At 63.5% G+C, this 55243-nt stretch carries 57 protein-coding genes (1 of these 57 only partly in view); 27 read left to right on the top strand and 30 right to left on the bottom strand.

Going from position 1 to position 55243, the window contains the following annotated elements:
* On the top strand, positions 1 to 393 hold the full coding sequence (locus tag AV059_RS05460) for a DUF6276 family protein (RefSeq protein WP_058992866.1): 393 nt from the start codon (positions 1 to 3) through the stop codon (positions 391 to 393).
* Between the two features lie 118 nt (positions 394 to 511).
* Here the strand turns inward: AV059_RS05460 and prf1 are convergent, their stop codons facing one another.
* Positions 512 to 1768: a peptide chain release factor aRF-1 gene (prf1, locus tag AV059_RS05455; RefSeq protein ID WP_058992864.1), complete on the bottom strand. Its 1257-nt coding sequence runs from the start codon at positions 1766 to 1768 to the stop codon at positions 512 to 514.
* Between the two features lie 349 nt (positions 1769 to 2117).
* Between prf1 and AV059_RS05450 the strand changes: the two genes are divergently transcribed.
* Positions 2118 to 2936 carry a cell division ATPase MinD gene (locus AV059_RS05450; protein WP_058992861.1) on the top strand — a complete coding sequence of 273 codons (819 nt, stop codon included), beginning with the start codon at positions 2118 to 2120 and terminating at the stop codon, positions 2934 to 2936.
* Positions 2937 to 3001: 65 nt separating this feature from the next.
* Here AV059_RS05450 and AV059_RS05445 read toward each other — a convergent pair whose 3' ends face one another.
* Positions 3002 to 3688 (bottom strand): helix-turn-helix domain-containing protein, encoded by a 687-nt coding sequence (locus AV059_RS05445; protein WP_058992859.1) that lies wholly within the window; start codon positions 3686 to 3688, stop codon positions 3002 to 3004.
* A 143-nt stretch (positions 3689 to 3831) separates the two neighbouring features.
* Between AV059_RS05445 and AV059_RS05440 the strand changes: the two genes are divergently transcribed.
* A complete protein-coding gene (locus AV059_RS05440) occupies positions 3832 to 4623 on the top strand; it encodes an alpha/beta fold hydrolase (RefSeq protein WP_058992857.1) in 792 nt (263 codons plus the stop codon).
* Positions 4624 to 4688: 65 nt separating this feature from the next.
* Here AV059_RS05440 and argS read toward each other — a convergent pair whose 3' ends face one another.
* Positions 4689 to 6428: an arginine--tRNA ligase gene (gene argS / locus AV059_RS05435; RefSeq protein ID WP_058992855.1), complete on the bottom strand. Its 1740-nt coding sequence runs from the start codon at positions 6426 to 6428 to the stop codon at positions 4689 to 4691.
* A 130-nt stretch (positions 6429 to 6558) separates the two neighbouring features.
* Positions 6559 to 8325 (bottom strand): site-2 protease family protein, encoded by a 1767-nt coding sequence (locus tag AV059_RS05430; protein ID WP_058992853.1) that lies wholly within the window; start codon positions 8323 to 8325, stop codon positions 6559 to 6561.
* Between the two features lie 103 nt (positions 8326 to 8428).
* Here AV059_RS05430 and AV059_RS05425 point away from each other — a divergent pair, with 103 nt between their 5' ends.
* Positions 8429 to 9325, top strand: a complete 897-nt coding sequence (locus tag AV059_RS05425; protein ID WP_058992851.1) for a universal stress protein — start codon at positions 8429 to 8431, stop codon at positions 9323 to 9325.
* A 62-nt stretch (positions 9326 to 9387) separates the two neighbouring features.
* The gene (locus tag AV059_RS22280) at positions 9388 to 9564 is read left to right on the top strand and encodes a hypothetical protein (protein WP_195156624.1); all 177 of its coding nucleotides are present in this window, start codon (positions 9388 to 9390) and stop codon (positions 9562 to 9564) included.
* A 52-nt stretch (positions 9565 to 9616) separates the two neighbouring features.
* Here AV059_RS22280 and lysS read toward each other — a convergent pair whose 3' ends face one another.
* Positions 9617 to 11254, bottom strand: coding sequence for a lysine--tRNA ligase (gene lysS / locus AV059_RS05420; protein WP_058992849.1), 1638 nt, complete (start codon positions 11252 to 11254; stop codon positions 9617 to 9619).
* Positions 11255 to 11941, bottom strand: coding sequence for a UMP kinase (gene pyrH, locus AV059_RS05415; RefSeq protein WP_058992847.1), 687 nt, complete (start codon positions 11939 to 11941; stop codon positions 11255 to 11257). It lies immediately after the preceding gene.
* Positions 11942 to 12361: 420 nt separating this feature from the next.
* On the opposite strand from pyrH, the gene AV059_RS05410 reads away from it, so the two are divergent.
* On the top strand, positions 12362 to 12610 hold the full coding sequence (locus AV059_RS05410) for a hypothetical protein (protein WP_004518404.1): 249 nt from the start codon (positions 12362 to 12364) through the stop codon (positions 12608 to 12610).
* A 95-nt stretch (positions 12611 to 12705) separates the two neighbouring features.
* Positions 12706 to 13956: a site-2 protease family protein gene (locus tag AV059_RS05405; RefSeq protein WP_058992844.1), complete on the top strand. Its 1251-nt coding sequence runs from the start codon at positions 12706 to 12708 to the stop codon at positions 13954 to 13956.
* A gap of 28 nt (positions 13957 to 13984) precedes the next feature.
* Here the strand turns inward: AV059_RS05405 and thiL are convergent, their stop codons facing one another.
* A complete protein-coding gene (thiL, locus tag AV059_RS05400) occupies positions 13985 to 14851 on the bottom strand; it encodes a thiamine-phosphate kinase (protein ID WP_058992841.1) in 867 nt (288 codons plus the stop codon).
* 96 nt (positions 14852 to 14947) lie between these two features.
* On the opposite strand from thiL, the gene AV059_RS05395 reads away from it, so the two are divergent.
* From AV059_RS05395 to AV059_RS05380, 4 genes are all read left to right on the top strand, one after another.
* Positions 14948 to 15982 (top strand): lysylphosphatidylglycerol synthase transmembrane domain-containing protein, encoded by a 1035-nt coding sequence (locus AV059_RS05395; RefSeq protein ID WP_058992838.1) that lies wholly within the window; start codon positions 14948 to 14950, stop codon positions 15980 to 15982.
* Between the two features lie 117 nt (positions 15983 to 16099).
* Complete coding sequence (locus AV059_RS05390) at positions 16100 to 16561, top strand: 30S ribosomal protein S19e (protein ID WP_058992837.1); 462 nt, start codon at positions 16100 to 16102, stop codon at positions 16559 to 16561.
* A gap of 87 nt (positions 16562 to 16648) precedes the next feature.
* Positions 16649 to 16993 carry a DNA-binding protein gene (locus AV059_RS05385; RefSeq protein WP_058992835.1) on the top strand — a complete coding sequence of 115 codons (345 nt, stop codon included), beginning with the start codon at positions 16649 to 16651 and terminating at the stop codon, positions 16991 to 16993.
* Positions 16994 to 17611 (top strand): tRNA (5-methylaminomethyl-2-thiouridylate)-methyltransferase, encoded by a 618-nt coding sequence (locus AV059_RS05380; RefSeq protein ID WP_058992833.1) that lies wholly within the window; start codon positions 16994 to 16996, stop codon positions 17609 to 17611.
* Between the two features lie 38 nt (positions 17612 to 17649).
* On the opposite strand, the gene AV059_RS05375 is transcribed toward AV059_RS05380, so the two are convergent.
* Positions 17650 to 18315 (bottom strand): ATPase domain-containing protein, encoded by a 666-nt coding sequence (locus tag AV059_RS05375; protein WP_058992831.1) that lies wholly within the window; start codon positions 18313 to 18315, stop codon positions 17650 to 17652.
* A 255-nt stretch (positions 18316 to 18570) separates the two neighbouring features.
* Between AV059_RS05375 and hisS the strand changes: the two genes are divergently transcribed.
* Both hisS and AV059_RS05365 read left to right on the top strand, forming a co-directional pair.
* Entirely contained in the window at positions 18571 to 19878 is a 1308-nt protein-coding gene (gene hisS / locus AV059_RS05370; RefSeq protein WP_058992829.1) for a histidine--tRNA ligase, read from the top strand.
* Between the two features lie 61 nt (positions 19879 to 19939).
* Entirely contained in the window at positions 19940 to 20362 is a 423-nt protein-coding gene (locus tag AV059_RS05365; RefSeq protein ID WP_058992827.1) for an SHOCT domain-containing protein, read from the top strand.
* Between the two features lie 68 nt (positions 20363 to 20430).
* Here AV059_RS05365 and AV059_RS05360 read toward each other — a convergent pair whose 3' ends face one another.
* Positions 20431 to 20937, bottom strand: a complete 507-nt coding sequence (locus AV059_RS05360; protein ID WP_058992825.1) for a GNAT family N-acetyltransferase — start codon at positions 20935 to 20937, stop codon at positions 20431 to 20433.
* 95 nt (positions 20938 to 21032) lie between these two features.
* On the opposite strand from AV059_RS05360, the gene truA reads away from it, so the two are divergent.
* The 4 genes from truA (at position 21033) to AV059_RS05340 (ending at position 26535) form a co-directional block, all read left to right on the top strand.
* Positions 21033 to 21860 carry a tRNA pseudouridine(38-40) synthase TruA gene (gene truA / locus AV059_RS05355; protein ID WP_058992823.1) on the top strand — a complete coding sequence of 276 codons (828 nt, stop codon included), beginning with the start codon at positions 21033 to 21035 and terminating at the stop codon, positions 21858 to 21860.
* 45 nt (positions 21861 to 21905) lie between these two features.
* Entirely contained in the window at positions 21906 to 23696 is a 1791-nt protein-coding gene (gene pepF, locus AV059_RS05350; protein ID WP_058992821.1) for an oligoendopeptidase F, read from the top strand.
* Positions 23697 to 23844: 148 nt separating this feature from the next.
* Positions 23845 to 25065 carry a proteasome-activating nucleotidase gene (locus AV059_RS05345; protein WP_058992820.1) on the top strand — a complete coding sequence of 407 codons (1221 nt, stop codon included), beginning with the start codon at positions 23845 to 23847 and terminating at the stop codon, positions 25063 to 25065.
* Positions 25066 to 25323: 258 nt separating this feature from the next.
* A complete protein-coding gene (locus AV059_RS05340; protein WP_058992818.1) occupies positions 25324 to 26535 on the top strand; it encodes a PQQ-binding-like beta-propeller repeat protein in 1212 nt (403 codons plus the stop codon).
* Positions 26536 to 26548: 13 nt separating this feature from the next.
* Here the strand turns inward: AV059_RS05340 and AV059_RS05335 are convergent, their stop codons facing one another.
* Positions 26549 to 28156 carry a methyl-accepting chemotaxis protein gene (locus AV059_RS05335; RefSeq protein ID WP_058992816.1) on the bottom strand — a complete coding sequence of 536 codons (1608 nt, stop codon included), beginning with the start codon at positions 28154 to 28156 and terminating at the stop codon, positions 26549 to 26551.
* Between the two features lie 107 nt (positions 28157 to 28263).
* Between AV059_RS05335 and AV059_RS05330 the strand changes: the two genes are divergently transcribed.
* Complete coding sequence (locus AV059_RS05330; protein WP_058992814.1) at positions 28264 to 28734, top strand: pyruvoyl-dependent arginine decarboxylase; 471 nt, start codon at positions 28264 to 28266, stop codon at positions 28732 to 28734.
* Positions 28735 to 28818: 84 nt separating this feature from the next.
* Complete coding sequence (locus AV059_RS05325; protein WP_058992812.1) at positions 28819 to 29172, top strand: DUF5811 family protein; 354 nt, start codon at positions 28819 to 28821, stop codon at positions 29170 to 29172.
* A 90-nt stretch (positions 29173 to 29262) separates the two neighbouring features.
* Here AV059_RS05325 and AV059_RS05320 read toward each other — a convergent pair whose 3' ends face one another.
* The 4 genes from AV059_RS05320 to AV059_RS05305 all read right to left on the bottom strand — a co-directional run bounded on the left by AV059_RS05320 (position 29263) and on the right by AV059_RS05305 (position 32452).
* On the bottom strand, positions 29263 to 29577 hold the full coding sequence (locus tag AV059_RS05320; RefSeq protein ID WP_058997458.1) for a nucleoside triphosphate pyrophosphohydrolase: 315 nt from the start codon (positions 29575 to 29577) through the stop codon (positions 29263 to 29265).
* Positions 29578 to 29732: 155 nt separating this feature from the next.
* Positions 29733 to 29927 (bottom strand): hypothetical protein, encoded by a 195-nt coding sequence (locus tag AV059_RS05315; protein WP_058992810.1) that lies wholly within the window; start codon positions 29925 to 29927, stop codon positions 29733 to 29735.
* A gap of 70 nt (positions 29928 to 29997) precedes the next feature.
* The gene (gene infB, locus AV059_RS05310; RefSeq protein ID WP_058992808.1) at positions 29998 to 31803 is read right to left on the bottom strand and encodes a translation initiation factor IF-2; all 1806 of its coding nucleotides are present in this window, start codon (positions 31801 to 31803) and stop codon (positions 29998 to 30000) included.
* A 94-nt stretch (positions 31804 to 31897) separates the two neighbouring features.
* The gene (locus tag AV059_RS05305) at positions 31898 to 32452 is read right to left on the bottom strand and encodes a plastocyanin/azurin family copper-binding protein (RefSeq protein ID WP_058992806.1); all 555 of its coding nucleotides are present in this window, start codon (positions 32450 to 32452) and stop codon (positions 31898 to 31900) included.
* 194 nt (positions 32453 to 32646) lie between these two features.
* Between AV059_RS05305 and AV059_RS05300 the strand changes: the two genes are divergently transcribed.
* Positions 32647 to 32886 (top strand): PRC-barrel domain-containing protein, encoded by a 240-nt coding sequence (locus tag AV059_RS05300; protein WP_004518435.1) that lies wholly within the window; start codon positions 32647 to 32649, stop codon positions 32884 to 32886.
* Entirely contained in the window at positions 32887 to 33345 is a 459-nt protein-coding gene (locus AV059_RS05295; protein WP_004518436.1) for an NOB1 family endonuclease, read from the top strand. It abuts the gene before it with no gap.
* On the opposite strand, the gene AV059_RS05290 is transcribed toward AV059_RS05295, so the two are convergent.
* Genes AV059_RS05290 through AV059_RS05280 form a run of 3 tightly spaced genes read right to left on the bottom strand, consistent with a single transcriptional unit; the run spans position 33342 to position 36021 of the window.
* Complete coding sequence (locus AV059_RS05290; protein ID WP_005536159.1) at positions 33342 to 33488, bottom strand: CopG family transcriptional regulator; 147 nt, start codon at positions 33486 to 33488, stop codon at positions 33342 to 33344. The genes AV059_RS05295 and AV059_RS05290 overlap by 4 nt on opposite strands.
* Before the next feature lie 56 nt (positions 33489 to 33544).
* A complete protein-coding gene (locus tag AV059_RS05285; protein WP_058992804.1) occupies positions 33545 to 34687 on the bottom strand; it encodes a CPBP family intramembrane glutamic endopeptidase in 1143 nt (380 codons plus the stop codon).
* Between the two features lie 23 nt (positions 34688 to 34710).
* Entirely contained in the window at positions 34711 to 36021 is a 1311-nt protein-coding gene (locus tag AV059_RS05280) for a hypothetical protein (RefSeq protein WP_058992802.1), read from the bottom strand.
* A gap of 122 nt (positions 36022 to 36143) precedes the next feature.
* On the opposite strand from AV059_RS05280, the gene AV059_RS05275 reads away from it, so the two are divergent.
* Together AV059_RS05275 and AV059_RS05270 are read left to right on the top strand one after the other, a co-directional pair.
* A complete protein-coding gene (locus AV059_RS05275; protein WP_058992801.1) occupies positions 36144 to 36689 on the top strand; it encodes a hypothetical protein in 546 nt (181 codons plus the stop codon).
* Positions 36690 to 36784: 95 nt separating this feature from the next.
* Positions 36785 to 37252, top strand: coding sequence for a DUF5812 family protein (locus AV059_RS05270; RefSeq protein ID WP_058992799.1), 468 nt, complete (start codon positions 36785 to 36787; stop codon positions 37250 to 37252).
* Positions 37253 to 37278: 26 nt separating this feature from the next.
* Here AV059_RS05270 and AV059_RS05265 read toward each other — a convergent pair whose 3' ends face one another.
* Complete coding sequence (locus tag AV059_RS05265; RefSeq protein ID WP_058992797.1) at positions 37279 to 37593, bottom strand: hypothetical protein; 315 nt, start codon at positions 37591 to 37593, stop codon at positions 37279 to 37281.
* A gap of 101 nt (positions 37594 to 37694) precedes the next feature.
* Between AV059_RS05265 and secF the strand changes: the two genes are divergently transcribed.
* Positions 37695 to 38582 carry a protein translocase subunit SecF gene (gene secF, locus AV059_RS05260; protein ID WP_058992795.1) on the top strand — a complete coding sequence of 296 codons (888 nt, stop codon included), beginning with the start codon at positions 37695 to 37697 and terminating at the stop codon, positions 38580 to 38582.
* Positions 38579 to 40213 carry a preprotein translocase subunit SecD gene (locus AV059_RS05255; protein ID WP_058992793.1) on the top strand — a complete coding sequence of 545 codons (1635 nt, stop codon included), beginning with the start codon at positions 38579 to 38581 and terminating at the stop codon, positions 40211 to 40213. The genes secF and AV059_RS05255 overlap by 4 nt, the downstream gene beginning before the upstream one ends.
* Positions 40214 to 40286: 73 nt before the next feature.
* Here the strand turns inward: AV059_RS05255 and rnhB are convergent, their stop codons facing one another.
* The 3 genes from rnhB to AV059_RS05240 form a co-directional block, all read right to left on the bottom strand.
* Positions 40287 to 40922: a ribonuclease HII gene (gene rnhB / locus AV059_RS05250; RefSeq protein WP_058992791.1), complete on the bottom strand. Its 636-nt coding sequence runs from the start codon at positions 40920 to 40922 to the stop codon at positions 40287 to 40289.
* A 58-nt stretch (positions 40923 to 40980) separates the two neighbouring features.
* On the bottom strand, positions 40981 to 42258 hold the full coding sequence (locus tag AV059_RS05245) for a tRNA pseudouridine(54/55) synthase Pus10 (RefSeq protein WP_058992788.1): 1278 nt from the start codon (positions 42256 to 42258) through the stop codon (positions 40981 to 40983).
* Between the two features lie 86 nt (positions 42259 to 42344).
* Positions 42345 to 43460, bottom strand: coding sequence for a mechanosensitive ion channel family protein (locus tag AV059_RS05240; protein WP_058992786.1), 1116 nt, complete (start codon positions 43458 to 43460; stop codon positions 42345 to 42347).
* Between the two features lie 89 nt (positions 43461 to 43549).
* On the opposite strand from AV059_RS05240, the gene AV059_RS05235 reads away from it, so the two are divergent.
* Positions 43550 to 44362: an undecaprenyl-diphosphate phosphatase gene (locus AV059_RS05235; RefSeq protein ID WP_058992783.1), complete on the top strand. Its 813-nt coding sequence runs from the start codon at positions 43550 to 43552 to the stop codon at positions 44360 to 44362.
* Positions 44363 to 44374: 12 nt separating this feature from the next.
* Here AV059_RS05235 and AV059_RS05230 read toward each other — a convergent pair whose 3' ends face one another.
* Positions 44375 to 45010, bottom strand: coding sequence for an IS6 family transposase (locus AV059_RS05230; RefSeq protein ID WP_058992781.1), 636 nt, complete (start codon positions 45008 to 45010; stop codon positions 44375 to 44377).
* 112 nt (positions 45011 to 45122) lie between these two features.
* Here AV059_RS05230 and AV059_RS05225 point away from each other — a divergent pair, with 112 nt between their 5' ends.
* Positions 45123 to 45989, top strand: coding sequence for a CheF family chemotaxis protein (locus tag AV059_RS05225; RefSeq protein ID WP_058992780.1), 867 nt, complete (start codon positions 45123 to 45125; stop codon positions 45987 to 45989).
* A 308-nt stretch (positions 45990 to 46297) separates the two neighbouring features.
* Here the strand turns inward: AV059_RS05225 and AV059_RS05220 are convergent, their stop codons facing one another.
* The 8 genes from AV059_RS05220 to acs (AV059_RS05185) all read right to left on the bottom strand — a co-directional run.
* The gene (locus tag AV059_RS05220; RefSeq protein ID WP_228841750.1) at positions 46298 to 46522 is read right to left on the bottom strand and encodes a hypothetical protein; all 225 of its coding nucleotides are present in this window, start codon (positions 46520 to 46522) and stop codon (positions 46298 to 46300) included.
* A gap of 208 nt (positions 46523 to 46730) precedes the next feature.
* A complete protein-coding gene (locus AV059_RS05215; protein ID WP_058992778.1) occupies positions 46731 to 46946 on the bottom strand; it encodes a hypothetical protein in 216 nt (71 codons plus the stop codon).
* 52 nt (positions 46947 to 46998) lie between these two features.
* Positions 46999 to 47472 carry a universal stress protein gene (locus AV059_RS05210; RefSeq protein WP_004964408.1) on the bottom strand — a complete coding sequence of 158 codons (474 nt, stop codon included), beginning with the start codon at positions 47470 to 47472 and terminating at the stop codon, positions 46999 to 47001.
* Between the two features lie 4 nt (positions 47473 to 47476).
* Positions 47477 to 49147 carry a cation acetate symporter gene (locus AV059_RS05205; RefSeq protein WP_058992775.1) on the bottom strand — a complete coding sequence of 557 codons (1671 nt, stop codon included), beginning with the start codon at positions 49145 to 49147 and terminating at the stop codon, positions 47477 to 47479.
* Positions 49144 to 49572, bottom strand: coding sequence for a DUF4212 domain-containing protein (locus AV059_RS05200; RefSeq protein WP_058992774.1), 429 nt, complete (start codon positions 49570 to 49572; stop codon positions 49144 to 49146). Before AV059_RS05200 ends, AV059_RS05205 begins: the two co-directional genes overlap by 4 nt.
* 45 nt (positions 49573 to 49617) lie before the next feature.
* Positions 49618 to 51612: an acetate--CoA ligase gene (gene acs, locus AV059_RS05195; protein WP_058992772.1), complete on the bottom strand. Its 1995-nt coding sequence runs from the start codon at positions 51610 to 51612 to the stop codon at positions 49618 to 49620.
* A 70-nt stretch (positions 51613 to 51682) separates the two neighbouring features.
* On the bottom strand, positions 51683 to 53374 hold the full coding sequence (locus AV059_RS05190) for a bacterio-opsin activator domain-containing protein (RefSeq protein ID WP_058992770.1): 1692 nt from the start codon (positions 53372 to 53374) through the stop codon (positions 51683 to 51685).
* Positions 53375 to 53514: 140 nt separating this feature from the next.
* Positions 53515 to 55243, bottom strand: the 3' portion of a protein-coding gene (gene acs, locus AV059_RS05185) for an acetate--CoA ligase (RefSeq protein WP_058992767.1). Its footprint extends 215 nt past the window's final position; only the last 1729 of its 1944 coding nucleotides appear in the window; the start codon falls outside the window, past its right edge; it ends in the stop codon at positions 53515 to 53517.

The following is a 55243-nucleotide window of genomic DNA, read 5'->3' as shown; positions in this document are numbered from 1 at the left end:
ATGTCCTGTCCCGACTGCGGTGGCGACCTCGTTTCGTTCCCAGTCCCGTCTGATCTCCAGCAACTTCTCCCCGGAGACGCACCGGGTGCCAGCGTCTGCCGGTCCTGTCTGGCGCTTCACCCGGAGACGGAGCCGCCCGCTGCTGTGCCTGATTTCACAGATCTCGACGATGCGATTCCCGATGACGATGGAGCGGCGGTCCCGCTACTGTTGCTGGTCGGACTGCTCGATTCGCTCGCGATGCACCGCGAGGAGATCACCGCGTTGCTGGAGCGAGTCGAGCGCGAGGGCGTTGACCCGCTGCTGGCACTGGACCGCCTCGACGCCAGCTACGGGGAAGCGGCTCATGTCGACCTCGGGCGTCGTCGCCGGCAACTCGAACAGTTGCTATGAGCGGACAGGGCAACCGCTTCCCGAACTGCGATAGACGGCGCTGACGTAGTGCGGTTCGGCGGAGTCCGTGGTGAGAGCCACCGTCAAAGACGTACAGAGAGGAGAGAACGACTGGGCGTTAGACGCCCGTCGAGTAGCGCAGCAGGCCGGCGACGCCGCCGAAAGCGGTCAGCAGCTGTTCGCCCTTTTCGAAGTCAGTCGAGATGAATACCGTCTCGGTGCCGCGCTGGTCGGCCAGTTCCATCAGGTGGTCGATGGCGTCTTCGCGCTCGCCGTCCTCAGCTTCGACGGTGGCCCCACAGCGGGAGCACTCGTGGTCGTCGGTCCCGGCGTTGCTGTTGATGAGTTCGTACTCGTCGTGGCCGTTCTCGCAGGTGTAGGCGACCACGTCTTTCCGGAGGTCCTCGGAGATAAGCAGCTGTTCGACCGCGCCCATGTTGAGGTTCTGGCGCGTCTGGTCGAAGCCGTAGGTGGCCTTGTCCCCGTTGTGGAGCTGCTTGAAGAAGTCCTCCATGAGCTCCTTGTCCCGGAGCATCTCGTGTTCGGCCAGCACATCGTCGGCCGCGTCAACGAGGTCGTACAGCCCAGACTCGTCGGTGTAGGCCACGTCGAACTTCCCGAGCACCATGTCCTGTAGCTCGTGGTGGAGATAATCGCCGTCGAGGAACTCGTCTTTCGTCGGTGAGGGGCCGCCAACGAGGATCCCGTCTATTTCGTGGCGGTCGGCGACGAACAGGTCGTTGGCCATGCCGGCGACCTCCTGATAGAAGTTGTCGATGGCTTCCAGTCGGAGGCGGGCGAAACGCTGGGCGGACTGGCCACCTTTCCGCTGCTTACCCGGCACTAGCGAGGAGGCGGACTTGACAGGCTCGACGCGTTTGCCCTTCAGCCAGCCGACGTTTGCCTCGCGTCGGTCGAGCACGATGAGGCCGAACAGTCCCTTGTCGGCCAGCATGTGCTCCAGCGGCTCGGTGAGGAACTCCGAATCACAGTGATAGCGGAACGACTCGATGGGGTCCGGTGGAGATTCGAGGACCTTCGTCACCATGTCGGTCCGGCCGCCGCCGGTGTCGAACGCGCCCGAGAACACGACCAGTCCGTTGTCGGGTGGCCGCACGTCGTAGTATCGGAGTCGGTCCTTGATCGAGGTGAGTGCGTCTTGCACCGCCGTTCGGGTGTCCTTCGACTTGATGTTCGAAGCCTCGGAGTGTTCCTGGGTGACGTGAGCGACGACGTCGCTGATCAGCTTGTCCTCGGGGATGTAGATAGAGACGAGTTGGGTGCCCGAACCCTGATACCCTTTGAGTTCCTCGATGACCTTCCGGAACTCGTATTTCTGCTTGTCAGATTGTTCCTGTTCCTGCTGCTCGCTCATTACTCTATGTTGGCCAAGGTGGCGTAAGAACCTGTTGACAGCCGTGCGATTCGAGCAAAGCGAGAATCGCAGGACGGGCGAGCGGGGAGGAACGACCCGCGAGCAGCGAGGGGCGCGAACGGAGTGAGCGGTCCTCGTGCCGGAACGGCGACCGACGGGAGCCGTGGAGGAAGGGAGCGAAGCGAAGTGTTTCACCACAACTGAGCGTCGAAGTGGGACGGCCGATACGGCAGACGCGACCTTCTGATGATTTGATTGGCTGTGGAACCGACCGGTCTGTCCCGTAGCGGTTCGACAACTGACAGTCGCATTTATATGACTGCCTGTATTGTACCCAAGCAATCAGACTATGGCGGGGTATGTGTGTACGATTGCGGGCGGCAAGGGCGGCGTCGGAAAAACGACGACCGCGGTAAATCTCGGGGCTGTGCTTCAGGAGATGGGCTACGATGTCGCCGTCGTCGACGCAGATCTGGGGATGGCGAATCTCGGCTCGATGCTCTCCGTAGAGCCCGACAAGAGCCTCCACGAAATTCTGGCCGGCGAGGCTGCCGTGAGTGAGGCCTTGACTGATGCGCCGGGTGGACTCACGGTGATTCCTGGTGAACAGTCACTGGAGGCGTTCGCGGACGCTGACCCCGCAAAGCTCAGGAAAGTCATCAAGACGCTCCGAAATGCCTACGACGTGGTGTTGATCGACACCGGGGCCGGGCTGAGCCACGAAGTCGCCGTGCCGCTGGGACTGGCTGACGGCATCGTCCTCGTCACGACCCCCGACGACGTTGCGGTGGGCGATACGGTCAAAACGGCCCAGCTAGCGAACCGAATCGACGGGACCGTCCTCGGTTCGATTATCAACCGCGCGACCCGCCACACTGACGTCGCAGCCATCGCCGAACAGATGGAGTTCCCGCTGCTTGCGGTCATCCCGGACGACCCGCAGGCAACGACCGAGGAACCGCTCGTGCTCAATGCCCCCGAAAGCACGGCTGCCGACGCCTACCAGCGGCTGACCGAGGCGCTGGAGGGTGTGTTCTTCCGTGGCGAGAGCCCCGAAGCGGATATCGAGACGATACTTGATGACGAGTGGTTCCTCGACGACACCGAGGACCACTCCGATGTCGACGACGACGAGGACTCAGGCGGTGTGTTCGGCCTCTTCAACTGACGTTTGTACCCGCTTGCTGGTCCGGTCTCAGCCCGCCGCTCCGACCGTATCTCACTGCCTCTGGCTCATTCCGGAAGCGGCGGCCACAGCGTCGCAACCGTTTCCTGAATGAGCTGGGTCTGTGCCCGGCGCAGTCGCTCCGAGAGCGACGACGCAGAGATGTTCAGTTCCTGGGCCACGGCGTCCAGCGACGTACGCCGCGGAATCTCGAAATACCCCCGCTCGTACGCCGTCCGTAGCGCTTCCAGCTGTCGGTCAGTGAGCCCGTTACCGGGCTGCTTCGGCTCCGAATCGCGAGTCAGCCTCTCCAATTCGAAGCCAGCGTTTCGCTGCCAGAACGAGGCGAACTCGGTGAACGCCGCTCGGTCGGCGAACCAGCCCATTTGCTCCCACCCGTCTGCGGTCACGGTTATCCGTTCGATGATGGCATCTGCCGTTGCAAGTGCTTCGAGTCCGTCTAGGTCGTCGATTTGGTCGCCGAGCTGCTCCTCGAAACTCAGCGCCGGCACTGCCTGATACCGTCGGGTGTCGCCGGCCGTCCCGATGCGCGTCCACTCCTGCACGTCGTAGGCGTTAGTGAGTGCCCGCTCGACAGCCTGCTTGGAACCGCCGGTCACGGTTACAATGAACAGCGGACGACGGCCGTGGTTGTACTGGAGGGAAAAGGCAATCGACGCCTCTGGGACCGTCTCTGCAACCGACACGAGCGGCAACGCATCGCAGTATATCTGAAACTCTGCAATGAGCCCCATACGCTATCCCTCTCTGCGATGCTGAAGCGCCTGTCGAAATAAGGTGTCGGCCGGGATGTCTCCCCCTGCTGGCACCTTCTCTTTTAAACGGCCCAATCACTGAGAGAACGGCTTAGCCCGACTGCGTTCGACCGTACTGTTGTATGCAGCCAACACAACCGACAGATGAGATCGAAGTCGAATTCGAGCGCTACAGTGACGGCCAGCCACTCGTTCTCTTACACGGTGGGATGGCCCCTACGGAGTACTGGGGACCGGTCGTACCGGCATTCGAGGGATACGGCGCTGTCGTTCCCCAGCGACCGGGGTTCGGGACCTGTCTCGACTCCGCCACGGAAACGAGCGCCGACGAGGTACTGGACCGCGAGATCAGGTACGTTCAGGCGCTTGTCGACGCTGTCGACGGCGACCCGATCCTGTTTGGCCACTCCTACGGCGCACTCACCGCTATCGAGGCCGCGACGGCTACGTCGGTTGAGGCGGTTATTGCCTACGAGCCGGCGGTGCTCCCCGATGACTACCGGGCCGACGCCGATCTCGCCGACCGAATGGCGTCGCTCATTCAGGACGGAAAGCGAGCGGAAGCAGTGAAACGCTACATCGAACAGGTTCTCCACCCTGACGGTATCGAGGACCTCGACGCCTGGCTTGCGGAGTGGCCCGTCTGGCCCGACTGTGTGGCCCTCGCCGAGGAAGTCGTCCGGATGAACCGGTCCGTCGAACAGTACCGACTCCCGGACCGCCTCGATGTCGATGCACCCACGCTCGTTCTGTCCGGCACCGACGGGCCGGACTTCCTTCGACAGAGTGCACGGGACGTTCACGAGGCACTGCCACAGAGTCGATTTGTCGAGTTCGATGGTGTCAGCCACAGCGGCCCCGCTGAGGCACCTGACCTAATCGCAGCGGAAGTCGACGCGTTCCGCAAAACGTAGCCCGGCCAGCCGGACCGGTTCTCTACTTGTCGCTTGTCACACCGGATACCCGAAACGGGCTGCACCTACATCGAGGTCGGTGCTTCGACGCCCAGCGCGTCCAGCGCGTTCGCAATCGCAGTTCTGGTCCCGTCGACGAGCGCCAGCCGCGCAGCGCGGGTCTCTGGGTCGGCATCGAGAACCGGACATTCCCGGTAGAAGGCGTTGAACGTCTCGGCGAGGTCGCGGGTGTAGGTGGCGACGGTGTGGGGTGTCAGGTCGTCTGCGGCTGCCTCGATGACAGCGGGGAACCGGGCCAGTTCGCGGAGCAGGGCGCGCTCCTCCGGTTCCGATAGCGGGTCGAGGTCGGGTTTGTCAGGGATGTCGGTTTCCACGTCGCCTAGAATGCCACAGCAACGCGCGTGGACGTACTGAACATAGGGCGCGGACTGGGCCTCGAAGTCCAGCGCGCGGTCCCATTCGAAGGTGATGCCCTTGGTCGGCTGTTTCGAGACGATATCGTAGCGCACCGCCCCGATACCGACCTGACGGGCGATGCGGTCGATGTCGTCCTCGTCGAGGTCGCCGCGGGTCCGGTCGTCGAGTCTCGACTCGACTTCCTCGCGTGCGCGGTCGATAGCTTCATCCAGCAGGTCGTCGAGGTCGATGCCGGTCCCCTCGCGCGTGCTCATCCCGCCCTCTGGGAGGTTCACCCAGGAGTAAAACACCTGCCGGAGCTGGTCGGTGTCGTTGTCGAGCAGTTCGAGCGCTGCTGAGAGCTGGTCGGCCTGTAGCTTGTGGTCCTCGCCCAGCACTGTGACGGCGCGGTCGTAGGTGTCGAACTTCCACTCGTGGTGGGCCAGGTCGCGGGTGGTGTACAGCGACGTGCCATCCGAACGAAGGAACACGAGGTTCTTCTCGAAATCGGGCAGGTCCAGCTGCCAGGCATCCTCCTCGTAGACGGCGCAGTCGAGGGCCTTCAGCCGGTCGACCAGATCGTCCGTGTCGCCGTTGCGCATGAACTTCGTCTCCTTGACGAACTCGTCGAACTCCGCCGGGAGGCGACCGAGTGTGTTCTGCATCCCGCCCAGCACGGTATCGACGACCTCGGCGACGCGTTCGTACGTCGCCTCGTCGCCGTCTTCGAGGCCCTGCAAGATTGACTGGACCTCGGCCTCCGCCGCCTCGACTTCGTCGGGGTCGCCCTCTTCGAGAACGGTGTTGCCCTTGCGGTAGTACCGGACCATCTCGTACTCCGGGGACTCCCGCTCAGGTTCGGGCAGGTCATCCTCGTCAAAGGTCTCGTACGCCCAGGTGAACACCGCAATCTGTCGGCCCGCGTCGTTGACGTAGTAGTGGCGGTCGACGTCGTAACCGGCGTAGTCAAGTACGCGAGCGACGGCGTCACCGATGATGGGGTTGCGCGCTCGTCCGACGTGGACCGGGCCGGTCGGATTCGCAGACGTGTGCTCGACGACGACGCTGGTGTCGCGGTCGGGAAGCCGCCCGAACTCACTCTCCGTGACCGACTGCAGAGTTTCAGCGAAGTACGCTTCGCTCGGAAGGAAATTGACGTACGGCCCCTGTGTCGTCACGTCGCTGACGTAGGTGAGGTCGTCGGTGTCGATCGCATCGGCGATGTCGCCAGCGACGTTTGGTGGCGCAGTACCGGCCTCGCCGGCCAGCCGGAAGGCGACGCTCGACGCCAGCACGGCGTCGACGTCCTCCGGTGGCTCCTCGATACCGAGGTCCTCGGCCGGCAGGTCGAGGGTTGTGAGTGCGTCGGCGAGGGCGTCCTCAACCTCCGCACGGAGCTGCAGGAACATACGCCCGGATTTCGCGGCGGAGAGTAAATGGGTAACGAAACCCCGACCGCCACAGATGGACTCCTGTATGTCATGTCCACATCAACCGCCGCCAGTGGGTCTCTGCAAGAAACAGGGACAGCAGTTCGCCTCAGGTCAGGAGCCGCGGGCCGAACACCATCAACAGGAGGCCGCTAATCATCGATACCGTAATCGCGATCGAGACGGCCGTCGTCACCCGTCGCCCGTCCGAGACGGGCAGCCGCGAAACGAACGATTCGGTCGACGCCCGCAGGATGTGTCCGCCATCAAGCGGGAACGTCGGGATGAGGTTGAACTGGCCGATGACGAGGTTGATCCAGCCGGTCCAGAACAGGACGTTCGCGAGCAGGAACACCGGCGTCGCTCCGAGCGCCCCGAGCGGGCCCTGGACGGTGTAGAAGTTCGTCGCAATGCCAGTGAAGCCGGCAAAGTTATAGCCGAAGCCGCCGGCGACGCCGATGAACGGGAGCAAGAGCGTGCTGAAAATCCGCTGGGCGAACGAGAACTCGGAGACTGACGTGGGTGCGTCCGGCGAGCCGCCGATGAATTCGAGGAACGCGGCTGCGGGGTAAGCGTCGATACCGAAGTCACTGACCTGAATGCCACTGATACCCTGCTGGATGCTGACGCCGATGATGCCGTTGTCGACCTGCTCACTTTCGGCCATCGTCACTTCGTAGGTCTCGCGTGAGCCGTCGGCGTAGCCGGTGACGGTCACCTCATCACCGGGTTCACCGCCTTCAAGCGTCTGTATCAGTGCCGCCCCGCTGTGCGTGCGCTCCCCGTTGACTTCGGTGATAATCATGCTCTCGCCGCTCGGTGCCCCCTCTCCGGCGAGCGGGCCGTCTTCAGCGACCAGCACGTACGCGCCGAGCGGGGTCGTGACTGTCTCCCCAGACTCCGTTTCGAGCGTCGCTACGGGGTGGTCTTGGGCCGCCTGTTCGAATTCACTTCGGGTCGCTACTGCGGTCCCGTTGACAGAGACAATCGTCTCCCCGGTTCCAAGTGACGCGCTCTGGAGGGCCGCAGAGATGACGACGGACCGTTCGACGGTGACGGTGTCGGCATCCTTGCGCGCCACTTCGACAGTCTGTGCGTCGCTTTCGGCGAGCACTGATTCGAGTGCCTGCTGGTTCTCGACCGACTGGCCGTTGACCGCCGTGATGACATCACCCGACTCGATACCCGCATCGGCGGCGGGGGTTCCGTTGATGGGGCTCCCGACCGGCACGCCGTCGACGACGGCGACAGCGCCGGCGACCGGTCCAAACAGCAACAGGAGCGTGATGATAGCGAGTGCGAAGTTGTTCGTCACGCCAGCCGTGTACATTCGGGTCTGGGAGCCGCGGTCGGTACGGAGCAGTTCGTCTTCGTCGGGTTCGACGAACGCTCCGATCGGGATGATCGCCAGCAAGGCAAGCCCCATCGACTCGATGTCGATGTCCTCGACGCGACAGAAGAGCCCGTGGCCGCCCTCGTGGACGACGAGGCCGAGCAACAACCCGAGCACGATTTCGGGTGCGACCGACAGCGGGAGGAAGTCGTTGACGCCGGGAATCGCCAGCGCGTTCCGCGGTTCGTTCAGTGCGGACGGCTGTGGGTTGACGAGCGCCTGGTAGGCTCCGAGCGCAACGAGGAGGAACGAGCCGACCATCACGACGAGGCCGAACCCGACGCCGAGGTTCCCCCAGGCCCGCCAGAACCGCTTTGGCCGTGCGAGCCAGTCGAGCACAGCTTTGCCCTTCTGTGTGTGAATCGTCGTAATCGGGCCGCTAAAACGAATATACTCGGGGACAACGCCGCGGGTCCGTAGCGCCATCGCGAGGAGGGTGTAGGCGACAAGGCCCGCGAGGACCCACGTCAGCGTACTCACCATTTATCCGAAACTAGGCGTAGCCAAGCAAGAGGGTTTGGTTTGGGACACACTGCTGGCCCACAGCAGCCAACGGTGAAGTGACCCCGCCGCAAACGACCACACAATGTACGACCACGTTCTCATTCCCGTCGACGGGAGCGACGAATCCACGGCGGCCGCACGGCGCGGCCTCGCACTGGCTAAGGACTTCGACGCGACTGCCGAGGTGGTTCACGTCGTCGACCAGCGAGCACGCAGGCTCACGCGAACGGACCGCGAGAGCGGGCGTCTCCGGGAACACGGCGAGTCGGTCCTCGCGGAGATAGAATCGCTCGCCACCGACGCCGGCCAGCCCGTCACGACGGAATTGCTGGAAGGAAAACCGAGTGTGCAGATCGACGAGTACGCCCGCGAAACCGACGCAGGGCTCATCGTCCTTGGCCGACAGGGGATGACCGGTCTCGGGAAGCGACTCCTCGGTGGGGTCACTGAACAGATCTTGCACCGAACTACGGTGCCTGTACTCGTCGTTTCGGACGGGACACAGGCGAAAAGGGATGAATTCGATTACTCGCAGATACTCCTCCCGACTGACGGCAGCGCGAACGCCGAAACGGCGACGCGACACGGCGCAGCGGTAGCAGACCGGTACGACGCGGCGGTCCACGTCCTCAATGTCGTCGATATCCAAGCCGCCGGCGGCGCGTTCAACGCTGGTGGCCTGAACGAGGCGTTCATCGAACGACTGGAAGACAACGGACGTGACGCCGTCGCAGCAACCGCCGACGAACTCGGACAGATAGCTCCGGACGTATCAGTCCAAACTGCCGTGGAACAGACGACCTCGCTCGATGGCGTCGCCGCCGGCATTCAAGAGTATGTCTCCGACCGGAATATCGACCTCGTCGTGATGGCGTCACACGGCCGCTCGAACCTGAAACGCCAGCTGCTCGGCAGCGTTACGTCACAGTTGCTCCGAACTATCGATGTCCCCGTGCTAGTGACGCCCCGTTCGACCTGAGCGGGTGGACGAACCACCCGTTCTATGTATAGTGGGAACATACCGCAAGACGGTGCCGGACAATGACAGAAACCTGCGGTATCTGTGGCGAAACCGTTCCGTTTGACGCCACGGTTCACGCGATGATTCACACTCACAGCGAGACGGGGGTCATCGATGCGTACGTCTGCCAGGACTGCTACGACGAGCAGCTCGGACCGATGTTCGAGCGGGTCGACACGCAGGAACAGTCACCCTGAAAGAATTCCCTGAACAGGCTGTTACGGACAGGTAGGACCCGCCTACCACGGACTACTCGTTCCGGCGGAACCGCTCCACGACGAACTCCCGATCAAGCTTAGCGATGAACGTCCCGAGCTGTGGGCCTTCGGTGTCGTCGAACAGCAGCTGGTAGCCGGCCGAGAAGAACTCGCTGATGTCGATGTCGTTTCGCTTCGCCGTCTCGTAGATTTCGGCCTGAATCGCCTCGCCGTCGTGGCCCTCGGCGATGAGATCGGCCAGTTCGTCCAGCGCGGCCGCCGTCTCGTCGTCGAAGGACACGTCGGGAATCTCGGCGCGCTTGAGTTCGTAGTTGAACTCGTTGTTCGTCAGGCTGGCCCACTCCTGGGCGCGCTCGACGCGGGCGAGCGCCTGCTCGACGGCCCACTCCGGTGCGTCGTCAGGGATGTGGCCCTCTTTCCGGGCGATCTGCTCCCGCTGTTCCGGGTCGTCAGTCATCCCGAGCACGGCTGCGAACGTGTAGGGGATCCGAACCCGCTGTTCACGCGGTTCGTCTACGACCATCGGGTAGGCCCGCTCCGCAAGTTCGGCGTCGTCCTCGCTGGCCTCGATTTCTTCGAAATATCGCCGTTCGAACCGGTCGAACTCGTCGACAAGCTGGTCGATGTTCTCGACGGAGAAGTCCCGCTGTTTCCGCGGGTCTTTCACGAAGAAGTACTTGAACACCTCCGGTTCGAGGATGTCGAGCACCTCGTCGACGGTGATGACGTTGCCCGACGACGAGGAGAGCGGCTCGCCGTCGAGTGTGAACCACTCGTACACCATCGGGACCGGCGGCTGGATGTCCAGCACGTTCTCGGCAACATCCTCACCCGATGGCCAAGAGCCCTCGGCGTGGTCCTTGCCGAACGGCTCGAAGTCAACGCCCAGAATCTCCCACTGACCGGGCCATTCGAACCGCCACGGGAGCTTTCCGTCCCGGAGCGTCGCCGTTCCCTCGTGGCCACAGCCTTCGATGGTCTGGTCGCCGGCTTCGACGTCCTCACAGACGTATTCGACTTCGCCGGCGTCGAGGTCGACCGCGGTGACGCCTTCGGTTATTTTCCCGCACTCTGCACACTGTGGCAGGAACGGGACGTAGTCGTCGTCGACCTTGTTCTGGTACTCGGCGAGCACGTCGCGGGCCCGGTCGGCCCGTTCGAGCACGCGGCGCGTGACTGCTTCGAACTCGCCGTCAGCGTACAGTTCGGTGTTAGAGACGAACTCCACGTCGACACCGACCAGTTCGGCGCTTTTCTGCAGGAGCGTCGTGAAGTGGGCGCCGTAGGAATCACAGCAGCCGAAGGGGTCCGGGATATCGGTGTACGGCTTCCCGAGGTTCCGCCCGAGCGCGCCGGCGTCGACCTCCCCGAGGCCGACGATGTTCCAGTCGAGGTCGGCAAGCTGGCGGGGGACCGCCCGAAGTCGGTCCTTGTCGTCGGCGGTGAACACCTGTCGGACCTCGTGACCGCGGTCCCGCAGGGCCTCGGCGACGTAGTAGCCCCGCATAATCTCGTTGAAGTGGCCGATGTGGGGGACGCCCGACGGGGAAACGCCGCCCTTGATGACGATTGGCTCGTCGGGGTCTCGTGCCTCGATGGCGTCGGCGACGGAGTCGGCCCAGAACGCCCGGGAACCGCCGCGGCCGACCTCGTAGGGGTCTTCCGCCATCTATGCCTCCGGAAGGATTTCGGACCCGTCGAACTCGCCGTCTTCGACTGCGCGCACGACACGTTCGGGATCAGTGCCGTCGAGCACCATCGTCCGGATGCCGGACCGCTGGATGATTTTCGCGGCTAGCAGGTCGACCGGTGCGCTGCTGCCGGCGTCCATCTCGATGTCGGCGATCACGTCGACGAGTTCGTCCGCGCCGAGTTCGTCGAACCGCGTCGCGTCGTCGTCCTCGTTCGGGTCAGCGTCGTAGACGCCCGGAACGGATGTCGCGTACACGAGCAGGTCCGCGCCCACGTACTCAGCGAAGGCGGCCGCCACGGCGTCGGTGGTCTGTGCGGCGACGATGCCCCCGAGGACGGGGATGTCCCCACGACGGATGGCTTCTCGTCCCTCGTCGTAGCTCTCGGCGGGCGTCGGCGCGGCGCGGTCGTCTAGGGCGGCGATCAGCAGTCGGCCGTTCAGCCGCGTGACGGCGATGCCGAGCTGGTCGAGTTCGATCTCGTTCGCGCCCAGATCCCGAGCGCTGCCGATGTAATCACGTGCTGTCGGGCCACCGCCGACAACGGTCCCGAGTGTATGTCCCTGTGCATCGAGTGACTGGATGGCGTCGGCGTAGTCGGCGACCCGGTCCGCGTCGAGGTCCGGGGCCAGTACGCTTCCGCCAATGGAGACGACGACTTTCATTAGCCCGCCGTAACCGCGATGCACTCTTAAGGGTTGTCAAGGCCACTGACTGCTGTCTCTCTAGTCCGCCCTTTCTGGTCCCCACAGTGACTGCTGTCGGTCGCGTACCGGTGGGAATGTCTGTATGACGTGTGCCCGACGTGCTGACGCACGTCTGACGGTTCTGACACTCTACCGGCGAAATATGCCGTTTATTACCCTTCCCAGAGGGTGATATCTCTCTTTCACAGACCGTTCAAAACACCACGGAATAAGTGCCCATCCATTGCCTAAGAAAGCTTTGTAAAACGTCTAAAGAAATCTGAAACGGTTGTAAAAAATGCGTTTTAGCTCGATTTGTCCTGAAAGTGACCGAAGTGACCTGAAGGTTCCTTCCTTTATATACTCTCGGCGGGGTTACGAGGAAGTGAGGTGACAAAGATGAGCGCTACCGCAACGCCCTCCGGCGAGGAAGAGCCCTCCAAAGAAGAGCGACTGAAGTCGTTCCTCGCAGAGAAGGCCAGTGACGGCGAGATGTATTTCAAGAGCAAGTTCATCGCTGACGAAGTCGGTCTCTCCCCCAAAGAGATCGGTGCCCTGATGGTCAAGCTCAAGGACAGCGCGTCCGAGATCAATGTCGAGAAGTGGTCGTACACGAGCGCGACCACCTGGCGTATTGAGCCGGCGTAGGCGACTGGTCCCCGCGTACAGTTTTCGGACGGAGTACCTGCTAGCTGTGTGATCGTTCGCGGAGTATTTGTGCCCGCATCGTTTACGAGTAGTCGATGAGTGGCTCCGCCGCGGACCCGCCGTCGCCTGACCGACTGGCCGGCGTGTTCTCCGTCTCGTCAGTGCGGCGGACGGACGGCACTGTCCAGTATATCGGTGACCCGCTAGTGCCCCCAGACGCCGCCGTTGAGCAACTCAAGCCGGTGTTTCGACAGCGGGGCTACGACGTTCGACTCGAAGAACTTGGTCCCGGATCAGTCGATTCGGCTGCCGCTGCAAGCAACGGTGGCACTACTGTTGTCGGCGGTCCGGGCGTTGATGACTCGATTACCGCCTCCGGTGGTGTGTTGAACGCGCGCCCGAACCAGTACGCACTGGTCGCGGAGCCCGCCGACACGGGCACCGGCGGTATCCCGTGGCTCAACATCGGGCTCCTGTTCGCAACTATCGCATCGACGCTCTACGTCGGCGCGAGCGCTTGGTACTATATTCCGGTCGCCGAGGACCCGCTTCGCGTGTTCGAAGCCTGGCCGTTCGTGGTCGCGATGCTCGGCGTGCTCGGCATCCACGAACTGGGTCACTACGCCGCGGCTCGCTATCACGGCGTCGACGTGACGCTCCCGTATTTCATCCCGTTTCCGTCGTACCTGGGGACGATGGGGGCGGTCATCAACATCCGCGGGCGCATCCCCGACCGGACGGCACTGTTTGACATCGGCGTCGCCGGCCCGCTCGCCGGACTCGTCGCGACGACCATCGTCACGGTCATCGGCCTCTCGATAGACCCGATTACGGTCCCGGAACGCGTGGCAAACAGCGACACCGGCGTCATCATCACGTTCAACTATCCGCTCCTGTTCCAGGCGCTGGAAGCGCTGGTGAACGCGCTGGGGCTCGGAACCGAGGTCGGCCCCGGCGAGTCAGTCCACCCCATCGTGTTTGCCGGCTGGGCCGGGATGTTCTTCACGTTCCTGAATCTGCTTCCAGTGGGGCAACTCGACGGCGGCCACATCGTGCGGTCCATTGTTGGACGGCGTCAGGAAACCATCGCCGCCGCGGTGCCCGGCGCACTGTTCGCACTCGCCGGCTACCTGTATTTCACTCGCGACCCGCCGCCGGTCGGCTTCGGCGTCTGGGGCCTGTGGGTGTTCTGGGGCCTGTTCGCCACCGGGCTCGCGTACGCCGGTCCGGCCCGCCCGACCGTGGACGCGACGCTGGACCGGCGGCGAGCGCTGCTTGGCCTGTTTACGTTCCTGTTGGGACTGGCCTGTTTCACGCCGGTTCCGTTCGAGATCAGCGCGGTCTAACTGTCAGGTGGTGTCGCTGTGGCCGTTCTCAGTGTGAGTACCCTCGGTCCGGAAGCGGCTCGCCATTGAGCGTCACGCCGTCCTCGGTGACCGTTCCGATCCGGTGGAGCGGGCACGGCGTGGCCTCTCTGGCTTCGAGCACGTCGGATTCAGGCAGCGTACACACCAGCTCGAAGTCCTCACCGAAGAACACGCCCAGCTCTCTGCGCTCCCGTTCCGTCTCCGCGAGCGCGTCGACTTGTGCGTCTATCGGCAGTGGCTCCTCGACAGCGAAGCCACAGCCGCTGGCCGCAGCCAGCTGGTGCAGCGAGCGGGCTAGGCCGTCGCTTGAATCCATCATCGCTGTCGCGTGTGGTCGGAGCGCGACGCCCGCGCGGACGCGAGGCTCAAACTGGAATAGCTTGTTCGCCCGGCCGGTGTCGCCTCGGTCGAACAGTTCGAGAGCGGCGGCCGACCGGCCGAGCGTTCCGGTGACACAGACCGCGTCTCCGGGTGTCGCGCCAGAACGCCGGACCGGGTCAGCCGCGGAGCCGATGGCCGTCGTCGCGACGGTGAACTCGTCGTGGCTGTCCAGGTCCCCGCCGACGTACTCCGAACCGACAGCGTGACACACATCCTGTGCGCCGTCGATGAACGCCGCGAGTTCGTCCGCCTCGAACGATGGCGCGCCGTACGCGGCCACCGCCGCGGTTGCGTCGGCCCCCATCGCCGCTACGTCCGACAGCGAGGCGGCGACGGCCCGCCAGCCGGCCGTGTAGCGGGTCGTCCCCGTCGGGAAGTCCGTCCGCTCGTGGAGCATATCGGTCGTAATGACCTGGCCGTCCACGATGGCGCAGTCGTCGCCCACGTCGGGAAGCCGGTCGGCGAGGTCAGCGAGTGCGGCCCGCTCGTCCATACTCCGTCGTCAGGTCCCCGAGGCAAAACCCCCGCGGATATCCGCTGGCGGGACAGGGTCGGTGGGTTGAAACCTGAGACTGCCAATCCCATCCACATGGATGGGAACCGGATGGCGACGGTCGTCGGGTTCGCGGCCGCGCTCGCCGTCCTCGCGGGGCTGGTGTGGCTTGTCGGCGTCGACGAGACGCTGGACGCGCTTGCGACGGCGGACCCAGGGGCGCTTCTCGCCGTCGCAGGCATCGCCATACTGTGGCTTGTCTCGTGGGGACTAGCGCTGTGGACGGTTCTCCAAGCGCTGGGCGCACCGGTGGCGCCACACACTGCGGTTCTCGTGTTCGTCGCCGCCGTGTTCTCGAACAACGTCACGCCCTTTGGCCAGGCCGGCGGCGAGCCCGTGAGCGCGCTGTTGATATCGACGGCTGCCGACACCGAGTACGAGACCGGGCTGGCGGCTATCGCCACCGTCGACACAGTCCACTTCCTGCCGTCGGTCGGGTATGCCGTCATCGGCTTCACCTTCGTCGCTGCCGGCGCGGTCCAGCTAACTCGGAATCTGGCGTTTGCCGCCGGAGCAGTCGCGGTGCTCGCGGTCGGCATCCCCACTGCAGCTGTCCTGGGCTGGCGACACCGGGATCGGGTGCAAGCGCTGGTCATTCGCGGTGTCTCACCGGCCCTCGCAGGGCTGTCGAATGTCGTGCCACGGTGGTCACCCCCATCCGCGGCCAACATCGAGGCACGAATTGAGGGGTTCTTTTCGGCCATCGAACGCATCGCGACCGACCGGCGGACGGTCCTCCAGACCTTCGGGCTCTCGGCCGTTGGCTGGATCTGCCTGTCGGCATCGCTGTGGACGTCGCTGTACGCCGTTGGGGCACCAGTACCGGTCGAAGTTGTCCTGCTTGTCGTCCCTGTTGGGAGCATCGCCAGCGTCGTCCCGCTTCCCGGCGGGTCCGGCGCTATCGAAACGGTGCTCGTGACGCTGCTGGTCTCGACGGCCCCGGTTTCGGCCGCCCTCGCCACCTCTGCGGTGCTGATCCACCGCGTCGGGAGCTACCTGTTGCCAACGGTTATCGGCGGCGGCGTCGCCGCTGCGCTCAGTGTCGACCGGGCCGCATCGCCCGAGGAGTGAGTCCCGCTCACAACTGTAGGCGGGTGGCGTCATCGCTGCCCTACGGGCGAGTGAACGGTTCACGCCCGCCGACTGCGAACGACGCGTTTAAATGACGGCGACGGAAAGAAATCTGCAATGGCTACACTCTACGACGTTCCCCCCGAGGAACTCATCGAGGCACTCACGGAGACGCTCGCAGACGAAGACGACATCGAAGCGCCGGACTGGGCCGAGTTCACCAAGACCGGTGTCGACCGCGAACTCCCACCTGAGCAGGAGGACTTCTGGACGCGGCGCGCAGCCAGCCTCCTCCGAAAGGTCGCCGTCGACGGTCCTGTCGGCGTCAACGCCCTCCGCTCCGAGTACGGTACCTCGAAGCAGGGGACGACCCGCTACCGCGTCCGCCCGCACCAGAAGACCAAGGGCTCGGGCAACATCATCCGGACGGCGCTCCAGCAGCTCGAAGACGCCGGCTACGTCGAGACCAGCGAGAACGACGGCCGCCGTATCACTGGCGAGGGCCGCAGTCTCCTTGATGACACCGCAGGCGACCTCCTGACGGAACTCGACCGTCCGGAACTCGAACGCTACGCGTAACTGACGCCTTTCTCGCTGTTTTTTAGCTGGCCCGTAGCCCCTGCTCCGAAATCGTTTTCCGACCGACTCCAGTACTTCCATACAACTATGAGTGGCGACCCCAGCGAGGAGGAACTCGAAGAGCTCCGGAAAAAGAAGATGGAGCAGCTCAAGGAACAGCAGGGCGGCGAGGGCGAGGCGCAAGAAGCGGCCAAGCAGCAGGCTGACGCCCAGAAGCAGGCAGTCCTCAAGCAGAACCTCACCGACGGCGCACGCAAGCGGCTCAACACGGTCAAGATGTCGAAACCGCAGGTCGGCGAACAGATCGAACAGCAGGTCGTCGCGCTGGCCCAGAGCGGCCGCGTGCAGGGCCAGATCGACGAGGATCAGATGAAGGAACTCCTCTCGGAGCTGACCCCCGACTCCAAGAGCTTCGACATCAAGCGCCGGTAGATGGACTGTGCCCTGTTGTACAGCGGCGGAAAGGACTCGACGCTGGCAGCGCTCTTGCTCGACCCCTTTTACAACGTGACGCTCGTCAGCGGCTCTTTTGGCGTCTGTGACACCGACCCTGCACAGGAGAGCGCAACAGCTGTCGGCTTCGATCACGTGACGGTTGACCTGGACCCGGACGTGGCCCACGACGCCGTCGAGCAGATGCACGACGACGGCTACCCGCGAAACGGCATCCAGCAGGTCCACGAGCACGCCGTCGAAACCGTCGCCCGCGGTGACTGGGTCGCCGATGCTGATGGTATCGACACACTCGACGCCGTGGCTGACGGCACCCGGCGCGATGACCGGGTGCCGACAGTGGACCGCCCGCCCGCCCAGAGCATCGAGGACCGTTTCGACGTGGACTACCTCGCGCCGCTTGCGGGCATCGGCCGCGGCGCTATCGACGCGATGGCCGCCGACCGACTCGTCGTCGAGAGCGGTCCCAGCGCCGAGATTCCGAAGGCCGACTACGAAGTCGAACTCCGCGCACTCCTGCGGGAGCGCTACGGCGAGGGTGCCGTGGCCGACGTGTTCCCCGAGCACACGCAGTCCCGCGTGCAGGGCCTGCGGTAGCCGCTGGCGGTTCGAGTCCTGCGCGTGTGTCCGTCGGTCTAAGCAATATCCCGGGTGGTGTCAACGCTGATGCGGTCGGTGAGGTCGAGGCAGATTGGTTCGGTGAGCGCGCGGCCGCCGCGGACCTTCGGGACGAAGAGCCTGTTTTCGATAGCGTCGTCGCGTCGCGTCGTTTCGAGGTCGAGCACGACGTCGCTCGTGTACTCCGTTCGGTGTCGTTGCGACGGCGTACTGTCGTGTTTGAGCGTGTACAGGACCGCGACGCTATCGGTCTGTGTGAGTCTGGCCTGCAGCGTTTCGAGGAAGGCCCGAAACTCTCCCTTATTTGCGCGTTCGAGCGGTTCGACCGGGTCGACGACGAGGAGCGATCCCTCACTGAGCCCCTCGACGTGGGCGAGCGCATCGCTGACCGGAGCCTCGCGATCCAGTTGGCTGACTGCGAGGTCGTCGTAGGTCCCTTGCTGGGACCGCAGCGCCGACGTGACCGCCGTCAGTGCCTGTTCGCCGGAAAGATACACCGTCTCCTGCCGGGCGACGAACTTGGAGAGAAACAGCTCCGCCTGGCTCGCCGGTTCGGCGAGCAGCGTGACGAGGCTTCCAGTCGGAATGCCGCCGTCAAGCTTCCGGTCGAGTGCTCGAACACCCGTCTCGAATCGCTGTGTCACTGTCTCACCCCGTGCGGCGTCCACCGATTCACTGCCCATCCCATACGGCCACCCTCGGACGAGCGCATCTTTGTTGTCCCCTCTCTAACACGAGCCGTTCCCCACATAGTCAGCCTCTAGTCCGCTTACCGCCAGCGGACGCTGGCCACGCCCGCCTGTCATCGGTAGATCGCCAGCAAACGCAGCAGTGGGCGCATTTTAGCGAGTCTCTACCGGGCGGTACCGGCCCATGGTTCGTGGGTCTGGTCAGCGTGAACGAACAGGTTCAAGCGCGCCCTCGCTGTAGACGCGGGTATGTACGACTCCGTCAAGGGCTTTCGTGATTTCTACCCCGAGGAGATGCAGGCTCGGCGGTGGGCCATGGACACGCTGGAAGACGTTGCACAGCGCTATGGCTTCCGAGAGATCGGCACGCCGGCCATCGAGCCGACCGAGATGTACGTCGACAAGAGCGGCGAGGAAATCGTCGAGGAACTGTACAGCTTCGAGGACAAGGGCGGGCGCGAGGTCGCACTCACGCCGGAGCTAACGCCGACCGTCGCGCGGATGTTTGTCGCCAAGCAACAGGAACTCTCGAAACCGATCAAGTGGGTGTCGACGCGACCGTTCTGGCGCTACGAGGAGCCCCAGCAGGGGCGGTTCCGCGAGTTCTACCAGACCAACGTCGACATCTTCGGGTCGGCGGAGCCGACGGCCGACGCCGAGATTCTGGCCGTCGCCGTGGATATGCTCACCGACCTCGGTCTGACGGGTGAGGACTTCGAAATCCGCGTCTCGCATCGGGATATCCTCTCGGGCGTGCTGGAGTCCTTCGAGGCCGATGTGGACGTGCCCGAGGCGATTCGCGCGGTCGACAAGCGGGCGAAGGTCGACCACGACGAGTACCTCGACGCGCTCGTCGAAGCGGGGCTCAACTACGGCCAGGCCGACACGTTCGACGAGATGCTGCAGATCGACGCCGCGGAAATCGAAACGCTCGCGGACCTCACCGGCTCCGAGGATGTCCGCGCGGCGACCGACAATCTTCAGGCAGTGCTCGATGCGGCCGAGGACTTCGGCGTCCGCGAGCACCTCACCGTCTCACTGACGACCGCACGCGGGCTGGACTACTACACCGGCGTCGTCTTCGAGTGCTTCGACTCGACGGGCGAGGTGTCCCGCTCGGTGTTCGGTGGCGGCCGCTACGACGACCTCATCGAGGGCTTCGGCGGCCAGCCGACGCCGGCCGTCGGGTTCGCGCCCGGACACGCCACGCTCCAACTCCTCTGTCAGCGCGCCGGCGTCTGGCCCGCCGAGGAGCTGTCGACGGACTACTACGTCCTGCAGGTCGGCGACACGCGCCCGACCGCGGCCCGCATCGCCCGTGACCTGCGCGAGCGGGGCCACGTCGTTGAGAGCGACGTTGCCGACCGGTCTTTCGGCGCGCAGATGGGGTACGCCGACGGCATCAACGCTGAGACGGTCGTTATCGTCGGCGAGCAGGACCTCGAAAACGACGAGGTGACGCTCAAAGAGATGGACGACGGCGAACAGGTCAGCGTCCCGCTCTCCGAGTTCCCGGGCGACCACGACCGGCCGACGTTTGAGGACTTCGCGGAGTAGCGCGACATAGCGGTCGGATTGTGACAGTAACTTTTTGCGACCAGCGTGTTGAGTAGTCGACATGCAGCTCCCCTCCATCGCCCTCCCGAGGTGGAAGCTCGTCGCAACCATCGCGATACTGTCGATGGGCTTTGCCATGCTCGCAGGTGCGGCCGGCCTCGGAAACGTGCTTGCTCCAGTATTTATCATCCTCGGCTGGTTCATCCTGGCCCCGCTTGTCGCCCTGCTGGGATCGAAACTGCCGATGATTGAATCGCCGGCGGCCGAGCCGGAGTCGGACGAAGCTGACATGGCCACGGCTTCGGAACCGACGGTAGACCCGGTCGACCAACTCCGAGAGCGGTACGCCCGCGGTGAACTGACGGACAGCGAGTTCGAGCGGCGACTGGACCGACTGTTGGAAACCGAATCACTCTCAGCAAACAGTGAAACAGAGGAGACGGTCGGTGAGGCTGACAGAGAAATCAGCCTCGAAACTGAATGAGACGGAGTCCAGACGCTACTCCCGCGTGACCACTATCCCTGCGTGAGGCCGTCCGCGAGGCGGTCCGGTCAGAGCGCCCGTTCCATCTCCATTTCCACGCGCTCTTTGGCAATCGTCTCGAAGCCGACTGATTCGTACAGTGCCCGGGCGACGTGGTTCGTGTTCGAGACCGAAAGCCAGACGCGGTCGAGCCCGTTTTCCTGCCCGTAGCCAAGCAAGACGCGGATGAGCTGTGAGCCGATGCCGGCGTGCTGGTAGTCCGGGTGGACGAAAATCGCCAGCTCCGATGTGTCCTGATACGGGACGAGGACGGAGTGGCCGACGGCTCGATCCTCGTGCCAGACAACGACGTTCAGGCCGTCTTCGACAAGGTTCGGCAGCCAGTCGCGGATGTCCGCTTCAGTCCGGGGTGGGACACCCTGTGACCGGGAGTCGGTCCCGAAGTCAGCATACATCTCCACCAGTGGGTCGATGTCGCCGTCATAGGCCTCGATTGTTACCGTCCGCCCGTCGTGGTCGGTGAACGTTTCGGGCGGGCGAGGGAAGTTGTGATCCGCCGCGGCGGCGTTGGACATACCCCCGTCTTTGTCCTCAGGACGCCTAAGTTCGTCTATCCTTCCCAGCGACTGAGATTCGGGTGAGACAAGTGGCTCGCAGTCGACAAATCGGTATGCGCGCCTACCGCGTGGCCTACGACGGCCAACCGTATCACGGGTTCCAGCGCCAGCCCGACGTCGACACCGTCGAGGGGCGACTGCGCTCGGCGCTCGTTCGCCTCGGTGTCTGTGAGCGCGGTGAGGGGCTCCCTGACCGGTACGCGGCCGCCGGCCGGACTGATGCCGGCGTCTCTGCGCGGGCACAGACCGTCGCCTTCGACGCGCCCGCGTGGCTCTCACCGGTGGCGTTCAACGGCGAACTCCCGGACGACATTCGGGTGTGGGCAAGCGCTGATGTCCCCGAGGACTTCCACGCGACCCACGACGCCACCCAGCGCACGTACACCTACTACCTGTACGCGCCGTCGGACGCGGACCGACCCGGACACGAACCGGTCGACGACGGGCGGTGGGCCGACGCTGTCGACGCGCTCGCCGGTGCCCACGACTTCCACAACCTCACGTCCGACGACACCGGCACTGAGCGAACCGTCAGTATCGACTGGACACGGGATGGCCAGTTCCTCATCGTTCGGTTCACGGCCGGTGGGTTTTGCCGCCAGCTGGTTCGCCGGCTCGTCTCGCTCGCGGCGGCCGTCGCGGACGGATCGGCCCCGCCATCGAAGGTTGACCGCATTCTCTCGCCGGAACCTATCAGCGGGCCCGACGGGGTTCCGCCGGCTCCACCCGAACCGCTGGTACTGACTGATGTTCGATACCCGGACGTGGCCTTCACCCGCGACGAGGACGCCGTGGCTGACGCCCGAACGGTCTTTGCACACCGGCGCGCGAATGCCTGCGCGACTGCACGGGTTGCCGGCCACATCACCGACGGGCTGTAGTTCCCGAAACGAAGGCTTACTTCGGCCCCGTCCCAAAAGCGGGCTATGAGTTCGGTACCCGCACGGAGCGACATCGATGAAGCGTACAAGTGGGACCTCGACTCCCTCTACGCCAGCGACGAGGACTGGGAAGCCGCCTACGAGGAGGCGGAGGCGCTAATCGAGGATCTGTCCGCCTACGAGGGACGGGCCACCGAGGACGCCGCCACCCTGCTTGCGACGCTGGAGACATACGAGGAACTGATGCGGACCGTCTCGAACGTCGCGGCCTACGCCCGGTGCCGCCGGGACGAGGACACGACGGACGACACCTATCAGGCGCTGACTGCCCGCTCGCAGTCCCTCTCGTCTGAGGCCAGTTCGGCGGCCTCGTTCCTCGACCCGGAACTGCAGGACCTAGAGTACGACGATATCGAGGCGATGATCGACGAGGAGCCGGCGCTGGAACCGTACGAGCACTACTTCGACGACGTGCTCCGGATGAAAGACCACACCCGCTCGGCCGAAGTCGAGAACCTGCTGGCCGAACTCGGCGAGGTCACCGGCGCGCCCGGTGAGGTGTACAATATGCTGGCCAACGCCGACATGACGTTCCCGACCGTCGAGGACCCCGACGGCGACCAGCAGCCGATCACGCTCAACAACTTCACGACGCTACAGAAACACCCCGACCGCGACTTCCGCCAGCGCGTCTACGAGGCGTTCTACGACGAGTGGGAGACCGTCCGCAACGCTGTCGGGACGGCCTACAAGAACGCCGTCAAGACGGATGTGAAGATGGCGAACGCGCGCAACTACGACACCGCTCGCGAGGCAGCACTGGACGGCCCGAACGTCCCTGTCGAGGTGTACGACACGCTCGTCGACACCGTCCACGACAACCTCGATACGCTTCACCGCCACGCCGACCTCAAACGCCAGTCAATCGGGGCCGACGAACTCCGAATGTGGGACCTTTACACCCCACTCGTTCAGGAGGAATCGCCCGAAATCGAGTACGAACAGGCCTGTGAGTACGTCACCGAGGCTGTCGCACCGCTGGGCGATGATTACCAGTCCCGGCTCGCCGAGGGACTGGACTCGCGGTGGGTCGATGTCTACGAGACCGAGCACAAGCAGTCCGGCGCGTACTCCGGCGGCACCTACGATTCTCAGCCGTTCATCCTGATGAACTATCAGGACGACGTGGAGTCGATGTACACGCTGGCGCATGAACTCGGCCACTCGATGCACTCGGAGTACACCAGCGAGGAGCAGCCCTTCGTCTACTCCGGCTACGAGATCTTCGTCGCCGAGGTCGCGAGCACCGTCAACGAGACGCTGTTGACCCACCACCTGATTGACACCGTCGAGGACGCCACCCTGCGCCGGCACATCCTCAACGAGTACCTCGAACGGTTCCGCTCCACCCTCTATCGGCAGACGATGTTCGCCGAGTTCGAGCACCGCACTCACGAGATGTCCGAGGCCGGCGAGCCGCTGACCCCCGACCGGCTTGACGACCTCTACCGGGAGCTGAAAGGCGACTACTACGAGCCGGCGATGCTCGACGACCGCATCGCCCGCGAGTGGATGCGCATCCCACACTTCTACCGGGCGTTCTACGTTTACCAGTACGCGACCGGCATCTCGGCGGCTGTCGCGCTCGTCGACGGCATCCTCGAGGAAGGCGAGCCCGCTGCCCAGCGGTATATCGACTTCCTCCGGAGCGGGTCGCGGCAGTACCCGCTGGAACTGCTTCGTGACGCCGGCGTCGACATGGCCAGTCCGGACCCCGTCGAGTCCGCGCTCTCGACGTATAGCGACTACCTCGACGAGTTCGCCGAGCTGTTGTAGGGTGGCCAGTAGCTATTCGGTGTCTGGCTGGCTGTTCGAGCCACCGGCCTAACCGAACGCTACAGCCCCGTCTCGACACGGATAACTGTTTCACCCCCTGTGACCCGAAGGCACTTTGTGTCTCAACCGTATAGTACCGACCATCCAAATGTCGCGCAGTCCCTCGCTTCCGGAACGACCACGGTTGGAACTTGATCCCGATATGACGCCTGACGAGCGTCTGGAGGCACTCCGGGAACATTTCAAAGAGATAGTACAGGTCAACGAACAGCTGACTGAGCAGCTTGACGCTGCCCGTGACCGGCAACACGGCCTCACGGACGAGGTCGACCAGCTCGAACGGGAAAACGAGACGCTCAAAACCTCGTCGCTGTACATTGCGACGGCCGAGGAGCTGACCGACGACGGCGTCGTCGTCAAACAGCACGGCAACAATCAGGAAGTGCTGACGGAAGTCTCGCCGTCCATCCGCGACGGCCTTGAGGCCGGTGACCGCGTCGCGATCAACGACTCCTTCGGCGTCAAGCAGATCCTTGACCCCGAGACCGACGCCCGCGCACAGGCGATGCAGGTCGACGGCTCGCCGGACGTTTCCTACTCGGATATCGGCGGCCTCGAAGAGCAGATCCGCGAGGTCCGGGAAGCCGTCGAAGAGCCGCTCGTCAACGCCGAGCAGTTCCGCGAGGTCGGTATCGAACCGCCGAGTGGCGTCCTGCTGCACGGCCCGCCCGGCACCGGGAAAACGATGCTGGCGAAGGCCGTCGCCAACGAGACCGACGCGACGTTCATCAAGATGGCCGGCTCCGAACTGGTCCGGAAGTTCATCGGTGAGGGCGCGCGACTGGTCCGAGACCTGTTCGAGCTTGCCGCCGAGCGCGAACCGGCTATCATCTTCATCGACGAGATCGACGCCATCGCGGCCAAACGAACGGAGTCAAAGACCTCCGGCGACGCCGAGGTCCAGCGAACGATGATGCAGTTGCTCTCGGAGATGGACGGCTTCGACGAGCGCGGGGAAATCCGTATCATCGCCGCGACGAACCGCTTCGATATGCTCGACCGGGCCATTCTCCGCCCCGGCCGCTTCGACCGCCTCATCGAAGTTCCGAACCCCGATGTCGAGGGCCGCGAGCGCATCCTCGAAATCCACACGCAGGAGATGAACCTCGACGACGACGTGGACCTGGGTGCGTTTGCCACCGAGACCGACGGCCTCTCCGGCGCGGAACTGGCCTCACTGGCGACCGAAGCCGGGATGTTCGCCATCCGCGACGGCCGGACAACGGTCCAGCAGGCCGACCTCCACGATGCCCTCGAGAAGATTGAAGCCGACGACGACGCCAGTAGCGTTCCGGTCGCGTTCGCCTAACCACCTTTTTCAGCGTCGCCTTTCCTCGCGCGCTCTACGAGCGCGCTGTGGGAAGGCTCCTCGAAAAACGTGGGCGAAAAAGGTCGCGCTCTCACGGCGTTCGAGCGCGGTGAACCGCTCGCTACGCTCGCGGATGCTTCCTTTGAATATAATCTCGCCACTATACCGTCGCCACGAACGCTGAGCGATGTATGGTCCAATCTGCTCACACGGCTTGTCCCCACGCGATTTAAGCCACACCGCCCAGTATCGGTGCCCGTGACAGAGCGCGGACGGACGCGGCGGGCGTTTCTGGGGACGCTTGCGGCGACAACAGTCGGGTCGGTCGCGGGGTGTCAGTCACAGTTCAACCCGCTCGCATCGACGGCCCTCGATGAACACGCCGCCACGCAGTTCCGGCAGGGGCTCCTGAATCAGGGGTATCAGGATACATCTGTTCCGGACGCCGTCAAGCGGGCCTGGGAACTGCCAGCCAATCGGGGAGACCACACCGCTGCAAAAGGGAGCCCTGCGCTGGCACCGACTGGCGACCTGATTCTGGCCGACGACACCGGTCGCGTACGGGCCATCGCACCGGACGGCGAGGTCCAGTGGGCAACGACGATTACACAGGCGACGCGCGGGAGCCACGGCACCCCGGCCATCGCCAACGACACCGCCTACATCGGGGCCTACGACGGTGCGCTGTCGGCACTGGATCTCGAAACCGGCCGGCGCCGCTGGCGGACGGACCTGGGCGATGCAATCGGTGCGAGTCCGACGTACTACAACGGGTCGCTGTACGTCGCTGTCGAGCACGCGGCTCCGAGCGGAAGTGTCGTCGCTGTCAACGCCGCGACCGGGGACGTGCAGTGGCGCGACAGCCGACCAACCGACCACCCCCACTCGACGGTGGCGCTGGACCACGAACACGGCCGCCTACTGTTTGGCTCTAACGACGGCTACTGCTACGCGTGGTCGTTTCCGGGCCTCGAACAGGTCTGGCGCTATGACACTGGTGGCGACGTGAAAGCTCCCATTGCCGTCGCCGACGGGATAGCCATCGTGCCGTCGTGGGCTGAGACAGTCACCGCTGTCGACGTGACCGATGGTTCGGAACTGTGGACCTTCGAGGCCGACGCTGACGTGATGTGCGCGCCGGCGGTCCACGACGGCACCGTCTACGTCGGCAGCCACGACGACAGGGTGTACGCAATCGATCTCACCAGCGGCGAGGAGCAGTGGCGGTACGACACCGGCGGGTGGATTATTGGGAGCGTCATCGCCACCCGGGATCACGTGCTCGTCGGGTCCTACGACGGGCGATTGTACGCGCTGGCTCAGGAGTCGGGGACGGCGGCTTGGTCCATCGAGAACCGTGGCCACGTGACGAGTGCACCGCTGGTGACTGCCGACGGCATCTACTACGCCGAGCGTGCAGTTGACGGCGACTGGAACCGACCGGGGATGCTGTACAAACTGATCGGCTGACTCAGTCCGATCGTCAGTACCCGCCGTCGGTGGCTGTCCGTGCCGCTCCTGAACCGGCGCTATTTCCGGTCGTCTCAAAGGCTGAAAGTACCGATTCGAGTTCCCGAGACTGGGCGGCGAGGTCATCGATATCGTCCGTAGCCATCGACAGTGCGGTCGTCTGTGCCTCGGTTTCCTCGGCTGCCGTCGCCGCACGGTTGGCCGTCTGGTCGGCCACGTCCGCCACGTCCTCGGCCATCGAAACCACTTCCTGGTTCGTTGACGCCTGCTCGTCAGTTGCGCGGTTGATCTCCTGAATCCCGGTGTTGACGTCCTCGACATCGGCAACCAACTCGTCAAAGGCTGTGAGTGCTTGCTCGACCGTCTCGGCTCCGCTCGCGACCCGCTGGTTCGTCGTCTCCATTTCCGCCGCGGTCTCGCCAGCCTGGGCCGTCACCTCCTCGATGATGGTTTCGATGCGGTCCGTTGCCTCCTGCGTCTGTGTCGCCAGTTCTTTGACTTCGTCAGCGACGACGGCGAACCCGTCGCCACTGGCGTCGGCATGAGCAGCTTCGATGGAGGCATTGATCGCAAGCACGTCGGTTTGGGAGGCGACATCGTCGATCAGTCCGACGATGTCGCGGATCTCGTCCATCCGATCGTCGAGTTCGGCAGTGGCCGTCACCATCTCGCGCATCGTTGACTCGATGTCCCGGAGCTCCGCCGTGGCCTCGCCTGCGAGTTCGCTTCCCTGCTGACCCTTGTCGGCGGCGCTCTGTGCAGTCGTCGCTATCTCGTCAGCCGAGGAGGCGACCTCCTCGACAGTGGCCGAAAGGTCGCTCATCTCGCTGGCGACGGTCTGGAGCTTTCGGTCTTGCTCCTCGGCGTCAGCGGCGATGGTGTCGGTGGTGTCGGTGACGGACGCGCCGCGGTCGCGAGCGTCGTTGACCTGCTCGGTCGTCCGCTGGCTCGCTGAGGCGACCTTATCTGCAAACGTCTGGACTTCGGTTATCGTCCCGTCGAGCGAGGTGACCATCTCGTTGAATGACATGGCGATGCGGGCCATCGCCTTGTTGTCAGTGTCTGTGCTCATCCGCCGTGTGAAATCGCCGTCGGCGGTCGCAGCCATTACGTCGCTGAACTCGTCGGCCTGCTTCTGGAGCGTTTCGAGGAGTACTTCGGCCTCGTCTTGCTGACCCTCAGCCTCTTTGCGGGCCGTCTCGGCGTCAGACTGGGCCTGTTCGGCGTTCGCCTGTGCCTGTTCAGCCTCCTCGATACGGCTACTGAGAGAGTCACGGACCTCCCGGAGCGCCACACTGAGGTCGCCCAGCTCGTCGTGGCGATCCATCTCCATCGCCGTGTCGAAGTTCCCGGCAGAGAGTTTCTTCGCGCTCGCAGTCAGCTGGTTAGAGGTGTGGATGAGTTCTGTCGCAACCAGCATCGTCCCGAACGCCATCGTCACGGCAGTAATTCCCCAGGTCAGGAGTGCATCGGTCCCGCTACCGGTCACCACGTAGATGATTGCCCCGCTGATACCGCCCCAGATAATCTGATTGACTCCCACCTCGTACAGCATCCGCTCCTGTACGCGACGGGGGAACAGCCCGACAATCCTGCTGACAACGTCCGAAACTAGAGTCATGCCTCGGTTAACAGAGGTCCTCTCTTAACCGTTCACCCCGAACTATCAACCCTGAAAACACGCACTGAAACGAAACCCCTTACCCCACGGCCCGTCGACTCTTGCCTATGAGTACTATCCGGGTCGTATGGGGGACCGCGACCGGCCCGACCGCGCTGGCTGCGTACGACGCGGCACTCGCCGAGGCGGGCGTCCACAACTACAATCTCATCTCGCTGTCGTCTGTCATTCCTGCCGAGCCAACTATCGAGGTAGTGGAGACAGCGCCAGACCTAGGGCCGCCCGGCGAAGCGCTGGAGGTCGTCCAGTCCTCGGCGACCGTCGCACCGGGTGAACGCGGCGCGGCGGGCATCGGCTGGGCCCGCAGCGAGGACGGGCCGGGCATCTTCTATGAGGTCGACGGCACAAGCGAGGACGCGGTCAGGATGGAAATCCGTGAGGGGCTAGCCGCCGGTCGGGACCTGCGGGACTGGGAGTTCGTCGAGGAGAATGTCTACGTCGAGTCGGCGTCCGACGACGCCGAGTACGCCAGTGCCGTCGTTCTCGCCACCTACGGCGAGAGCCACCCCGTCGTGTAAGCGGCGTTGCACCGACGGTTCCGGCCAGAACTGTGCTCGACCCTGGGTTTTTAGTCTTCCCCCCCATAGAGACAGAGAACGTTCATGTACGGCAATACGTCGTTTGGTGGGGAGACGGAAGAAGTGACGCTGACCGCAGAACAGCGTGAGGAGCTCCGCCAGGATCTCTCAAGCGTTGCCGCCCGGACCCGCGAACTCCTGCCCGGCGAGTTCGTCGTTGGTTCTGAAATCAGCAACAGCACGACAGGCCCACGGGCCACAATCGCAGTCCAGCCCCCGGTCGGATCGGTCGTCAGCGCTGACTACACGCCGGAAGACCCGGAAAGTGCGAGCATCTCCGCTGCTGAGCGCGACGACCTCGCGCAGGGCATCGCCGCCTCCGCTGCCCTGCAGGTCAAGCAAGTGATGGGCGACGATACGTCGCCGACCGCGCAGTAGCGAGCCGCTGTTTTTGCGGTTGTAGATGGACAAATAGAGCCTTCAGAACGCTCGTATTTCAGCTCACAGACAGAACGTAATACAGACTTTCTACTCGTCGACTCGTTCGAGAACAATCCCCTCATCAAAACGCCCCCGTTGTTCGGCCTTCAGTGCTCGCTTGTCCCGTAGTTCTTCACCAGTAACCCCTCTGTCTTTTCGAATCGCGTGGATTACTTCAAGAATATCTACCAGTTCCTCGATCTCGTGGCTTTCTCGATACTCTGCCACCTCTTCTTCTAACTTATCGACCAGCCGCTCGGAGTACTCGTCTTCGCCTGCGAGCGAGACTGTTGGCGTTTCCCCGTTGTCCTCGATCACTTCTGGAATCTTGTCTCGAACCAATTTATCAAATTCTCTCGCCATATCATTCACTTCTGACACTATCTCTTAGTGGTGGTGATGAACAATTCCCAGGAAGTGTTGTTAGAAATATGATCGGCGTTCCGGGGAAGGACTCGTTTGTAAATAATCCGATTACACGCTCACGCCGAAGCGGTGGGTAGATAGAGACACTACCGTCAGGAGCGTCGTCCGTCCGGGACCGGCGGATTGTAAAACAGCGCGTAGCCGATGGAGCCGGTCGCCGGGAGGCTGCCGGCACTCAGCGCCGTGACGAAACTAAGCGAAGTAACCACGGCACCGAGCGACGCCAGCAGCATCGAGAGGGCGATGCTGGCAAGCACGAGGTCGGGCATTGTGGGGGACCCGGTCATTCGTGTCTGTACGGAGACACGCCTCCTAATTAAATATTATTACTCGCGCAAACAGCGCACTGAGTACCGCCTATTTGCCCCAGAAGGGGTCGCGGTTCCGGTGTTTCTCTAGGAACATCGACAGCGCTTCGCGCTCGTCGACAGAGATGTCTTCCTTGAGTTCCTGTTCGAGAATCTTCGCGTGCTTTTCGGGGATTTCGACCCAGAGGTCGTCGCCTTCCTCGATCTGGCGGCCGACGGTCGGCCCCTGAATCGAGACGGCCATGCGCTCACCGGCACGGGCCGAGTCGACGTCCTCGCCCTCGTCCTGAATCGTTTTGAGGGTCCCGACGCGGTTCGCTTCGCCGCCGTCCCACCTAATGACGTTGACGTTCCGGCGGAGCTCACCGGAGAGGATTTCGACGCCGACGACGGCGGGATCGGACTGGCGGAAGGTGTGGTCCTGCAGAATCCGGAACTTCGCGGGACGCGTGATGTTCTCCAGAATCTGCTCCTGCTGGGCCTCCTCGATGGCGGTGACGTGGTCATCGTAGGACTCCACGAGTTGGTAGATGACGTCGTCCTCGAACAGTTCCACGTCCTCCTGTTCGGCGAGGTCCCGCGCGTCATCGAGCACTTCGACGCTGAACGCCAGAATCGCCTGATTGGTTGGCTCGCCGGCGGTTTCGGCGACTCGCACGTCCCGCGGTGCGACCGCGCCCACTTCGGCCCGCATCACCGGGATTTCTTCCTCTTCGAGCGTACTGGAGAGAGCCTCCAGCGACCCGAGCGTGTCGGCCTTGATGACGACCCCTTCTTCCTGGGTCGTCACCTCGATTTCGGCGAGTTCCTCCTCCACCTCAGCGATGACCTCGCTGCGGTCGCGGTCGCGGATGACGCGGATCGGCGCGCCGGCCATCGCGTCGCCGAGGTCCGGCGCGGCGATTTTGACACCGTCGGCGGCGGCGACCTGGTCGACCTGCTCGAACTCCTGTTCGGTCCGGATCTCTTCGAGCGGACGCGGACGGAGCAGGGCGCGCACGTCAGTGATAATCGGCCCTTGCAGCCCGCCGACGACGATGGTATCGTCGTTGCGGATGGTCCCGTCGTAGATGATGGCGTCAAGCGTCGTCCCGAACCCCTGGGTGTCTTTCACTTCGAGGACAGTCCCGACACCGGGACCGCTGGTGTCGATTTCCATCTCCTCTTTCATGTACCGCTGGGACAGCCCCATCATCACCGTCAGCAGGTCGGGGATACCCTCGCTCGTTTCGGCCGAGACCGGCACGACGCCGATATTGGCCTGGAAGTTCTGGACGCGCCAGTACATGTCAGCCGAGAAGCCGTTGTCCGAGAGTTCGCCGATAATCTCGTACAGCTTCTCGTTGAGGTCGGACTGCACGCGGTCGGACTGTGCGTCCATCGTCTGCTGGACTGGTTGCCCCTCATTGGGGTTCCAGCCCGGGACGGTGTCGATCTTGTTTGCGGCAACGATAAACGGCGTCTGGGTTCGCTTGAGGATGTCAATGGCCTCCAGCGTCTGGGGCTGGAAGCCGTCGTTGACATCGACGACGAGGATGGCGATGTCGGCGAGCGCGCCACCGCGGGAACGGAGCGTCGAGAAGGAGTGGTGGCCTGGCGTGTCGATGAACAGCAGGCCGGGCAGGTCGAAGTCCGTTGGGTCGACCAGATCGCCGGCGATCTCCGAAATCACGTCCAGCGGGACGGCGGTCGCGCCGATGTGCTGTGTAATCGCGCCCGATTCGCCGGCAGTGACGGCCGAACCACGGATCTTGTCGAGCAGGCTCGTCTTCCCGTGGTCGACGTGGCCCAGAACGGCGACGATGGGCGTCCGCAGGGTGTCGTCGGTGGCTGTTGTGGGGTCCGTGTCAGACATAGATGGCTCCAGAAGTTGTCAGAACCGAGTCGTCGGTGGCAGTTAAGTTCGTCGTCATCAAACGCACGCAACCGAACGTGGGGCTAAACGGGCGTCACTCGGTTACAGTGAACGACCCCGTCATGCCCACGCTTTGGTGGGGGACGCAGTGGTACTCGTACTCGCCGGGGACCTCGAACGTGTAGGCGTACTCGTAGCCCGAACTGTACGTCTTCCCATCGTCCCCGGGCGTCCCGGACCAGTCGCTACCGGACGGCGTCGCAGTCGGCTTGACGTTGTGGCCGCCGGCCTCCCAGACCCACAGCACGGTGCTTCCGACAGGGACCTCGAACGTTTCCGGGTCGAAACTGAAGCTTCCCGGCGCGACGGCGACCTCCTGCTCGGCGTCCACCGGCGTTCCAGTGGCGGTCGGCGTTTCGGTTGAAGTTGCAGTCTCAGTCGGTGTTGGCGTTTCGGTTGGGGTGGCGGTCTCCGTTGAGGTCGTCACCGAATCAGTCGGCGTTGCTGTCGCAGTGCGGGTTGATACTTGCGTAGCGGTGGCCGTCGCTGTTGGGGATGGTTCACCGTTGTCGCCACCACTACAGCCCGCGGCAGCTCCGGTAACGACGGCCGTGAGCGCGCCGAGAAACTGACGCCTGTTTCGGTCCATGCGTACTCCTGGGATGCCTGTCGCTTATGACTGCTGTCCTGTGACCGTGCGCCCTTGGGCACAGAACGGCACCACCGGTGAACCGACACTTGCTGACGCATGGTTTCTATCCGTGACCGTCGCTGTCAGCGACCATCGTTTTCTCGTCGGACATCCCCGTGGCGTTTATGTAACCTCGTTCGGAACAAAGGGGTATGGCTGCAATACTCGCAGAAAACCTGTCGGGGAAAGACGTGATGGGGACTGACGGCGCGGAGATCGGCAGTCTCTACAATATCACGATGGACTTCTCCTCGGGCGCGTTGCACAACCTCGTTATTGACCCCGCGGAGTCGCTCCGCAACACGAACTTCGAGTACAGCGATCAGGGCCGCCTGCTTGTCCCGGTTGAGCGGGTCAAGGCAGTGAAAGACCACATGATCGTCAAACGCTAGATGTACGTTCTTGACTCCTCGGCATTTATCAACGAGTATCACACCGACGAGCAGATAGCAACGATTCCGCTCGTCAGAGAGGAACTAGAGGACGAGGCCGCCTATCGCTTCGACGCGCTCGAAGGTTCTGGGATGCACCTTCACATTCCCGAGGACAACACTGTTGAGCGCATCGAGCGCGCCGCCAGCGAAACTGGTGACCTCGCGGAACTCTCGGAAACCGATATCCGGCTGATCGCAGCCGCGTTCGAACTTGACAGCCGCCTCGTCACGGACGATTACGCGATGCAAAACGTCGCGGAGAAACTCGACGTGGCGGTCGAAGTCATCGCCCGTGAAGGGATTTCCGAACAGCGGGAGTGGCTGTTCCAGTGTGCCGGCTGCGGCCGTGAGTTCGACGAGAATCGCGACCGCTGTCCCATCTGTGGGAGCTCGCTTTCGCGGAAAAACCCGGCTTAGACGGTCTGTTCGTCCCGGGCTTCGAGCCCAAGGTCGACTAGCTGCGACAGCACTTCCTCCTCTGTGATGCCGTAGCGCCGCGCAAGCGTTTCGATAATCCGCGCTTGATCGTCATCACAGACGATGGTGAACCGCCGAGCCATGCCATCGCATACAACGGTTGGTCGCATAAATACCCGTCAGACAGCGGTCTGACGGCTCAGATTGCCGGATTTCCTGTAATCTCGATGTACAATGTGAGAAACTGGATGGCGTTGAACGCCCCGTGAATAAAGATGGGCACGAGCAGGTTCTCGGTCTTGAGATAGCTCAGGCCCAGCAGCGTCGAGAGGACGAACACTAGCAGTAGCGAGAGGACGGTCTGTGTCGGCGTCCCGGCGGCGTACTGTCCGAAGTGGACGACGCCGAAGACAGCGCTGGTGAGTACAATCGCCTGGAATTCACCGAAATCATCGTAGAGGTACTTCTGGATGAGGTTCCGGTAAATGAACTCCTCGCTCGGTGCGATAGTCAAAAACGCGAGCGGGACCATCACGAGCAGGAACGACGGGTCTTCGCGGGCCAGTTCTTCGACGCTGCTCCGCGCGGCTTCCAGCCCGAGCGTCTGAATGATGTAACTGAAGCCAAACAGCGCGACCATGAGGACGACGACGCCGCCGACGCTGTAGCCGATGTCACGGAGACTGGGTAGTTCTAGATCCAGATCGGCCCAGGTCCGGTCTAGTCGGCTGGCGACGGCTGCCCCAAAGCCGACGAAGCCGACGCCGAGACCGATAGTGAGCGTAACATACGCGGGGCCGGTGACAGTCCCGCCTTCCAGCGCCGTGGCGCTGACAAGCCCTGCGGCCGCGACCCCGAGAACGACGAACTGGGCGAACACCGTGCCCACGAGGAAGCCGACCAGCCCGATTCCCGTCGCGACTGAGAGCGCTCTGGCGACCGTGTACAGCCGGTCGTTCGGGACGCCGGTCGCCAGCGCCCAGCCCAGCGCAACCGTCAGACCCCCGGCCAGCACTGTGAGATACACAGCGATGCCGACGGTCGCCTCGACGCCAGTACGGAACTCCGGCCCGAAGAAGGCGATGAGCGTCGCGAGGGTTGCGACGATGCTCGCGCCTGCTGCGCCCAGACCCGCCTGTCTGCGGTCGAGTGCGCCATGACGGACGAGTGAGAAGGCGAGTGCGGCGACGACAAAGCCGGCAGCGGCGACCTGTCGGGCGGTGACTGGGCCGACCGTTGTCGCCGGTGTCATCCAGCCAACGACGCCAGTTTCTGTAGCGACGAGTACGACGAGACCGAGGCCAGCAACGAGAACACCCCAGTTCGCGGCGGTATCGTCCATTATCGGCAGTCCGTTGCGCCGGCCTAAAGGGACTCCGTTTCGCCGATCCGCAGTCGCTCGCGCTCGTCGATTACCGCCGTCTCGTCCGTCGCTTCGCCGCGGATGAGTGCCCGCGTGGCGTTTTTGCCCCACTCGACGGCCGGCTGGGTGAACGTCTCTACGTCCGCGAGTTCGCCGACGAGGACGCAGGCGGCCTCCATCGCGTACAGCAATTCGCCGACGCTTTCGGCGTCGAGGCGGTCGATTTCGACTTCCAGCGCTGGCCGGTCAGCCGCCGGCAGGCTCGCTACCGTCGCCTCGTACTCGGCGTCGATGAGACCGCCGAGGTCGGTTCCGGCAAGATACGACAGGTCTTCGTGGTCCGGGTCGGGAATCGCTACGTCGGCACGCTCGCGCGGTCGGACGAACGTGATGACTTTGTCCCGATGGCCGGCGCGGTACAACTGGAGTTGGGAGTGCTGGTCAGTCGCGCCCAGCGCTCGCGCCGGCGTCTGGCCCCGCCCGTCCTTACCCAGACTCTCGGCCCAGAGCTGTGCGAACCACTCGCCGAAGGACTCCAGTCGCTCGGCGTAGGGCATGACGGCGTTGACCGTCGCGCCCGCCTCTTCGAGCGCGTAGGCCATCGCACCGTAGGCGTAGGCCGGCGAGTCATACAGCGACGGCGCGAGGTCGTCAGCCCCTTGCTGACCGCCGGCAAGCAGCCCCTCGATGTCGATGCCGAGGATGGCTGGCGGGACGAGCCCGACCGCCGACAGCGCGCTGAAGCGGCCCGGAACGCCCTCGGGAACCGGCAGCGTCGGGAGGTCGTGCTTGTCGGCGAGCGCCCGGAGCGGGCCGGACTCGCCGGTCGTGACGACGATGCGCTCGGTCCAGTCGACGCCGCGGTCCTCGTAGGCCTCGCGGACAACGAGGAAGTTCGCCAGCGTCTCGGCCGTCGTCCCCGAACGGGAGACGACGTTGATAGCGGTGTCGGCAAGCGAGAGGCCATCGAGCGTCCGCCGGACGTGCTCCGGGTCGACGTTGTCCAGAACGACGTGATTGCCTGGGTCCTCAGCCAGCGCCTCGGTGATGGTTTTCGCCCCCAGCGCGGAGCCGCCGATGCCGACGGTGATGACCGATTCGGCGTCGGCGACCGGCGCGACGGCATCGTAGATGGTCTCGGCGTCGGTTGCTTCGGGGAGGTTCAGCGACGCGTAGCCGAACTCGTCGTCGTCCCGCCCCTGCTCGATTCGCTCGTGGGCCGCAGCCACCCGCTCGTCCAAGTCGTCAAGCATCGCTCGCTCGACGCCCGGGTCGGCGGCACTGGCAAGCGCGGCTCCGATATCGACGTGCATACTGGAGGTGTCGATGGGCGGGTACAAACAACTCCCGGACGGCATGGCAGCAGACGTGACTCCGTTGTCACCGCTGGCCGGACAACACCGCGCTTAACCACGCGCTCGCCTAAGCCACAGGTATGACAGACGCGACGGCAGAGCAGTCCGTCACAGCCGACGCCGACGACAAGCCCGAACCGTACAACGGGCTCCCCGGCGCGTTCCCGTACGCGTTCCGGGCTAGTGACTCGTTGCTGTTCAAAGCCTACGTTCCGGTCGCGTTGTTGCTGTCCGTGGCGATTACGCTCGTGTTCTCGTTCGGGCTGATAACGCAACTCGCCGAAACCGGCAGCGTCCGCGGCGGGACGTTCACCTTCTCCCGGAGCTTCTTCCTGTTCGTCGGACTGTTGCTCGTCGCGCCGCTACTAGCCCCAGTGCTCTCCGTCGCGCGCCGCCATCGACGGACCGCATCCTCGGTCGCCTACGACCGCGCTCTCGCCCTTTCGGCGTTCCTGTTCATCGGGTCGATATACCTCGCGCTGTTGACCTCCGCTCCGGCGGAGCTTCGCGAGCCGACACAGAGCGCTGTCGTCGGGTTCTTCTACTCGCTGCCGCCGATTGCCGGCGTTGCCCCGCCGATTCTCGCGACGCTGGGGATATATCTGACTCACCGGCTGCTGAAGTAGGACCGCCAGTCCACGGCTGTCCACTCTTACGGCATCCCACTCCAGCCCGTTCCCGGGTCGAAACGGGCAAGAACGCCCGCCACGAACGTATGTCCATGACAGCGATTGAAGGGACATTTCTTGTCACGAACGCCGACGACGGGTCGGCGACGCTTCGGAACGTCGCGGATTCACAGGTGCTGACACTGTCTGACAATCCCGGCGTCGAAGCCGGCGAAGTAGTGGAGGGGACGGTCGAACCGGAGCCGCCGATGGAGGTCACCTACACCGTCACCGAGGTCGCCGAGCGGCGCACAATTCCCGTCGAGACGGTCGACCTCGCGCCGACGGCCCAGACGACCGAAATCGCGGCCGAGCAGGCCCCCGGCGAGCTAACGACGGTCGAACGCGCTGGTGAGGGCGAGGTACACGTCCTCACGGTCCCGGAAGACGAGACGGCCGAGGCTGCGACGGATGTCGTCGAGGACGAGGCGACCCTCTCGCGGGCGGCCAGGCTCGGCGTCGACCGTGTCGAGGTTCGGACCGCAGCGGGCGTCGTCAGCGTGCGCTACCTGCCGGACTGACGCGTTCTCTCATCCGCTCTCGTTTCCTATTCGGTCGGTCCGGCGGCGCTCTGAACCTGCCAGCCGCCGGCGATGCCACACGCCTCCCGCTCGGTGTAGACGAACGCAGTGTCCTCGGTCACCCGGGACCCTCCCTCGACTGACTCGACCTGAAGCGGGAAATCTAGCGTGTCGCCACAGCAGCCGACGCCGACGAACTCCGTCCACACGTCGCCCGGCGCGGCGGTGTCGTGTGTCTTCCGGAGGTACGCGCGGAACGGCGAGCCGTCGATCTTGTCGCGGCCCCAGCCGCTGAGGTCCGCCGGATAGGAGAGTTTGACCCTGGTTGCGCTCTCGGCCATACCCAGATATACGTGATAAACTGCCATAGATGTATGGCACGACGGATGTCAGCGCCAGTGATTGAGAAGGCTTATTCGCCCCCGTCTCACACCGTTCCGTCATGTTCGAGTTCGAGGTCCCGGAAGTCGATTACACCCAGTATTCGAACCGCCAGTTGGTGGCGGTTCCGCTGGTGGTGCTTGCGCTCTCGCTCGCGGTCATCGGTGGCTGGTGGGCTGTCACCGGGGCACCAGTCGACCGGGGCATCGACTTCACTGGCGGGACGGAATTAACGGTAGGGACAAACGCGACGCTCACAAACGAAGAAATCGAAGCCACATTTGACGAGCCGGTACTTTCGGTGCAGGGTATCACGACGACTTCTGAATCCACCTACGAGAATCAATACGTCGTCACGTTCGACAATTCGGCCAACGTGTCTTCGGTTCGGTCCGCTGCCCAGTCAGCAGCGGAACTGACGCTGTTGGGGAGCGGAACGACATCGCCGCTGTTTGGCGGGCAAAACCAGCGTCTCGCAGTCATCGGTGTCGGAGTTGCGTTCGTTGGAATGAGCCTGCTCGCTTTCGCCTTCTTCCGCACATTTATCCCGAGTATCGCCATCGTTATCTCGGCGTTTTCCGATATCATGATTCCGCTCGCGATAATGAACCTTCTTGGAATCAAGCTTTCACTGGGAATCGTCGCAGCGCTTCTCATGCTGATCGGATACTCTGTCGACTCGGATATTCTGTTGAATAACCATGTTCTCAGACGTTCAGGCGGGTTTTACGAATCGACGTACCGTGCGATGCGAACCGGTGTGACGATGACGTTGACCTCTATTGCAGCGATGACAGTGATGGCGGTCGCGGCTACAATATTCGGGATTGGCCTGATGGCTGACATCGGCTTGATACTGGTACTCGGACTGACGGCTGACCTAATGAATACGTACTTGCTCAACGTTACGCTACTTCGCTGGTACAAGTACGAGGGGGTAAACCGATGAGTACCCTTCGAGACAATTGGCGAGTCGTTTTACTGGTCGTGCTTCTCCTGACCAGTGCTATCGCGCTGTTCGTTCCCGGAGTTCCGCCGGGAACGAGTGCCGATGGACCTACCGACGAATCTGGTCCTGCAGCGAGCGAATCCGAACCGTTGACGAACCTCAACTACGGTATTCAGCTCAGTGGTGGAACCCGCCTTCGTGCCCCCATTGTCGGCATCACTGCCGAGAACGTCAACGTGACCCAGGCGGATTCGTCTCAACTTGAGCAAACAGTGGCCGACGAACTCGACCTCGACACAATCGACGTCCGTGTCCGACCTATCACCTCTGAGCGAAGCGCGGGGGCTGTCGAGGTTGTTACAAAAGACGTCACGCATCAAGAACTTCGAACGGCACTTGAGAACAACGGGTATCAGCCGACCACTGTACGTGACGGCGTGACTCCGGAGACGCGCCAAGAGATGGTCGAAGCTGTTGATGAGAAGCTTCGGACCTCAGCGCTCAGCGGTGCATCAGTCCAGATCGTCAACGTTCCCGGTGGCCAACACTTCGTCAGTATTACTGCCCCAGACCGGGACCGAGAAGAACTCGTTGACCTGCTGAACGAGCGCGGGACCGTCAAAATATACGCTGTGTATCCCGGCGGTGAAAACGGGACCTTCGTCCGCGAGGAAGTGCTCAAGCGCTCTCAGATGAGTGATATCTCGGCCGCAGACAGGGAAGGCGTCGGTTGGGCCGTGTACATCACAGTCAGCTCGGATGCCGCCGACGGGTTCGCCCAGCGAATGGTTGATGCCGGATTCGGTGACGGGGCTCCGTGTGGAAACTACAATCACTCGGACATTCAGCAGACGACCGCCAGTGGGTCGGCCGACCCTGCACTTGCAAACGATGAACCCGGTTGTCTGGTCCATACGTTAAACGGTGAGGTTGTCACAGCCAGAGGCGTGACGCCAGGTCTCGGTGAGAGTTTCGCCAGTGGCGAGTTCGCTAACGACCCTGTGTACGTGATGCAAACCGGAAGCTCGGACAACCCAGCTGAAACGGCCAGTGAAATCGAACTGAACCTCCGGGCCGGGCAGCTTCCGGCGCCGCTCGACCTCTCCGAAGACTCCGGCTCGTCGCTCGACCCGGCGCTTGCCGAGCAGTTCAAGCAGAACTCGCTGTTGACTGGATTGCTGGCTGTCCTCGCAGTCAGTCTCGTGGTCTACGTGCGATACAAACGGGTTGAGGTTGTCGTCCCGATGGTCGTCACGGCGCTGTCGGAGGTGTTCATCCTCCTCGGGTTCGTCGCCTTCGTCCAGTATCCGCTGAACCTCTCGCATCTGGCCGGGTTCATCGCGGTCATCGGGACGGGGGTGGACGACCTCATCATCATCGCCGACGAGATCCTCCAGCAAGGGGAAGTCGAGACCGGACGCGTGTTCCAGAGCCGCTTCCGCAAGGCGTTCTGGGTCATCGGTGCGGCCGCGGCGACGACTATCATGGCGATGAGTCCGCTAATGGTCCTGCCACTCGGCGACCTCTCCGGGTTCGCTATCATCACCATCGTGGGCGTCCTCATCGGCGTGCTTGTGACGCGGCCGGCATACGGTGATATTCTCCGTCACCTCGTGCTGGACGAGGACTGAGCGACTCTCGCTTTCTGCCTGACGCAGTAGCCCGGGTTCAAACACTCCAAGTTCGCTGTCGAACTGTACCCGTTCAAAAGTCGCCCAGTGACGCCTGTTCTGCCGCCGCCAGCACGTCGTCACACGTCGACCACGAGCGGCGAGCACACGCCGGTAGCTCGCCGTGGCGGTCGACGTAGTCCGCCAGGAACGCCCGCGTCGTCGGGTCGCTGGGATACCCCGACCCAACGTCGCCGTACTCCGCTGCCAGCTCCGCGACGTGTGCGTCGCGGGCGACTTTCGCGATAATCGAGGCCGCACCGACCAGCGGGTCCGTCTCGTCTGCGCCGTGTTCAGCGGTCACAGTCACGCCGGCGTCGACCGCGTCCGCGACCCGGCGACCGAACCGCGCCGCGTCGGTGTCGCCGGCGTCGACCATCCCCGATAAGTCGTCTCGGGCCACCGACGATAGGGCCTCCGCCTGCCCTTCGACGGTCAGCGTGTTCATGTCCGTCCCGTCGGCATCGATGCGTTCAACAGAGATTTCGGCAATATCAACGGCGTCTGCCGACTCGCGAATTTCCTCGGCCAGTTGCTCGCGTCGCTCCGGCCTGATGTCCTTCGAGTCGCCAACACCATCGGGCAGGGCCGCAGGGTCGGCCCTGACGGCGGCGGCGAACATCGACCCAAGGACCGGCCCCTTCCCGGCCTCGTCGACACCGAATCGCATGGCTGTCCTCTCGGCGGCGGTGGAAAAACAGCTTCCGGTTGGACGGCAATCCAGTTCGCTACTCCTTGAGGAACTCGTCTGTCGCGAACGGCTCGTCCTCGCCCTGCACGTCGATTACGTCGAGTGCGGTCACCACGGCGTCGGCGTCGAGCAGGCCGGCCAGGCTTGGTTCCGTGCGGCCTTCGTCGCTGGAGACGAGTTCCTTCACGTACAGGCCGCCCTCGCCGTGGATGCGGAGTTCGGCATGCCGGTCGTCGGTCAATTCGCCTTCGGCGTCGTACACTGCTCGCGTCCGGGTGATGTCGGCCCGTCGGTGGGTGACTCGCTGGGGCGTCTCCTGCTGGATAGTTGCTCCGTCCAGTTCCGTCAGTGCGTCCTGCAGGGCGTCGGCGTCGACCGCGTCGCCGAACTCCACGTCCATCCGGTAGGTCTTGGAGGCGTCCAATTCCTTGACGCGCTCGACCATCTCGTGGGTCGCCAGATGGAGGTCCGTCACTTCGACCTTCCCGTCGGCGAAGTCGTTGATGTCGGCTTCGAGTTCGTCGGCGTCCACGTCGCGCTTGCGCGGCTCCATCACCTCGATGACGAACGGACGGCCCGAGTCGAGCATTCGCGCGTCGACGTCCTCGCGGCCGGCGCCGTGGAACACGGCCTCCTCGCCGTCCATCGCCTCACGGACGACAGGCGCGGACAGTTGCTCGACGCTTTCGTCGTAGCGGTAGCCGCTACCGTCACAGCCGTCACAGGGCTCGCCCTGCCACAGCCCCGTCCCATTGCAGTCGTTGCAGGGCCACTTCGTCTGGGGAATGTCGCGTTCGAGCTTGCGGTAGCGGCCGTAGACGAACGCGGAGTTGACGTGTGTCTCTACTTCGTCCGTCGCGAGGTCGAGCGTGAGCTGGACTGCTGGACGGCCAAACTCTACTTCCGCGCCGGTCAGGTCGCCGATTCGCTTGCCGACCTCGCGGTTGAGTTCGGTCTTCAGCGCCTCTCCGGCGTCGGGGTCCAGTCCCACGTCCTCTCGGAGCAGTTCGTCGTTTTCTTCGAGTAGCGGCGGCACTTTCGTCCCGACCTGGTAGGTGTCAAAGTCGTAGCCGCGGACGGCGGTTGCGGCCTGCTCGGCCCACCAGTCGAAGCGGTCACACTCACCCTCACAGACCCAGCAGTCCTCGCTTTCCTCAAAGGGGTCGTCGTCTGCAAGCGCAAGCGTCACCCGCAGGGCGTGGCCCCGTTCGGCGTTGGCCAGCCCGAAACTCCGGTCGGCGAAAAGCCGGCCGAGACAGGAATCACACAGCGGCCCGGTGGCAAGCGCCGCACGGGCGTCCTCAAGTATACTCATTGCCTGAGCCGACGCGTCGCCCCCGTAATTGCGTTTCGACCTCTCGGTCGCCTGGGCCGGGGAGGGCCCTGTGACCTTGCTTTCGCTTACTCACCGGTCACGCCGCCGTCATCTGTGGGTTTGCTCTTCGACTGCGCTTGGTCGAATAGTTCGCCCGGAATCTCTTCGGTTGAGATGGAGATGGACCGCTGGGGGAACGGGATATCGATGTTATCAGTCCGGAACCGTTTGTAAATCGCGCTGTTGAGTTCGTGGGTCGCACGAGCTGTCAGGGCCGGGTTGCTGACCCAGCACAGCAGTTCGAAGTTCAGCGCGGAGTCGCCGAACTCACGGAACCGGACCCGCGGGTTCGGCCGTTCCTGCACGAGGTCCTCGGTTTCAGCCAGTTCCAGAAGAATCTCCTCGACTTTGTCGATATCCGTCCCGTAGGCGACGCCGACAGGGACCCGAATCCGGCGCTTGCGTCGCGGCGTCGACTCGTTGACGATAGCGGCGCTGTTGAGCTTCGAGTTCGGAACTGTGACGAGGATATCGTCGCGGGTGCGGATGACCGTCGAGCGGACGGAGATATCTTCGACGCGCCCGCGTTCGCCGGTCTCCAGAACGACGAAATCGCCGACCGCGTATGTCCCGTCGAGATACAGCGATAGCGAGCCGAAAAAGTTCGCCAGCGTGTCCCGGGCCGCCAGCCCAACGATGATGCCCATAATTCCCGCTGAGGCCAGGAGCGGCGTCACGTCGATGTCCCACAGAATCAGCAAAAGTAGGACGCCTCCGCCCGAGATGAGTGCGCTCCAGACGTTCTGGAGGATGGGGACCATCTGGCGGTCGATGTACGCTGAATCTGTCGCGATGGCGGACGCCTGACGGCCGATGCGAAGCAGCGTCACCATCCAGACGATGACGACCAGCGAGAGCGTTCCGGCCTCAAGTGAGACGGCGATGGCCGGCCGAATATCGTAAATCTGCGCGCCGGCGTACGCGCCGCCGAGGCCGATAGAGATGTACGCAGCGGTGTGAATCCCACGGAACACGATGTCGTCGACGTCGCCCTCAATGTGTGGGGTGACCCGTCTGATCAGCCGGTCACCGAGGACACGGACGACCAGCGCGAGCGCGACCCCACTGCCGACAAGTACCAGAAATCCCTGCCAGGCCGGCAGCCCTGACAGCAGGTCCACCACCCCACTTCCCAGTTGCATACCCCCGTTTGGACACCGGCGCTATATATACTGCCACGTCGACGGCTCGAACCGAACGGCCTTTGTCCCGCGGCGTCCGCTCCGTGGGTATGAACCCGATTCTCGTCGCTATTCTGCTGGGCCTGCTGCAAGGGGTGCTGGAGTGGATTCCAGTCTCCAGTGAGGGCGGCGTCGCCCTCGCGTCAACGGTGGTCACAGGCGTTTCACCCGCCGCTGCGACCCGCCTCGCACTCTTTCTCCACGCCGGGACGGCAGTTGCGGCCACGGCCTACTACCGCACCGAGGTCCGAACTATCCTCCATTCGATCCGGGAACTCTCTCGCCGGCCGTTCGCCGACGAGACGGCGGACCTCTCGTTTATCGTCATCGCGACGGCGGCAACCGCCGTCACCGGCCTCCCCGCGTATCTGGCCCTCGACGCGGCCGTCTCAGAATTAGAGGGCGGGCTCTTTCTGGCGCTGGTCGGCGGCCTGCTCGTCATCACCGGCCTCCTCCAGCGCTTCGCCGCGGCGCTGTCACTGGGCGAGCGTGAGGTCCCGGACGGGCTCGACGCCGTTCTGGTTGGGGTGTTGCAGGGACTGGCCATCCTTCCCGGTGTCTCCCGGTCCGGGACGACGGTGAGTGCGCTGTTGCTCCGGGGCCACGAGGGCGAGTCGTCGCTTCGGCTCTCGTTTTTACTGTCGATTCCGGCCGCGCTCGCTGCCAACGTCCTGGTTCTCGTTGACGACGGCATTCCCGCAATCGAGCCGCTGCCAGCCGTCGTCGCGCTCATCGTGAGTGCCGTCGTCGGCTATCTCACCGTCGACGCGCTGGTCCGGCTGGTCCGGCAGGTTCCGTTCTGGGCGGTCTGTACGGTGTTTGGCGGCCTGGGCGTCGTCGGCGGCCTGCTTGTCGCGCTGTGAGAGTGGTAGTGTTTAGTTAGTGGCATTGTGCCAGCGAGCGAAACTCTGGAGCCAGTTTTCAGCGGTTTCGGGTTTGACGTGACTGAAGCAGTTTGAAAACGACGAGGTTCGACGCTTCAGCTCTCGAAAAATCCGTTCGACAGCGTTCCGATTTCCGTGGCGACACATCTGAAATCGGAGTCCAGCTCGTTGGAGTGCAGTTTGGAGGTGTTGAGCGCAATCAACGAGAAAGACGGCAGTTTCGACATCGTGTTTTTGCTGAAGTTCGCGCAGGAAAATTTCTGTGAGGGTGGTCGTAGTCGTCGCAAATAGCCGGACGTGAAGCAGTTCGTTCGACTGCGGATCGGCGGCGGCGTACAGCCAGAATTGCTGATCGTTGATCCGAATCACTGTTTCGTCGAGTGCAATCTGATTCGGTGATTTACCCGAGTCTGGCTGTAGATCGGCTTTCTGCACCCAATCGTGAATCGCTTTTCGACTCCGTTGGACACCCAGTGCTTCGAGCAATTCGACGGTATTCGACAGTGAAAGTCCTGCAACGTGCGATTGAATACCCAACGCCATCGCGGACTCGGGTGTCCGCTCACGCTCCACAAAATCCAAATCAATCCACTCTCTACTACCACTGAGGCGGGTGATTTCTGGCATGAACCACCGAGAAATTCTCCCGCCTCACTTTTGATGCTTAACTAAACACGACCGTGAGAGTGGTGCTGGAACTTATTTATCCTTCGGCGTCAAATCTCTAATATCAGCGGCCATGAGTGGTGACGAACGCAAGCTAGTCGACACGTCGGGGGACTTCCAGTACGTCGTCCGCGACGGCGACACGGTGACTGACCCGAAGTGGCGCTCTTGTCGACTCATCGTCACCAACAAGCGACTCATTCTGGCGACGAACGGCTCGAAACAGCCGATTCCCCACTCCAGCATCACCCTCCCGTCGAACCCTGACGATCTGGTTCCCGACGGCGGTACCGGCGGCGCAACCGCGTTGGAGGTCGGCAACAACGTTCTACTCGTCGACACGCCGAACCTGGATGACTTCGAGACGGAGTACGTCCGCGCGACACTGCAGGGCGAGGTCATTCTCGCACGACAGCAAGCGGTCGTCGGTGGCGTCGTCCAGGAGGACGCCGAGTGGCGCAAGGCACGGTTTCAACTAGACGACGACATCATCCGCCTCCAGTTCCCCGGCGGCAAGAGTATGTCCTTCGAAATCGAGGACGTCGGAACCATCGAAACCGAGACCAGTACCGTGATGGGGCAGGAGCGGGAGGTAATCGAGGTCGAACACACTGACGACCAGGACCGTAGCGTCGAAACTCACATCTCGGGGATGGACCACCACACGCGGGCGCTGAAGACGCTGTTTACCCGCGTTATCGAGGACCGCGAGGACGATTACGAACTCTCGGAGATGGAGAGCCAGGTGTTGATGGCGCTGTACTCCGGCGTCTCACCGTTTGAAATGTCTGATTTCGTCGGGACGACACCTGACGAGGTCGAGGAAATATATCAGAAACTCCTTGAGATTGGCGCGGTTGATGAGGTCCGGGTTCGAACCGAAGTTGCGTTGAACGCGCAGGGGCGGAATATGGCGAGTGAAGCAATGAGTGAGAAGTAGCGAGGGGCCGACCAGAAGGAGGCCCCTCGGTTGGCGAGCGGGGAGCAGCGCGACCCGCGAGCAATAAGTGGGCGCTACGCGCCACAGAACGAACGGGGAACTCAGTGACCCGCGAGCAGTGGCGCGACGCGGCATAGGACGACTTTCCCTGACGACGGGCCAACAAAAATCGGGCAGGGACTGATTCGGAGCGGTACCGCTGAACGGGACCGCTACTGTGACCCGTGGTTTGCCTCTAGCGGTGGTCGGGTTCCGATGTAGCCCAGTCAGTACAGCCGGACTCGTGACCTGCTCCCGTCTCGCCGTTTTCACTCACGCAGGTACTCGACGTCCTCAGCTTCCGTCACCGACACCCCGTCGGGGAGGTCCGACTCCGGGACCGGCGTCAGGGTGAGGACTTCACCCGCCTCGGTCTGGACCCACTCCTCCCCCGTCGCTTGACTCCAATCGTGTGGTTCCCAGAACCCCGACTCGAAGCGCATCCAGATGTCGAGACCACTGTAGTACTCTCCCGTTGAACTTTCGTATATCATTGCTGACTCCACGGCGTCTGCTGCCATCGAAAAAGTCAATGCACCTACATGGTATTATTACTACCGGCAGGGCGGAAATTCGCCGGGCTTGAGAATGGAGGGGTGCTTGGATAGCACGGGTAAAACGGTGGTTCTGACACCGTATGTGTATGTTTAACAGGGGTGTCGTGAACTAGCTATGGAGCCGCCGGCAAAAACGGAGTCCGACCTACTGCTGTTCCATCGCCAGCTCGAGTGACCAGAAGAAGCCGTAGTACGCGACGACGCCGGCGGCGAGTGTCAGGTAGTAGGCCCACTGGGGAGCCGGGAGCAGGTCGAAGATAACGCTCACAGCGGTCACCCAAGCGATGGCGAACACGAGGTCGACGAACATCCCTCGCTTGTGGTCGCGCACGTGGTCGCGGAGGGTGTCGACGACGCTCATCGGCGCCCTCGCGTCGTCCGTAGCGGTCGTGGTCGGTTCAGTCCCATGCTAGTCACGCCTCGATATCTGTCTCGCCGTGAACGTCGACGACGAGTACTGGTAGCCGCGTCCGGCGCAGCACCTTCTCCGTGACGCTGCCAAGGATGACGCGCTTGAGGCCCGAGCGGCCGTGGGACCCCATCACGACGAGGTCGATGTCGTTGTCCTCGACGAACTTTCGGATGGCGCGGGCCGGCTCGCCGGCGGTGATGTGCTCCTCGACCTCGACGCCGTGTTCAGCGGCGCGGTCCCGGACGTAGCCGGTGGCCTCATCGGCGTCTTCTTTTATATCGGTCATCTCCGCCAGGTTCCCCTGGCGGATGCGGTCGACCTGTTCTGTCCCCAGCGAGTAGCTGGTTGCGTCGACGTCGACGACATACAGCGCGTGGACCGTTGCGCCGTATTTCGAGGCGATGTCGACTGCTTGATCGACCGCGTTTTCGGCGGTTTCGCTGCCGTCGGTCGGAACGAGGATGTTGTCGTACATTGGTTTAGTCGTCCGCGGGGGTACTGCTACTGGTGCTGTCGCCGACGACGTCTGCGGCGGTCTCCTGCTGTCCCATCGGTTCGGGGCTGTGACACTGTCGAACCATCTTTTTCGTCTCCAGTGGTGGCTCGGGCGTCGCCAGCGACACGGCGATGGTGACGATGAACACGAGCGGCGTCCCGATCAGCGCAGCGCCGATCGGTGGGACGTACTGGGCGTATATCGGGACGAGTGCGCCGCCTTCCCCAGCGGCTGCGCCGAGCGCGCCGATGTAGCTCGGGAGGACGCTGTTGATAATCGAGGTGATCCAGATGAGCAGGCCGAGCACCATCCCGGCCAGTGCGCCCTGACGGTTCGTGTTCTCCCACCAGAGGCCGAGGAAGAACATCGGGAACAGGACGACGCCGGCCAGCGAGAACGCGTAGGCGACCAGCTCGCCGATGAGCGCCGGTGGATTGAACGCGGTCACCGTCACCAGCGCGCCCATGCCGATGATCGTCCCGCGACCGATGAGCACCTGCTGGCGCTGGGTCGCGTCGGGATTGATCAGTTCGGTGTAGATGTCGTGTGCAACCGCTGAGGAGGCCGTGATGAACAGCCCGGCAGTCGTCGCGATAGCCGCGGCCATCGCCCCGGCCGCGACGAGGCCGACGAACCACGTCGGGAGGTTCGCGAACTGCGCGGCGAGCACGACGATCACGTCACCTTCAGCGCCGGACATGCCGCCTTCCGCGGCGTAGGCGCTCGCGCCCGTCGTCGTCTGGAAGAGGTCGACGCCGAAGGCCGCCATTGCGGGCGACGCCCAGTAGAGCAGGAGAATGAAGAACAGCCCCCACACGCAGGACCAGCGAGCGACGCGCTCGCTTCTGACCGTGTAGAATCGGACGAGGACGTGCGGGAGGCCACAGGTCCCAACAATGAGCGAGAACGCCGTCGCGATCCAGAGGTAGAACGGCTGGTTCACGAACGGCGCAGAGAACTCGCGGCCGAGGTCAGCGATCAGCGCACCGTACTCGATCTGCGGGAGCACCGTCGAGTACCCCTGCGAGAAGCCGACGACGTACACGCCAGCAAGGAACGCGACGATGAGGATGGTGTACTGGACGGCCATGTTCTTCGTCGCGCCCAGCATCCCCGAGAGCGCGAGGTAGCCGACGGTGATGGTCATCATCACGACGATCATCGGGATGATGTCAAGCCCGAAGACGTACTGCCCGACCAGTCCCATGCCGCGGGCCTGCCCGACGGAGTAGACGTACGCGATGAGCAGCGTGGTGAACGCGGCCAGCGCGCGGGCAGTCGGGGAATTGAACCGGTCGCCCACGAAGTCCGGCGCGGTGTATTTCCCGAACCGCCGCATCTGTGCCGCCAGGAAGATGAGCAGGACGAAGTAGCCGGTCGTCCAGCCAACGATGAACGCCAGCCCGTAGAAGCCAGAGAGCGCGACCAGCCCGGCGAGTCCCAGATACGAGGCGGCGGACATCCAGTTCGCGCCGATAGCCATCCCGTTCTCGATGTTGCCGATGCCGCGGCCCGCGACCCACATCCCCTCGGTGTCGGCCACCTTGAACACGTAGCCGATGACGAGGAACGACGCCATCATCAGGAAGACGATAATCGCCGGGACGAACTTGAACGAGATGTCGAGCGCCTCCGCCTGTAGTGGGACCGTCACTGCTCGACACCCCCGTCAGTGGCCGCTGCCTCGCCCGTCTCTGGAGCCGTGCTCTCGACGGAATCGATGCCGTACTTCTGGTCGAGCCGGTCCCGGTAGCGCGTGTAGACGACCGCCAGAATGAGCGCGCCCGTCGGCGCACCGAACGAGACGAGGAAGTAGTGCAGCGGGAAGCCAAACAGGGGCGTCTGCACGGTCATCATCTCCGGCGCAAGTGCGGTCAGCGTCACCGGGCCGAACACGACCAGCGCCCAGAGCACGAAACTGCTCCAGATGATCTTCAGGTGGTCGCGCATAAACGGCGTACTCGGTCGTAGCAGGTTCACCTCCCTGTCGAGGTAATCGATGTCGTCGTGGGCGGCCGCCGTGGTGCCGTCTGGTTGGATAGTTGACTCTTCTCGGTCCGCAGGCGTGTCTCTTGACATGGGTATGAAAGCTTGAAAATTCGTGGTGCTGTTCGCTGTTAGGGCTCAGTCACCCTGGACTTTGGTCTCGATATCACTGACAACGTCAGGGTTTCGCAGCGTACTCGTATCGCCCAGTTCCTCGCCGTTGGCGATGTCTTCCAGCAGGCGGCGCATGATCTTTCCGGAGCGGGTCTTCGGCAGTTCGGGCGTGAATATCACCGCTTCCGGCCGCGCGATGGGCCCGATAGCATCCTCGACGCCGTCGATAATCGCACTGCGGAGTTCCTCGTCCTCGTCGTAGCCGTCCTCGGTGATGACGTAGGCGTACACCGCCTCGCCCTTGATATCGTGGTCGCCACCGACGACAGCGGCTTCGGCAACGCCTTCCACGCCGACGATAGCGCTCTCGATTTCCATCGTTCCGAGACGGTGGCCGGAGACGTTGATCACGTCGTCGACCCGTCCCAGCACGGTGATGTAGCCGTCATCATCGATTTTCGCCCCGTCCTCTGGGAAGTACACCCAGTCGTCGGAGTCGTCGCTGTCGGTGTCCGAGTACTCCGCCCAGTACTCGTTGATGAAGCGTTCGTCGTTCTTGTACAGCGTCCGGAGCATCCCGGGCCACGGTTTATCGACAGTCAGGTAGCCGGCACGGCCGGGTTCGACTTCCTCACCCTCGGTATCGACGATGCGTACGTCGTTGCCCGGCAACGGCGGCCCGGCCGACCCCGGTTTCATGTCCTTGACGCCGGGCAGCGTCGTTATCATCATCCCGCCGGTTTCGGTCTGCCACCAGGTGTCGACGACGGGACACTCCTCGTTGCCGATATGTTTGTAGTACCATTTCCAGGCCCGGGGATTGATCGGCTCACCGACCGTGCCAAGCAGGCGCAGGCTGGAGAGGTCGTGTTGCTCGGGGTACTGTTTGCCCCACTTCATGAACGCCCGGATGGCCGTCGGCGCGGTGTAGAGCTGGTCGGCTTCGTACTCCTCGACGATGTCCCAGAGGCGGTCCTTGTCGGGGTAGTCCGGGGTCCCCTCGTACATCATCGTCGTCGTCCCGAGCGCGAGCGGGCCGTAGACGATGTAGGAGTGGCCGGTAATCCAGCCGATATCGGCAGAGCAGAAGTACGTGTCCTCGGGTTTGATGTCGAGCACTGCCTGGGAAGTCCAGGCCGCCCAGGCGAGGTAGCCACCGGTGGAGTGTTTGACACCCTTCGGCTTCCCGGTGGTTCCGGAGGTGTACATGAGAAACAGCATGTCCTCGGCGTCGCGGTCGACCGGCTCGACCGTTTCGCCCTCGTTGTCGGCGACGACGTCCTCAAAGGCGACCTGGTTGTCCGCGTAGTCGTGGTCGAAGCCGTCGCCGTCGATCAGGCGTTCGGCGACGATGGCGCGTTCGACCTCGTGGTCAACGCCGCCCAGCCCCTCGTTGGCTTTGTCGAGGTGGTCGAGCGGGTCGCCGCGGCGGTAGTAGCCGTCGCAGGTGACCAGATACTCCGAGTCGGCGGAGTTCATTCGGGTCGCGAGCGCGTCTGCAGAGAAGCCGGCGAACACAACGGAGTGGGGCGCGCCGATGCGGGCACAGGCTAGCATGGCGATGGGAAGCTGCGGAATCATCGGCATATACATCGTCACGACATCGCCCTCGCCGACGCCCATCTCCCGCAGGCCGGCCGCGAACTCGTTGACCTTCTGATGGAGTTCCTCGTACGTGTAGGTGATATTGTCTTCCTCGACTGGCTCACCGACCCATTCGATAGCGGCTTCGTCGCCGCGCTCGTCAAGGTGCCGGTCCAGACAGTTGGCCGAGGCGTTCAGTGTGCCGTCGGTAAACCACTCGTAGAACGGCGGGTTCGAGTCGTCGAGTACCTGATCGTAGTCGTCCTCCCAGTCGAGGAGGTCGGCGGCTCCCTCCCAGCACTCCGGCCAGTTCTCCTCGAACTCATTGTAGATACCCTCGTCCGTGACGTTCGCCTGTTCAACGAACGATTCCGGCGGCTCGAAAACCTCCTGCTCTTCGAGCCGTGCTTCGAGTTGGACATCTTCATCTGACATGGTCTATCATCGATATTTCACAGCGGCCATATAAACGGGGGGTCTAACTACGATAACATGAAACAGGGTTTCAGTTGTCGACCGGCTGTCGCGGTTCGGTCGGCCGGTCGTCGAAAAACGCGGTCAGAACCTTCTGCTGTGCCTTCCTGAGGTGATTGTGCAACGTCGGTGACGAGACGTCCAGCGAGTCCGCTAGCTCCTCAGCGGTCGAGCCGCGAGGCCACTCGAAATAGCCGCTGTGGTAGGCCGCCTGAAGAACGGTCTCCTGCCGGTCGGAGAGCGTGTCGGTCAGTCGGTCGCGGAACCCGGTATCTGTCTCGGCCGGCCGTTCCGTCTCTCGCTTCGCCGCTAACGACGTTTCCGGGTAGGCGTCGGTGACGGCGTTGACCGTCGGTCTGATGTCAGCCTCGCTGGGGAGTTCGACGGCGATAGTCGCCACACCGTCGGTGGCCGTCACAGAGCGAACGCGGCCGCCGCTCTCGACCAACTGGAGTGCTGGCGTGTCGGTGACGACGACCTCCAGCAACACGCCGTCGCTGTGCTCTTCGAGAAGTCTAGCGTCGGCCACGCCGTCGTCGTCGTCCGCATACGAGAGTATCGCGTCGGCCGAGGCGCCTTCGACCATCAGGTAGTACAGCAGTGACTGGCCCGCAACGGGGACGACGCCGGACAGTTCGACCGTACACTGTAGCGCCTCGGAGACGCCGGCGGTAAAGGTTCGCTCGTCCCCACAGTGAAACTCCAGCTCGGTCACCGTGTCGGCAAGCAGGAGGCGCTTGCGTTCGGCGGCGACCTGTGCGTGGCCGATCTGGACGCCGAGCGCGGACAGTACGGCGTGTTCCGTGTCGGTAAGCCCTTCGCCCGCCCCGACCCCGATGACACCGGACACGGCGTTTTCCCTGACGAGTGGGACCAAAGCGACCGAGTTGGCGCTGTCGTCGACGACACGAACCTCGCCCACGTCGAGCGGGGCGGTGACTGACTCGGTATGCTCATCGATCTGCTGCTCGACGGTCGACTCCGAGATCTCTGCCGTCGCGCGCGGTGTCAGTCCATCACCAGTCCGTTCGGCGACCCAGGCGAACTCGAAGCCTGCTGTCCCTGTTAGGTGGTCACAGACCGTTGTCGCAATCGCTTCACCAGTTGCAGCGGCCGCAAGCGCCTCGCTGACCGCCGTAATCCAGCCGACGGTTCGTTGCGGCTCGCTCGCGGCCGCCTGCCTGCCGGACCCGTCGACGGCTGCGACGATGGTTTCGCGGTCTGGTTCGTCAAGCAGCGGGTCCAGCCGGTCGAGTCGGTCCCAGCCGCCGAGCGCACAGACGACGTCTGGTGGAACGCCGTCGTCCAGCAGGCTTGCCGCGAACCGCCACCGGAGGTCACGCGAGGAAACCCCCTTCAGGCGTGGTGTCGTCTCAGCGGCTCGGTCGGCTACCTCGTTGACCAACATCTGGAGCCGACGCGGGGAGACAGAAAACAGCGGCTCGTCGTCGTCCACCCCGGCCGCGTTCGCGTACTTCCGCATATCGTGTTCGACCGAATCCGGAAGGGACGTCTCACGAACCACGTCACCATCCTCCCGAACAGCAAGCAGGCGATGCCCCTCGAACTCGACAATGTCGGCCAGCCGTACGGCGGTCATCTCCGCTGGGCGGAGTCCGACCTCCGCACCGAGCCGGAGCACGAGGTCAGACCGGTGCGTTTCAGCCGCGCGCCGGAGCTGTTCGTACCCTCGCTCACCGATGCGGTCCGCTTCGCCATCCATGTGTTTCGGAGGTTCACAGAATATCGAAATAAGTATTGCGCCCAGCACGCCGATTCCAACGAGAAGAGGACAGTAAAACGGTCAGCAAAGACGCCGTTGCCGCGGGTGCGCTTCGGAAATATAGAAATATACGAAACAGCTCACTCCCTTCTCGTCGTCGACTGGATCTCGCCGAGGATTTCGGGGTTACGTAGCGCGCTGGTATCGCCCAGTTCGTCGTCGTTCGCCACTGCGGTCAGCAGGCGGCGCATAACTTTGCCCGACCGTGTTTTGGGGAGGTCGGGCGTGAACACGACTTCCTTGGGGCGAGCGATACCGCCGATGGCGTTGACGATAGCGTCTTCGATGGCTGCCCGGAGTTCACTCTCGGCGTAGCCGTCTTCCGGGGAGGCGAACGCGTACACCGCCGTTCCGGTCGTTTCGTCGTCGGCACCGACGACGGCGGCTTCTGCGACGCCGGTAACGCCGGCGACCGTCGACTCCAGTTCCTTGGTACTGAACCGCCGGCCAGCGACGTTGATGGCGTCGTCGATCCGGCCGAGGAACGTGATGTAGCCGTCATTGTCGACTGAGACGCTGTCTTCGGGGTAGTAACGCCACTCTTTGGCGTTGTCCGGCACGCTACCCCAGCCTGTCCCGTCGAGCAGTGCCCGCGGCATCCCCGGCCAGGGTCGCGTCACGACGAGTTCGCCGGCCGTGTCCGACTCGGCGACCGCACCAGAGCGGTCGACGACGGACGCCTCGATTCCCGGTAGCGGCGTTCCCGCGGCCCCGGGTTTCATCTCGTCGACGCCGGGCAGCGTCGACACAAGTACTGCGCCGGTTTCAGTCTGCCACCAGGTGTCGACAACCGGGCACTCGCCGCCGCCGATGTGTTCGCGATACCACTCCCAGGCGCTCGCGTCCATCGGCTCGCCGACGGTGCCCAGCAGGCGCAGGCTAGAGAGGTCGTGCTTCGCGGGGTACTCCTCGCCCCATTTCATAAACGCCCGAACAGCAGTCGGTGCGGTGTAGAACACGTCAACGGCGTACTTTTCGATGAGCTCCCACAGCTGGTCTTTCTTGGGGTGGTCCGCTGTGCCGTTGTACAGTACTGTCGTCGTCCCGAGCGCGAGCGGGCCGTAGACGATGTAGGAATGGCCGGTAATCCAGCCGATGTCGGCAGAACACCAGTACGTGTCCTCGGGCTTGATGTCGAGAACTGACCGGGCGGTCCAGGCGACGTGTGCGAGATAGCCACCGGTCGTGTGTGTGACCGCTTTGGGCTCGCCAGTCGTCCCTGAGGTGTAGATGCGAAAGAGCGGGTCGTCGGCCGCCCGCGAAACCGGTTCGACTTCCGCGCCCTCGTGGGCCGCCAGCAGGTCGTGATAGTCGTCGTAGTCGTCGCCTAAGTGCACGTCACGGCCTAGTCGGTCAAGCACGACGACCGACACGTCGTGGTCGACGGCGATTCGTGCGTTATCGGCCTTGTTCTTTTGTGCGACGGCACTACCGCGGCGGTAGTAGCCGTCACAGGTGATGAGGTACTCCGACTCGGCCCGCTCCATTCGCGTCGCCAGCGCGTCCGCAGAGAACCCGGCGAAGACGACGTTGTGTGGCACGCCAAGACGGGCGCAGGCCAGCATCGCGACCGGGAGTTCGGGTACCATAGGCAGGTACAGCGTCACCACGTCGTCCCGTCCGACACCGCGGTCGCGCAGCGCTGCGGCGAAGGCGTTGACTTCCCGGTACAGTTCGAGGTAGGTGTAGGTGCGGGACTCGCCGAGGTGCCCCTCCCAGACCAGTGCGAGTTGGTTCTTGCGCTCGGGGAGGTGCCGGTCAAGACAGTTGTATGCGGCGTTTAATCGGCCGCCAGGGAACCATTCGAAC

It is taken from the genome of Haloarcula sp. CBA1127 (assembly GCF_001485575.1).
Classification (GTDB): Archaea; Halobacteriota; Halobacteria; order Halobacteriales; family Haloarculaceae; genus Haloarcula.
Note: the sequence above shows the minus strand (reverse complement) of the source record. Positions and strands in the feature narration are given on the sequence as shown.

Excerpts from the sequence above, each read along its gene's own strand:
- AV059_RS05460 (WP_058992866.1), top strand. The coding sequence starts at position 1 with ATGTCCTGTCCCGACTGCGGTGGCGACCTCGTTTCGTTCCCAGTCCCG.
- prf1 (WP_058992864.1), bottom strand. The coding sequence starts at position 1,768 with ATGAGCGAGCAGCAGGAACAGGAACAATCTGACAAGCAGAAATACGAG.
- AV059_RS05450 (WP_058992861.1), top strand. The coding sequence starts at position 2,118 with ATGGCGGGGTATGTGTGTACGATTGCGGGCGGCAAGGGCGGCGTCGGA.
- AV059_RS05445 (WP_058992859.1), bottom strand. The coding sequence starts at position 3,688 with ATGGGGCTCATTGCAGAGTTTCAGATATACTGCGATGCGTTGCCGCTC.
- AV059_RS05440 (WP_058992857.1), top strand. The coding sequence starts at position 3,832 with ATGCAGCCAACACAACCGACAGATGAGATCGAAGTCGAATTCGAGCGC.
- argS (WP_058992855.1), bottom strand. The coding sequence starts at position 6,428 with ATGTTCCTGCAGCTCCGTGCGGAGGTTGAGGACGCCCTCGCCGACGCA.
- AV059_RS05430 (WP_058992853.1), bottom strand. The coding sequence starts at position 8,325 with ATGGTGAGTACGCTGACGTGGGTCCTCGCGGGCCTTGTCGCCTACACC.
- AV059_RS05425 (WP_058992851.1), top strand. The coding sequence starts at position 8,429 with ATGTACGACCACGTTCTCATTCCCGTCGACGGGAGCGACGAATCCACG.
- AV059_RS22280 (WP_195156624.1), top strand. The coding sequence starts at position 9,388 with ATGACAGAAACCTGCGGTATCTGTGGCGAAACCGTTCCGTTTGACGCC.
- lysS (WP_058992849.1), bottom strand. The coding sequence starts at position 11,254 with ATGGCGGAAGACCCCTACGAGGTCGGCCGCGGCGGTTCCCGGGCGTTC.
- pyrH (WP_058992847.1), bottom strand. The coding sequence starts at position 11,941 with ATGAAAGTCGTCGTCTCCATTGGCGGAAGCGTACTGGCCCCGGACCTC.
- AV059_RS05410 (WP_004518404.1), top strand. The coding sequence starts at position 12,362 with ATGAGCGCTACCGCAACGCCCTCCGGCGAGGAAGAGCCCTCCAAAGAA.
- AV059_RS05405 (WP_058992844.1), top strand. The coding sequence starts at position 12,706 with ATGAGTGGCTCCGCCGCGGACCCGCCGTCGCCTGACCGACTGGCCGGC.
- thiL (WP_058992841.1), bottom strand. The coding sequence starts at position 14,851 with ATGGACGAGCGGGCCGCACTCGCTGACCTCGCCGACCGGCTTCCCGAC.
- AV059_RS05395 (WP_058992838.1), top strand. The coding sequence starts at position 14,948 with ATGGATGGGAACCGGATGGCGACGGTCGTCGGGTTCGCGGCCGCGCTC.
- AV059_RS05390 (WP_058992837.1), top strand. The coding sequence starts at position 16,100 with ATGGCTACACTCTACGACGTTCCCCCCGAGGAACTCATCGAGGCACTC.
- AV059_RS05385 (WP_058992835.1), top strand. The coding sequence starts at position 16,649 with ATGAGTGGCGACCCCAGCGAGGAGGAACTCGAAGAGCTCCGGAAAAAG.
- AV059_RS05380 (WP_058992833.1), top strand. The coding sequence starts at position 16,994 with ATGGACTGTGCCCTGTTGTACAGCGGCGGAAAGGACTCGACGCTGGCA.
- AV059_RS05375 (WP_058992831.1), bottom strand. The coding sequence starts at position 18,315 with ATGGGCAGTGAATCGGTGGACGCCGCACGGGGTGAGACAGTGACACAG.
- hisS (WP_058992829.1), top strand. The coding sequence starts at position 18,571 with ATGTACGACTCCGTCAAGGGCTTTCGTGATTTCTACCCCGAGGAGATG.
- AV059_RS05365 (WP_058992827.1), top strand. The coding sequence starts at position 19,940 with ATGCAGCTCCCCTCCATCGCCCTCCCGAGGTGGAAGCTCGTCGCAACC.
- AV059_RS05360 (WP_058992825.1), bottom strand. The coding sequence starts at position 20,937 with ATGTCCAACGCCGCCGCGGCGGATCACAACTTCCCTCGCCCGCCCGAA.
- truA (WP_058992823.1), top strand. The coding sequence starts at position 21,033 with ATGCGCGCCTACCGCGTGGCCTACGACGGCCAACCGTATCACGGGTTC.
- pepF (WP_058992821.1), top strand. The coding sequence starts at position 21,906 with ATGAGTTCGGTACCCGCACGGAGCGACATCGATGAAGCGTACAAGTGG.
- AV059_RS05345 (WP_058992820.1), top strand. The coding sequence starts at position 23,845 with ATGTCGCGCAGTCCCTCGCTTCCGGAACGACCACGGTTGGAACTTGAT.
- AV059_RS05335 (WP_058992816.1), bottom strand. The coding sequence starts at position 28,156 with ATGACTCTAGTTTCGGACGTTGTCAGCAGGATTGTCGGGCTGTTCCCC.
- AV059_RS05330 (WP_058992814.1), top strand. The coding sequence starts at position 28,264 with ATGAGTACTATCCGGGTCGTATGGGGGACCGCGACCGGCCCGACCGCG.
- AV059_RS05325 (WP_058992812.1), top strand. The coding sequence starts at position 28,819 with ATGTACGGCAATACGTCGTTTGGTGGGGAGACGGAAGAAGTGACGCTG.
- AV059_RS05320 (WP_058997458.1), bottom strand. The coding sequence starts at position 29,577 with ATGGCGAGAGAATTTGATAAATTGGTTCGAGACAAGATTCCAGAAGTG.
- AV059_RS05315 (WP_058992810.1), bottom strand. The coding sequence starts at position 29,927 with ATGACCGGGTCCCCCACAATGCCCGACCTCGTGCTTGCCAGCATCGCC.
- infB (WP_058992808.1), bottom strand. The coding sequence starts at position 31,803 with ATGTCTGACACGGACCCCACAACAGCCACCGACGACACCCTGCGGACG.
- AV059_RS05305 (WP_058992806.1), bottom strand. The coding sequence starts at position 32,452 with ATGGACCGAAACAGGCGTCAGTTTCTCGGCGCGCTCACGGCCGTCGTT.
- AV059_RS05300 (WP_004518435.1), top strand. The coding sequence starts at position 32,647 with ATGGCTGCAATACTCGCAGAAAACCTGTCGGGGAAAGACGTGATGGGG.
- AV059_RS05295 (WP_004518436.1), top strand. The coding sequence starts at position 32,887 with ATGTACGTTCTTGACTCCTCGGCATTTATCAACGAGTATCACACCGAC.
- AV059_RS05290 (WP_005536159.1), bottom strand. The coding sequence starts at position 33,488 with ATGGCTCGGCGGTTCACCATCGTCTGTGATGACGATCAAGCGCGGATT.
- AV059_RS05285 (WP_058992804.1), bottom strand. The coding sequence starts at position 34,687 with ATGGACGATACCGCCGCGAACTGGGGTGTTCTCGTTGCTGGCCTCGGT.
- AV059_RS05280 (WP_058992802.1), bottom strand. The coding sequence starts at position 36,021 with ATGCACGTCGATATCGGAGCCGCGCTTGCCAGTGCCGCCGACCCGGGC.
- AV059_RS05275 (WP_058992801.1), top strand. The coding sequence starts at position 36,144 with ATGACAGACGCGACGGCAGAGCAGTCCGTCACAGCCGACGCCGACGAC.
- AV059_RS05270 (WP_058992799.1), top strand. The coding sequence starts at position 36,785 with ATGACAGCGATTGAAGGGACATTTCTTGTCACGAACGCCGACGACGGG.
- AV059_RS05265 (WP_058992797.1), bottom strand. The coding sequence starts at position 37,593 with ATGGCCGAGAGCGCAACCAGGGTCAAACTCTCCTATCCGGCGGACCTC.
- secF (WP_058992795.1), top strand. The coding sequence starts at position 37,695 with ATGTTCGAGTTCGAGGTCCCGGAAGTCGATTACACCCAGTATTCGAAC.
- AV059_RS05255 (WP_058992793.1), top strand. The coding sequence starts at position 38,579 with ATGAGTACCCTTCGAGACAATTGGCGAGTCGTTTTACTGGTCGTGCTT.
- rnhB (WP_058992791.1), bottom strand. The coding sequence starts at position 40,922 with ATGCGATTCGGTGTCGACGAGGCCGGGAAGGGGCCGGTCCTTGGGTCG.
- AV059_RS05245 (WP_058992788.1), bottom strand. The coding sequence starts at position 42,258 with ATGAGTATACTTGAGGACGCCCGTGCGGCGCTTGCCACCGGGCCGCTG.
- AV059_RS05240 (WP_058992786.1), bottom strand. The coding sequence starts at position 43,460 with ATGCAACTGGGAAGTGGGGTGGTGGACCTGCTGTCAGGGCTGCCGGCC.
- AV059_RS05235 (WP_058992783.1), top strand. The coding sequence starts at position 43,550 with ATGAACCCGATTCTCGTCGCTATTCTGCTGGGCCTGCTGCAAGGGGTG.
- AV059_RS05230 (WP_058992781.1), bottom strand. The coding sequence starts at position 45,010 with ATGCCAGAAATCACCCGCCTCAGTGGTAGTAGAGAGTGGATTGATTTG.
- AV059_RS05225 (WP_058992780.1), top strand. The coding sequence starts at position 45,123 with ATGAGTGGTGACGAACGCAAGCTAGTCGACACGTCGGGGGACTTCCAG.
- AV059_RS05220 (WP_228841750.1), bottom strand. The coding sequence starts at position 46,522 with ATGATATACGAAAGTTCAACGGGAGAGTACTACAGTGGTCTCGACATC.
- AV059_RS05215 (WP_058992778.1), bottom strand. The coding sequence starts at position 46,946 with ATGAGCGTCGTCGACACCCTCCGCGACCACGTGCGCGACCACAAGCGA.
- AV059_RS05210 (WP_004964408.1), bottom strand. The coding sequence starts at position 47,472 with ATGTACGACAACATCCTCGTTCCGACCGACGGCAGCGAAACCGCCGAA.
- AV059_RS05200 (WP_058992774.1), bottom strand. The coding sequence starts at position 49,572 with ATGTCAAGAGACACGCCTGCGGACCGAGAAGAGTCAACTATCCAACCA.
- acs (WP_058992772.1), bottom strand. The coding sequence starts at position 51,612 with ATGTCAGATGAAGATGTCCAACTCGAAGCACGGCTCGAAGAGCAGGAG.
- AV059_RS05190 (WP_058992770.1), bottom strand. The coding sequence starts at position 53,374 with ATGGATGGCGAAGCGGACCGCATCGGTGAGCGAGGGTACGAACAGCTC.